At 69.0% G+C, this 55,320-nt stretch carries 55 protein-coding genes, 3 tRNA genes and 1 pseudogene (2 of these 59 running past the window's edge); 18 read left to right on the top strand and 41 right to left on the bottom strand.

The features are described from left to right. Window positions 1-126 carry the end of a D-ribose pyranase gene (gene rbsD, locus ACYVGI_RS17495; protein ID WP_460633866.1) on the top strand. It extends 300 nt beyond the left edge of the window, so the window shows 126 of its 426 coding nt (coding positions 301-426); the start codon falls outside the window, past its left edge; it ends in the stop codon at window positions 124-126. Window positions 127-138: 12 nt separating this feature from the next. Next, window positions 139-1,242, top strand: coding sequence for a DmpA family aminopeptidase (locus tag ACYVGI_RS17500; protein ID WP_460633867.1), 1,104 nt, complete (start codon window positions 139-141; stop codon window positions 1,240-1,242). Here ACYVGI_RS17500 and ACYVGI_RS17505 read toward each other — a convergent pair. From ACYVGI_RS17505 to ACYVGI_RS17525, 5 genes are read right to left on the bottom strand one after another with little or no spacing between them, the layout of a single operon-like run. After that, window positions 1,232-2,107, bottom strand: a complete 876-nt coding sequence (locus ACYVGI_RS17505; protein WP_460633868.1) for an alpha/beta hydrolase — start codon at window positions 2,105-2,107, stop codon at window positions 1,232-1,234. The genes ACYVGI_RS17500 and ACYVGI_RS17505 overlap by 11 nt on opposite strands. Beyond that, complete coding sequence (locus ACYVGI_RS17510) at window positions 2,104-3,024, bottom strand: ABC transporter permease (RefSeq protein ID WP_460633869.1); 921 nt, start codon at window positions 3,022-3,024, stop codon at window positions 2,104-2,106. The genes ACYVGI_RS17505 and ACYVGI_RS17510 overlap by 4 nt, the downstream gene beginning before the upstream one ends. Next, window positions 3,017-4,159, bottom strand: a complete 1,143-nt coding sequence (locus ACYVGI_RS17515; protein ID WP_460633870.1) for an ABC transporter permease — start codon at window positions 4,157-4,159, stop codon at window positions 3,017-3,019. The genes ACYVGI_RS17510 and ACYVGI_RS17515 overlap by 8 nt, the downstream gene beginning before the upstream one ends. Next, window positions 4,149-5,687: an ABC transporter ATP-binding protein gene (locus ACYVGI_RS17520; protein ID WP_460633871.1), complete on the bottom strand. Its 1,539-nt coding sequence runs from the start codon at window positions 5,685-5,687 to the stop codon at window positions 4,149-4,151. The genes ACYVGI_RS17515 and ACYVGI_RS17520 overlap by 11 nt, the downstream gene beginning before the upstream one ends. A gap of 2 nt (window positions 5,688-5,689) precedes the next feature. After that, window positions 5,690-6,730 carry a BMP family ABC transporter substrate-binding protein gene (locus ACYVGI_RS17525; RefSeq protein ID WP_460633872.1) on the bottom strand — a complete coding sequence of 347 codons (1,041 nt, stop codon included), beginning with the start codon at window positions 6,728-6,730 and terminating at the stop codon, window positions 5,690-5,692. 307 nt (window positions 6,731-7,037) lie between these two features. On the opposite strand from ACYVGI_RS17525, the gene ACYVGI_RS17530 reads away from it, so the two are divergent. The 4 genes from ACYVGI_RS17530 to cofD are packed head-to-tail and all read left to right on the top strand — an operon-like array spanning window position 7,038 to window position 10,796. Continuing rightward, a complete protein-coding gene (locus tag ACYVGI_RS17530) occupies window positions 7,038-8,021 on the top strand; it encodes a putative F420-0 ABC transporter substrate-binding protein (protein ID WP_460633873.1) in 984 nt (327 codons plus the stop codon). Further along, window positions 8,018-9,064 (top strand): iron chelate uptake ABC transporter family permease subunit, encoded by a 1,047-nt coding sequence (locus tag ACYVGI_RS17535; RefSeq protein WP_460633874.1) that lies wholly within the window; start codon window positions 8,018-8,020, stop codon window positions 9,062-9,064. The genes ACYVGI_RS17530 and ACYVGI_RS17535 overlap by 4 nt, the downstream gene beginning before the upstream one ends. Further along, window positions 9,061-9,837 carry an ABC transporter ATP-binding protein gene (locus ACYVGI_RS17540; protein ID WP_460633875.1) on the top strand — a complete coding sequence of 259 codons (777 nt, stop codon included), beginning with the start codon at window positions 9,061-9,063 and terminating at the stop codon, window positions 9,835-9,837. Before ACYVGI_RS17535 ends, ACYVGI_RS17540 begins: the two co-directional genes overlap by 4 nt. Beyond that, on the top strand, window positions 9,834-10,796 hold the full coding sequence (cofD, locus tag ACYVGI_RS17545; RefSeq protein WP_460633876.1) for a 2-phospho-L-lactate transferase: 963 nt from the start codon (window positions 9,834-9,836) through the stop codon (window positions 10,794-10,796). The genes ACYVGI_RS17540 and cofD overlap by 4 nt, the downstream gene beginning before the upstream one ends. Here the strand turns inward: cofD and ACYVGI_RS17550 are convergent. After that, window positions 10,779-11,579, bottom strand: coding sequence for a coenzyme F420-0:L-glutamate ligase (locus ACYVGI_RS17550; RefSeq protein WP_460633877.1), 801 nt, complete (start codon window positions 11,577-11,579; stop codon window positions 10,779-10,781). The genes cofD and ACYVGI_RS17550 overlap by 18 nt on opposite strands. A gap of 169 nt (window positions 11,580-11,748) precedes the next feature. Here ACYVGI_RS17550 and ACYVGI_RS17555 point away from each other — a divergent pair, with 169 nt between their 5' ends. Then, on the top strand, window positions 11,749-12,639 hold the full coding sequence (locus tag ACYVGI_RS17555; RefSeq protein WP_460633878.1) for an oxygenase MpaB family protein: 891 nt from the start codon (window positions 11,749-11,751) through the stop codon (window positions 12,637-12,639). On the opposite strand, the gene ACYVGI_RS17560 is transcribed toward ACYVGI_RS17555, so the two are convergent. Genes ACYVGI_RS17560 through ACYVGI_RS17570 form a run of 3 tightly spaced genes read right to left on the bottom strand, consistent with a single transcriptional unit; the run spans window position 12,627 to window position 15,798 of the window. Then, on the bottom strand, window positions 12,627-13,430 hold the full coding sequence (locus ACYVGI_RS17560; protein WP_460633879.1) for a fumarylacetoacetate hydrolase family protein: 804 nt from the start codon (window positions 13,428-13,430) through the stop codon (window positions 12,627-12,629). The two genes, ACYVGI_RS17555 and ACYVGI_RS17560, sit on opposite strands and share 13 nt — an antisense overlap. Window positions 13,431-13,489: 59 nt before the next feature. Then, entirely contained in the window at window positions 13,490-14,755 is a 1,266-nt protein-coding gene (locus ACYVGI_RS17565; protein WP_460633880.1) for an FAD-dependent monooxygenase, read from the bottom strand. Next, window positions 14,752-15,798, bottom strand: a complete 1,047-nt coding sequence (locus ACYVGI_RS17570) for a cupin domain-containing protein (RefSeq protein WP_460633881.1) — start codon at window positions 15,796-15,798, stop codon at window positions 14,752-14,754. Before ACYVGI_RS17570 ends, ACYVGI_RS17565 begins: the two co-directional genes overlap by 4 nt. Window positions 15,799-15,911: 113 nt before the next feature. On the opposite strand from ACYVGI_RS17570, the gene ACYVGI_RS17575 reads away from it, so the two are divergent. Then, window positions 15,912-16,709 carry a dienelactone hydrolase family protein gene (locus ACYVGI_RS17575; RefSeq protein WP_460633882.1) on the top strand — a complete coding sequence of 266 codons (798 nt, stop codon included), beginning with the start codon at window positions 15,912-15,914 and terminating at the stop codon, window positions 16,707-16,709. Here ACYVGI_RS17575 and ACYVGI_RS17580 read toward each other — a convergent pair. The 5 genes from ACYVGI_RS17580 to ACYVGI_RS17600 all read right to left on the bottom strand — a co-directional run bounded on the left by ACYVGI_RS17580 (window position 16,702) and on the right by ACYVGI_RS17600 (window position 20,799). Beyond that, window positions 16,702-17,685, bottom strand: a complete 984-nt coding sequence (locus tag ACYVGI_RS17580; protein WP_460633883.1) for a substrate-binding domain-containing protein — start codon at window positions 17,683-17,685, stop codon at window positions 16,702-16,704. The genes ACYVGI_RS17575 and ACYVGI_RS17580 overlap by 8 nt on opposite strands. A gap of 7 nt (window positions 17,686-17,692) precedes the next feature. Further along, window positions 17,693-19,051: an MFS transporter gene (locus ACYVGI_RS17585; protein ID WP_460633884.1), complete on the bottom strand. Its 1,359-nt coding sequence runs from the start codon at window positions 19,049-19,051 to the stop codon at window positions 17,693-17,695. Between the two features lie 238 nt (window positions 19,052-19,289). After that, window positions 19,290-19,763 (bottom strand): MarR family winged helix-turn-helix transcriptional regulator, encoded by a 474-nt coding sequence (locus tag ACYVGI_RS17590; protein ID WP_460633885.1) that lies wholly within the window; start codon window positions 19,761-19,763, stop codon window positions 19,290-19,292. A 17-nt stretch (window positions 19,764-19,780) separates the two neighbouring features. Beyond that, the gene (locus ACYVGI_RS17595; RefSeq protein ID WP_460633886.1) at window positions 19,781-20,347 is read right to left on the bottom strand and encodes a hypothetical protein; all 567 of its coding nucleotides are present in this window, start codon (window positions 20,345-20,347) and stop codon (window positions 19,781-19,783) included. 8 nt (window positions 20,348-20,355) lie between these two features. Continuing rightward, window positions 20,356-20,799, bottom strand: coding sequence for a type II 3-dehydroquinate dehydratase (locus ACYVGI_RS17600; RefSeq protein WP_460633887.1), 444 nt, complete (start codon window positions 20,797-20,799; stop codon window positions 20,356-20,358). 319 nt (window positions 20,800-21,118) lie between these two features. Between ACYVGI_RS17600 and ACYVGI_RS17605 the strand changes: the two are divergent. Continuing rightward, a pseudogene (locus ACYVGI_RS17605) lies at window positions 21,119-21,337 on the top strand (tyrosine-type recombinase/integrase); the annotation flags it as partial. 86 nt (window positions 21,338-21,423) lie between these two features. On the opposite strand, the gene ACYVGI_RS17610 reads toward ACYVGI_RS17605, so the two are convergent. The 3 genes from ACYVGI_RS17610 to ACYVGI_RS17620 all read right to left on the bottom strand — a co-directional run bounded on the left by ACYVGI_RS17610 (window position 21,424) and on the right by ACYVGI_RS17620 (window position 22,697). Continuing rightward, window positions 21,424-21,497, bottom strand: a tRNA-Met gene (locus ACYVGI_RS17610). A 33-nt stretch (window positions 21,498-21,530) separates the two neighbouring features. Continuing rightward, window positions 21,531-21,602 (bottom strand) — tRNA-Thr (locus ACYVGI_RS17615). Window positions 21,603-21,740: 138 nt separating this feature from the next. Further along, window positions 21,741-22,697, bottom strand: coding sequence for an aldo/keto reductase (locus ACYVGI_RS17620; RefSeq protein WP_460633888.1), 957 nt, complete (start codon window positions 22,695-22,697; stop codon window positions 21,741-21,743). 121 nt (window positions 22,698-22,818) lie between these two features. Between ACYVGI_RS17620 and ACYVGI_RS17625 the strand changes: the two genes are divergently transcribed. Next, complete coding sequence (locus ACYVGI_RS17625) at window positions 22,819-23,670, top strand: pentapeptide repeat-containing protein (protein WP_460633889.1); 852 nt, start codon at window positions 22,819-22,821, stop codon at window positions 23,668-23,670. On the opposite strand, the gene ACYVGI_RS17630 is transcribed toward ACYVGI_RS17625, so the two are convergent. Then, the gene (locus ACYVGI_RS17630; protein WP_460633890.1) at window positions 23,667-25,514 is read right to left on the bottom strand and encodes a glycoside hydrolase family 13 protein; all 1,848 of its coding nucleotides are present in this window, start codon (window positions 25,512-25,514) and stop codon (window positions 23,667-23,669) included. The genes ACYVGI_RS17625 and ACYVGI_RS17630 overlap by 4 nt on opposite strands. 290 nt (window positions 25,515-25,804) lie before the next feature. Between ACYVGI_RS17630 and ACYVGI_RS17635 the strand changes: the two genes are divergently transcribed. Further along, window positions 25,805-27,511 (top strand): glycoside hydrolase family 13 protein, encoded by a 1,707-nt coding sequence (locus tag ACYVGI_RS17635; protein ID WP_460634156.1) that lies wholly within the window; start codon window positions 25,805-25,807, stop codon window positions 27,509-27,511. 83 nt (window positions 27,512-27,594) lie between these two features. Here the strand turns inward: ACYVGI_RS17635 and ACYVGI_RS17640 are convergent, their stop codons facing one another. From ACYVGI_RS17640 to ACYVGI_RS17650, 3 genes are all read right to left on the bottom strand, one after another. Next, the gene (locus ACYVGI_RS17640; protein ID WP_460633891.1) at window positions 27,595-28,548 is read right to left on the bottom strand and encodes a M23 family metallopeptidase; all 954 of its coding nucleotides are present in this window, start codon (window positions 28,546-28,548) and stop codon (window positions 27,595-27,597) included. A gap of 141 nt (window positions 28,549-28,689) precedes the next feature. Beyond that, complete coding sequence (locus ACYVGI_RS17645; RefSeq protein ID WP_460633892.1) at window positions 28,690-29,502, bottom strand: inositol monophosphatase family protein; 813 nt, start codon at window positions 29,500-29,502, stop codon at window positions 28,690-28,692. Window positions 29,503-29,587: 85 nt separating this feature from the next. Further along, a tRNA-Tyr gene (locus ACYVGI_RS17650) sits at window positions 29,588-29,669 on the bottom strand. Window positions 29,670-29,880: 211 nt separating this feature from the next. On the opposite strand from ACYVGI_RS17650, the gene ACYVGI_RS17655 reads away from it, so the two are divergent. Continuing rightward, window positions 29,881-30,450 (top strand): ATP-dependent Clp protease proteolytic subunit, encoded by a 570-nt coding sequence (locus ACYVGI_RS17655; protein WP_460634157.1) that lies wholly within the window; start codon window positions 29,881-29,883, stop codon window positions 30,448-30,450. A gap of 113 nt (window positions 30,451-30,563) precedes the next feature. Here ACYVGI_RS17655 and ACYVGI_RS17660 read toward each other — a convergent pair whose 3' ends face one another. The 6 genes from ACYVGI_RS17660 to ACYVGI_RS17685 form a co-directional block, all read right to left on the bottom strand. Then, on the bottom strand, window positions 30,564-30,944 hold the full coding sequence (locus ACYVGI_RS17660; RefSeq protein ID WP_460633893.1) for a helix-turn-helix domain-containing protein: 381 nt from the start codon (window positions 30,942-30,944) through the stop codon (window positions 30,564-30,566). Between the two features lie 80 nt (window positions 30,945-31,024). Next, window positions 31,025-32,383 carry an acyltransferase family protein gene (locus ACYVGI_RS17665; RefSeq protein WP_460633894.1) on the bottom strand — a complete coding sequence of 453 codons (1,359 nt, stop codon included), beginning with the start codon at window positions 32,381-32,383 and terminating at the stop codon, window positions 31,025-31,027. Window positions 32,384-32,514: 131 nt separating this feature from the next. Beyond that, entirely contained in the window at window positions 32,515-33,189 is a 675-nt protein-coding gene (locus tag ACYVGI_RS17670) for a response regulator (RefSeq protein WP_460633895.1), read from the bottom strand. After that, entirely contained in the window at window positions 33,186-34,439 is a 1,254-nt protein-coding gene (locus ACYVGI_RS17675; protein WP_460633896.1) for a sensor histidine kinase, read from the bottom strand. The genes ACYVGI_RS17670 and ACYVGI_RS17675 overlap by 4 nt, the downstream gene beginning before the upstream one ends. After that, on the bottom strand, window positions 34,436-35,209 hold the full coding sequence (locus tag ACYVGI_RS17680; RefSeq protein WP_460633897.1) for a DedA family protein: 774 nt from the start codon (window positions 35,207-35,209) through the stop codon (window positions 34,436-34,438). The genes ACYVGI_RS17675 and ACYVGI_RS17680 overlap by 4 nt, the downstream gene beginning before the upstream one ends. A gap of 98 nt (window positions 35,210-35,307) precedes the next feature. Then, a complete protein-coding gene (locus ACYVGI_RS17685) occupies window positions 35,308-36,807 on the bottom strand; it encodes an MDR family MFS transporter (protein WP_460633898.1) in 1,500 nt (499 codons plus the stop codon). A 66-nt stretch (window positions 36,808-36,873) separates the two neighbouring features. Between ACYVGI_RS17685 and ACYVGI_RS17690 the strand changes: the two genes are divergently transcribed. The 3 genes from ACYVGI_RS17690 to ACYVGI_RS17700 all read left to right on the top strand — a co-directional run bounded on the left by ACYVGI_RS17690 (window position 36,874) and on the right by ACYVGI_RS17700 (window position 38,407). Then, window positions 36,874-37,542, top strand: a complete 669-nt coding sequence (locus ACYVGI_RS17690) for a TetR/AcrR family transcriptional regulator (protein ID WP_460633899.1) — start codon at window positions 36,874-36,876, stop codon at window positions 37,540-37,542. Window positions 37,543-37,686: 144 nt separating this feature from the next. Beyond that, the gene (locus ACYVGI_RS17695) at window positions 37,687-37,830 is read left to right on the top strand and encodes a hypothetical protein (protein WP_162255943.1); all 144 of its coding nucleotides are present in this window, start codon (window positions 37,687-37,689) and stop codon (window positions 37,828-37,830) included. Window positions 37,831-37,918: 88 nt separating this feature from the next. Further along, on the top strand, window positions 37,919-38,407 hold the full coding sequence (locus ACYVGI_RS17700; protein WP_055889880.1) for a YajQ family cyclic di-GMP-binding protein: 489 nt from the start codon (window positions 37,919-37,921) through the stop codon (window positions 38,405-38,407). 69 nt (window positions 38,408-38,476) lie between these two features. On the opposite strand, the gene ACYVGI_RS17705 is transcribed toward ACYVGI_RS17700, so the two are convergent. From ACYVGI_RS17705 to ACYVGI_RS17760, 12 genes are all read right to left on the bottom strand, one after another. Continuing rightward, entirely contained in the window at window positions 38,477-39,469 is a 993-nt protein-coding gene (locus ACYVGI_RS17705) for an alpha/beta hydrolase (RefSeq protein ID WP_460633900.1), read from the bottom strand. A 38-nt stretch (window positions 39,470-39,507) separates the two neighbouring features. After that, complete coding sequence (locus tag ACYVGI_RS17710; protein WP_460633901.1) at window positions 39,508-40,890, bottom strand: FAD-dependent oxidoreductase; 1,383 nt, start codon at window positions 40,888-40,890, stop codon at window positions 39,508-39,510. A gap of 18 nt (window positions 40,891-40,908) precedes the next feature. After that, the gene (locus tag ACYVGI_RS17715; RefSeq protein ID WP_460633902.1) at window positions 40,909-41,988 is read right to left on the bottom strand and encodes a polyprenyl synthetase family protein; all 1,080 of its coding nucleotides are present in this window, start codon (window positions 41,986-41,988) and stop codon (window positions 40,909-40,911) included. Next, window positions 41,988-43,208, bottom strand: coding sequence for a bifunctional demethylmenaquinone methyltransferase/2-methoxy-6-polyprenyl-1,4-benzoquinol methylase UbiE (gene ubiE, locus ACYVGI_RS17720; protein WP_460633903.1), 1,221 nt, complete (start codon window positions 43,206-43,208; stop codon window positions 41,988-41,990). Before ubiE ends, ACYVGI_RS17715 begins: the two co-directional genes overlap by 1 nt. Then, window positions 43,205-44,404 carry a DUF4862 family protein gene (locus ACYVGI_RS17725; RefSeq protein ID WP_460633904.1) on the bottom strand — a complete coding sequence of 400 codons (1,200 nt, stop codon included), beginning with the start codon at window positions 44,402-44,404 and terminating at the stop codon, window positions 43,205-43,207. Before ACYVGI_RS17725 ends, ubiE begins: the two co-directional genes overlap by 4 nt. Beyond that, a complete protein-coding gene (locus ACYVGI_RS17730; protein WP_460633905.1) occupies window positions 44,401-45,084 on the bottom strand; it encodes an N-acetylmannosamine-6-phosphate 2-epimerase in 684 nt (227 codons plus the stop codon). Before ACYVGI_RS17730 ends, ACYVGI_RS17725 begins: the two co-directional genes overlap by 4 nt. Then, on the bottom strand, window positions 45,078-46,157 hold the full coding sequence (locus ACYVGI_RS17735) for an ROK family protein (RefSeq protein WP_460633906.1): 1,080 nt from the start codon (window positions 46,155-46,157) through the stop codon (window positions 45,078-45,080). The genes ACYVGI_RS17730 and ACYVGI_RS17735 overlap by 7 nt, the downstream gene beginning before the upstream one ends. Then, entirely contained in the window at window positions 46,154-47,080 is a 927-nt protein-coding gene (locus ACYVGI_RS17740) for a dihydrodipicolinate synthase family protein (protein ID WP_460633907.1), read from the bottom strand. The genes ACYVGI_RS17735 and ACYVGI_RS17740 overlap by 4 nt, the downstream gene beginning before the upstream one ends. A gap of 59 nt (window positions 47,081-47,139) precedes the next feature. Continuing rightward, the gene (locus tag ACYVGI_RS17745; RefSeq protein ID WP_460633908.1) at window positions 47,140-47,931 is read right to left on the bottom strand and encodes an ATP-binding cassette domain-containing protein; all 792 of its coding nucleotides are present in this window, start codon (window positions 47,929-47,931) and stop codon (window positions 47,140-47,142) included. Beyond that, on the bottom strand, window positions 47,928-49,973 hold the full coding sequence (locus ACYVGI_RS17750) for a dipeptide/oligopeptide/nickel ABC transporter permease/ATP-binding protein (RefSeq protein ID WP_460633909.1): 2,046 nt from the start codon (window positions 49,971-49,973) through the stop codon (window positions 47,928-47,930). The genes ACYVGI_RS17745 and ACYVGI_RS17750 overlap by 4 nt, the downstream gene beginning before the upstream one ends. A gap of 3 nt (window positions 49,974-49,976) precedes the next feature. Then, window positions 49,977-50,930: an ABC transporter permease gene (locus tag ACYVGI_RS17755; protein ID WP_460633910.1), complete on the bottom strand. Its 954-nt coding sequence runs from the start codon at window positions 50,928-50,930 to the stop codon at window positions 49,977-49,979. Between the two features lie 67 nt (window positions 50,931-50,997). Further along, on the bottom strand, window positions 50,998-52,611 hold the full coding sequence (locus tag ACYVGI_RS17760) for an ABC transporter substrate-binding protein (protein ID WP_460633911.1): 1,614 nt from the start codon (window positions 52,609-52,611) through the stop codon (window positions 50,998-51,000). Between the two features lie 151 nt (window positions 52,612-52,762). On the opposite strand from ACYVGI_RS17760, the gene ACYVGI_RS17765 reads away from it, so the two are divergent. Next, complete coding sequence (locus ACYVGI_RS17765) at window positions 52,763-53,428, top strand: FadR/GntR family transcriptional regulator (RefSeq protein ID WP_460633912.1); 666 nt, start codon at window positions 52,763-52,765, stop codon at window positions 53,426-53,428. Here the strand turns inward: ACYVGI_RS17765 and ACYVGI_RS17770 are convergent. After that, a complete protein-coding gene (locus ACYVGI_RS17770) occupies window positions 53,389-54,390 on the bottom strand; it encodes an acetylxylan esterase (RefSeq protein ID WP_460633913.1) in 1,002 nt (333 codons plus the stop codon). The two genes, ACYVGI_RS17765 and ACYVGI_RS17770, sit on opposite strands and share 40 nt — an antisense overlap. 41 nt (window positions 54,391-54,431) lie before the next feature. Then, window positions 54,432-54,704 carry a Sec-independent protein translocase family protein gene (locus ACYVGI_RS17775; RefSeq protein ID WP_460633914.1) on the bottom strand — a complete coding sequence of 91 codons (273 nt, stop codon included), beginning with the start codon at window positions 54,702-54,704 and terminating at the stop codon, window positions 54,432-54,434. A 102-nt stretch (window positions 54,705-54,806) separates the two neighbouring features. Between ACYVGI_RS17775 and tatA the strand changes: the two genes are divergently transcribed. Both tatA and tatC read left to right on the top strand, forming a co-directional pair. After that, a complete protein-coding gene (tatA, locus tag ACYVGI_RS17780) occupies window positions 54,807-54,998 on the top strand; it encodes a twin-arginine translocase TatA/TatE family subunit (RefSeq protein WP_460633915.1) in 192 nt (63 codons plus the stop codon). Between the two features lie 51 nt (window positions 54,999-55,049). Then, a protein-coding gene (tatC, locus tag ACYVGI_RS17785; protein ID WP_460633916.1) for a twin-arginine translocase subunit TatC crosses the window boundary here: on the top strand, window positions 55,050-55,320 show its start. The gene runs 491 nt beyond the window's last position; 271 of the gene's 762 nt are visible here — the first part of the coding sequence; its start codon is at window positions 55,050-55,052; the stop codon falls past the right edge of the window.

Raw genomic sequence — 55,320 nt, forward strand, 5'->3', positions numbered from 1 at the left:
CACGACGACATCGAGGTGCACATCCGCCGGGCGAAGCTCATCGTCCAGACCGGGGAGACGACGCCGTACGGCAACGTGATCCTCGCCGGCGGGCTCGACTTCTTCGAACTCGGCATCGCGGACTGACAGGTCGCTCTCATGGAACGCAGACGTGCGGCGCAGTTCGGGCTCGACTTCGGCGACCTCCCCCGAGGCCGCTGGAACGCGATCACCGACGTCCCGGGCGTGACAGTCGGCCACGCGACGATCGTCGTGGGCGACGGCGCCCTGCGGACCGGGCGCGGGCCGATCCGGACCGGTGTGACCGTTATCCGCCCGCACGACGGCGACCCCGTCGACGAGCCGGTCTTCGCCGGCTTCCACCGCCTCAACGGCAACGGCGAGCTCACCGGCGTGCAGTGGATCGAGGAGTCCGGTCTGTTGACCAGCGAGATCGCATTGACCAACACCCACTCGGCGGGAGTCGTCCGGGACGCCCTGATCTCGGCCGCGGTCCGTCGACGCAGGACGCGCGGCGATCAGTGGTACCTGCCTGTCGTCGGCGAGACGTGGGACGGGATCCTCAACGACATCGACGGCCAGCACGTGACCGCATCCGACGTTCAGGCGGCGCTGGCCGCCGCCTCCTCCGGTCCCGTCCAGGAGGGCGGGGTCGGAGGCGGCACCGGGATGATCTGCCACGGCTTCAAGGGCGGCATCGGGACGAGCTCCCGCGTCGTCGACGTCGGGAACACCTCGTACACGGTCGGGGTGCTGCTGCAGGCCAATCACGGCCGCCGGGAGCGGCTCGTGATCGCGGGGCACCCCATCGGCAGGCTCATCCCCGATGCGGACCTGCCCGTCCCTCGACCCGACCTCCCAGGAGGCGCGGGCTCGGTGATCGGAATCGTGGCGACGGACGCGCCACTTCTGCCGCATCAGTGCCGCAGACTCGCGCAACGCGTCGGCCTCGGCATCGCGCGGGCGGGCGCGACCGGCGAGAACTCGAGCGGCGACCTCTTCCTCGCCTTCAGCACAGCAGGACGCGGGGCGATTCCGCCCGACCACAACCTGACGGAGGCCGGCCTCTTCTCCGTCGACGCGCTGAACGGTCCCGCTGTCGGAGCACTGTTCGACGCCGTCGTCGACGCGGCCGAGGAGTCCGTGGCGAATGCACTGCTCGCAGCGGACACCGTGCAGGGCCGCGACGGCATCGTCGCCTACGCCCTTCCCCACCACAGGCTCGCCGAACTCATCGGGTGACGGCCGTGTCGTCGGCGAGCCGCTCGCCCAGCCACCGCGTTAAGCGGTCGACGGCGCCGTCCGCAGCGGGGTTTTCGCCCGCGAAACGCTGCCAGAAATGCGATTCGCCGGTCCAGCGGTCGGTTGACACCTCCACCCCCTGCGCAACCGCTCTGATCACGAACCGCGCGATCGACGCAGCCAGGAGCTCGTCAGCCGAGTACTGCACGAACAGGGGCGGTAGCGCGGTCAGGCGGGCCCGAAGCGGACTCACGTCCGGGTCCTCCGGTGCTGCCCGGTGCGCCCCGCTCAGGTAGTCCCGGCGGAGCGCGGCGAACATCTCCGGCGACAGACCCGCGTCCTGGACGCTCGCTCCCGGCGCGCACGCCGCATCCGTGAGGTCGACGAGAGGGCACAGGAGCGCTGCGCCGCGCACTCGCGCCGCCACGGTCGCGCTACCGTGCCGCAGCGCGAACAGCACGAGGTTCGCGCCGGCGGAGTCGCCCGCGACCAGCACCGGCACGCCGGGCACGCGCTCCGCGAGCGCCTCAAGCGAGAGCGTGACCTCGGCGGGCGCAGTGGGGAACGGATGTTCGGGCGCCAGGCTGTAACCCACCACGAGCACGCGTACGGGCAGTCGTGCCGCGATGGCGGCGCCGACGACAGCGCCGGTCCGCGGCGAGCCGACCCGGAAGCCGCCGCCGTGGACGTAGACGACGACCGGAGCGTCACCCGCGACGCCCGTCCGTGCGATCCAGCGCGATCCGAGGCCCAGCCCAGGCGCAGCGGTCCAGTCCACGTCCGCGGGCAGCGGACGATTGTCCGACCACTGCTCGTACGCCGCCCGGTCGGCCAGGAGCTGCGGGCTCACGGTCGACTCGATCATTGCTGTCGCAGTATTCGCCGCTGCACGGGATCGACACCGCTCAGCGCGATGCGGGACGCCGCGGCGAGCACGATCAGCGCGAGCACGTAGGGCACCATCTGAACCACGGCCTGGGGCAGGCCGGTATCGGACAGCTGCACACGCAACCCGATCGCCTCGGCGATCCCGAAGAGGAAGGTGCCGAGTGTCGCGGACGCGACCGTGGTCCCGATCATTGCGGCGACGATCGCGGTGAACCCGCGCCCGTTCGTCATCCCGACCGAGAAACTGGTCGCGGGCCCGAGTGCGAGCTGCGCCCCGCCGAACCCGCACAGGATGCCGCAGCCCACCGTCACGATCGTGCGGATGCGGGCGACGCTGATCCCGGCGCCGCCGACCGACTCGACGCTCTCGCCGAGCGCGCGGATCGCGAGCCCGGTCCTGGTCCGTTTCAGAGCCCAGGCGAGCGCCAGGGCGAGCGCGAACGCCAGGAACACGAGCGGTGTCTGTCCCGCGATCAGGCCTCCGACGAACGGGATCCGGTCGGCGACGGAGGCGGCGACGCGCGGGAGACGCCCGTCAGAGACGATGATCGAGCTGCTCCCGCCCGACAGTTCCCTGGTCAGCAGCGCGGTCACTCCTGCAGCGAGCAGGTTGGCGGCGATGCCCGCGACGATCGCATCCACGCGGAAGACGTACGTCGCGACGGCGACGATCGCACCGAGTACGGTCGCGGCGACGCACGCCGTGACGACGGCGAGCAGGGCGTCTCCCGTCGCCTTCGCGACGACCGCCCCGGAGAACGCCGCGACGAGAAGCTGCCCCTCGATAGCGATGTTGAAGAAGCCGGAGCGGAAGCACAGCAGTGCGCCGAGCGCCGCGAAGAGCAGCGGCGCCACCGTGGTCAGGGTGGACGAGAAGAACTGGAGGTCAAACACGGGGCTGTCCTTGTGAGGGGTCGAGGACGCGTGCCGAGGCGTCCTGCTGGGGTTGTCGTGACGGTGACGGAGGGCTTGGCGGCACCGGCCGGCCGCTCGACTCACGCCGGCGGCGGGAGCGGCGGCGCCACAAGACCACAGCGGGCACGCTCGTGGTGAGGATGATGAGCGCGATCATCACATCCACCAGCTCCGCCGGAATCCCGAGAGTGATCTGGGCGACCTCCCCCGCCTGGCGCAGCAGCGCGAACAGCAAAGCCGAGAACGCCAGCCCGCCGATGGACAGACCTGCCACGAGGGCGACCGCGATGCCGTCGAAGCCGAGGCCCGGGTTGAAGCCCTTCGCGAGCCGATGCTGCACGCCGAGCACTTCGCCGGCGCCGACCAGCCCGGCGATACCGCCACTCGCCAGCATCGCGCGGAAGTACACCCGTACGTTCGGGATGCCCGCGTAGAACGCGAACTGCGGCGAGGCGCCGAAGACCCTCGATTCGAATCCCCAGGTCGTCCACGCGTAGTACACGCCCGTCGCGACGAGCACGGCGACCGCGATGTACACCGCGATGCTCGCGAGCGACCCGGGGGCGAGCGACGGCAGCCAGAGCGCTGGCGGCAGGATCGCGCTCGACTCGGTATTGCCTCCGGATGACGCGGCAGCGAGCGGGCCACCGGCGAGCCAGGTCACGAAGAGCGCGCACAACGGGTTCAGGACGAGCGTCGTGATGACCTCCGGAGTCCCGAACCACAACCGCAGGAGCCCGGCGAAGCCCGCCACCAGCGCGCCACCCGCGATGCCCGCCGCGACGGCGAGCACGAGGACCAGAGCGGGAGGGAGGGCGGGACCGATGACGATGGCCACGGCCGCGCTCGCGGCCCCGCCGACGAAGATCTGCCCGTCGAGGCCGAGGTTGAGAGCCCCGTCGCGGAACGCGATCGCGCCCGCGACGCCGGCCAGCAACAACGGCGCGAACCAACGGAGGGTCGAGTCGAGGTTGGAGCCGAAGCCGTCGACGATAGCGCCGACGAAGCCGGTGATGTCGTTGCCGGTGAGCGCCATCACACCCGCCGACAGCACGAGCCCGACGACGACGGCGAGGAGCCGCCACGAGACGGCTCGGAGTCGTTCACTTCGCATCGGAGACCTCCGATGCCGTCCGTGCGCCTGTCATGTACTCTCCGATTTCGGCGGATTGCGCCTGCGCCGCGGGCAGGTCCGCAACGACGCGTCCGCGGAACATGACGAGCACACGGTCGCTGAGGGCCAGGAGCTCGTCGAGCTCGCTGGAGAGCAGCAGGACAGCGGACCCGGCGTCCCGAAGCGCGAGGATGTGGCGGTGGATGCGGTCGATCGCCTTCAGGTCGACTCCCCGCGTGGGGTGTGCGACCACGAGGACTCTCGGTCGTCTCGCCGTCTCTCGCGCGATGACCACCTTCTGCATGTTGCCCCCGGAGAGCCGTCCGATCGCCCCGAGCGGCGTCGCGCCTCTGACGTCGAACGCCGCGATGGACTCGGTGGCGCGACGACGCATGTCGCCACGCCGGAGGAACCGCCAGCGGGACTCGGCGAGATAGCTCGTCACCGCCAGGTTGTCGCTGATCGACAGTGTCGGCGCGGTGCCGGTGGTGAGGCGGTCCGCCGGAACATGGGCGACGCCGTGCGAGCGAATGGCCCGGGGCTCCATCCCCGTCACGTCGATGCCGTCGATGGCGACGGAGCCGCCGATGTGCCTCCTCAGGCCGGTCAGCACCTCGATCAGTTCGTCCTGTCCGTTGCCCTCGATCGCGGCGACGCCGACGACTTCGGCGGCCCGGACGTCGAGACTCACGTCGTTCACTGCGACGAGACCGAAGTTGCTCTTCGCGCTGACGCCCCGCACGCGGAGAACGGGTTCACCGACCGAGGTGTTGCGCGAGGGCAGGACCCCGGGATCCTCGCCGGTCATCAATCGGGCGATCTCGATCGGGGTCGTCCTGTGCGCGTCCAGCCGGCCGACCGTCCGACCCCTCCTCAGCACCGTGATCTCGTCGCATGCCGCGACGACTTCGTTGAGCTTGTGCGAGACGAACAGGACGGCCGTTCCGGAGGCGGCGAGCAGTCGGATCGTCCGGATCAGCTCTTCGATCTCGCGCGGGGCGAGCACGGCCGTCGGCTCGTCCAGGATGAGGACCCGAGCGCCCGCCTGAAGCGCCTTCACGATCTCCACCCGCTGGCGGGCGCCGACGGAGAGCCGACCGATGCGGGCGCGCAGGTCCAGCTCGAAGCCGAGCTCAGCGGCGACCTCGGCCGCCCGTCTGGCGACGGCTCGCAGGTCGAGAGGCCGAGCCCGGGGACCGGACTCCGAGCTCGCCAGGGCGAGGTTCTCGAGCACGCTCATCGACTCGGCCTGTGCGAAGTGCTGATGGACCATCCCGACTCCGGCCGCTCGCGCCGCCGGAGTCGAGCCGGCGCGCAACGTTTGGCCGCCGACCCGTATCTCGCCGCTGTCCGGCTTGACCATGCCGTACAGCACCTTCATCAGAGTCGACTTGCCCGCACCGTTCTCGCCGACGAGCCCGTGCACGGTGCCGTATGGCACCGAGAGGGCGACGTCGTCGAGTGCTGTGAGGTCGCCGTAGGCCTTGGTGATGCCCCGAAGGTCGACCACCGCTGTCGCGCCGGCCACGGTCACTTGCTGTTGACGGGTTCGTTCCCGTCGGCCGCGACGGTGAGGGAGCCGCTCTGCAGTTCCTTCCACGCCTTGGTTACGGCGTCGGTCACGGCCGCGCCCTTCGGCGACCCTGATGCTTTCGCCCAGGCGCCGACCTCGGACACGATCTGGTCGCCGCCCGCCTTCGACAGCGGGAACACGGTGTGCTTGCCGCCCTTGAAGTCACCCTTGCACGCGAGCGCCAGCGGCTCGCCGAACGTGAGGGGCTGGGTGGCGACGATGCCCGCAGGGTAGCTGGGGATGCGGTTCGCGGTGTCGCCGATGACGGAGACGCCCGCCTCCTTCGCCTTGTCGATGACGCCGATGTTCGACTGGTCGGCCATGGCGAACAGCACGTCGGCACCGCTGTTGATGAGGGCCGCCGCGTTCTCGCTGCCCTTGGCCGGGTCGCTGTACGAGTTCGTGTAGGTGACGGTGAACCGGATGTCCGGGTTGATCGTCTTCGCTGCCTGTATCGCACCGTTGATGACGGTGTTGCTACCGGGCTCGGACATCCCGTTGACCACTCCGATCGTGCCGGTCTTGCTGAGCGTGGCTGCAGCGATGCCCCACAGGTAGCCGGTCTGCTCGTACGAGAACGAGCTGCTCGCGAGGTTGGCGTGGGTGGCACCGCTCGTGTTGCTGAACTGGTAGATCCCGACGAACTTGGTCTTCGGGTTGGCGTCGGCGGCGGCCACGGTCGCGTCGCTCATCGGCGGGAACGTCGTCGCGATGATGTCGTATGAGCCGCGTGCGGCGGTCGCCAGCGTCGACTCGAACTGGTTGACGTCGGGGACGACGATCGAGCTCGTCTTCCAGCCTGCGGCCTTGCAGACGTCCAGGCCGTCGGCGACGATCTCGCCGCCGGAGGTGCCGGGGTCCAAAGGCTGGTTCGAGACGAGCAGGACCTTGCGGACGGATCCGGAGGCGGTCTGCCCGCCGGATTGGGCTGCGCAGCCACTGACCAGGATCAGTGCGGATGCCGCCAGAGCTGCTGTTGCCAGGTATTTCGATCGCATGTGCGGATCTCCTCGGTGGTGAGTCGGGTACGCGAACTCGCGTCGCTGCGGTTATTGCAATCAGAGCAACGTCGCGCTTTTGCGAAACGTTTTAGCAACTGTAGACCCCAGGGAATTTAGAGCGCTAGATCAATTTTGAAGTTTTTTCGAGTGCCCTTGGAGAAAACCTTTTGCACGATCTGTGCTCGGTGTTACAGTCGCCGTGCGGCAGGCGGGCCGCTCTGTCCGCCCCGAGCCACCGCCGATTTCCGGGAGGCGCCGCGCGCGGGACTGTCGCGCGTCACAGCCATCGACCGGAGGTACGTTCATGTCCGCATTCCCGCACCGTCTCACCGCGACGGCCGCACTCGCCGCAGCACTGGCACTGACCGGGTGCGCAGGCCCCAGCGCCGGCGCACGGGCCGAGAATTCCGCTCGTTCCGCTGTGAGCATCGACAACTGCGGGTTCAAGCTCACGATCGCGTCGGCGCCGAAACGCGTCGTCACGATCAAGTCCACCTCGACGGAGATGCTCCTCGCGCTCGGGCTTCAGGACCGGATCGTCGGGACGGCCTTCGCGGACGGACCGGTCCCCCGGCAGTGGGCGAAGGCCGCGGCCACGCTTCCGACGGTGTCGGACGGCGTGCCGTCCGAGGAGGCGCTGCTCGCCCTGCGCCCCGACTTCGTGTACGCCGGTTGGGAGTCGAATGTGTCAGCGCAAGGCGCGGGCGACCGTACCAGCCTGCAGTCGCTCGGAGTGGCGTCCTACGTCTCGCCGGCCGCCTGCAAGGAGCCCGCCTCCGAGCCCAAACGGCTGGGATTCGCCGACATCTATCGCGAGATCCGCCAGGTCGGCCGGATCTTCCACGTGGATACGGCGAAGCTCATCGCCGAGCAGGTCCGGCAGGTCTCCTCGGTACGACCGCTCACGCAGAAGGTGACCGCCCTCTGGTACTCCTCGGGCACCGACGCCCCATACGTCGGCGCAGGCATCGGCGCCCCGGCGCTCATCATGCGAACCGTGGGACTCACGAACGTCGCCGCGGCCATCAAGGACACTTGGGCGACGATGAGCTGGGAGGCGGTCGCGGCGTCCGACCCCGACGTCATCGTCCTCGTCGACGCGAGTTGGAACACGGCCGAGCAGAAGATCCACGCACTCCAGCAGAACCCGGCCACATCGGGACTGCGAGCCGTGCGCGAGCGGCGCTTCATCGTCGTCCCCTTCGCCGCGAGCCAAGCAGGCGTACGCACCGCGACGGAGACGACCGAGCTCTCGGACGCCCTTGCTGCGCTCGGATACACCCGATGAGCACCGCGGCTCTCGCCACCCGGCGCCGCCTTTCGACGCGCGCGGTTCCCCCGCTGATCGCTGTCGCGCTCCTCACCGCGACACCGTTCGTGGTCCTGCTCGCAATCTGCAACGGGCCGGCGGGAATCTCCCCAGCGGTCGCGCTCGAGGTCATCGGCCGCCACCTCGGCCTGGTCTCCGGCCAGCCGGATGCACTGGCGGACGGCATCGTCTGGGGGCTGCGCATGCCACGCATCGTCGCGGCCGGAGCCGTCGGCGCCGGACTGTCGTTGTGCGGAGCGGTGATGCAGGGCGTCACCCGCAACGCGCTTGCAGAACCGTTCCTGCTCGGGCTCTCGTCGGGCGCATCCTTGGGCGCCGTCTGCGTCGTGCTGCTCGGACTGGCTGTCGCCCTGCCGCTCGCAGCGTTCGCGGGAGCAGGGCTCGCGCTGATGGCGACGCTGGGGCTGGCGCTGTCACGAGGTGGACTGGCGCCCGCGACCACCGTGCTCGCCGGCATCGCCGTGTCCTCCTTCTGCGGCGCGCTCACGAGCGTCGTCATCTTCTGGAGTTCGACCGGGGACTCGTACCGCGACATCATCGGCTGGTTGCTTGGCTCCCTCTCCGGGGTGTCCTGGCCCAGCGCCCTCGTCGCCGCGGGCGCCCTGGCCGTCGTAGGGGCTCCGCTCGCTGCTTCCGGCCGATTGCTCGACAGCTTCACGTTCGGTGACGTGGCCGCCGCGTCACTCGGCGTGCCCATCCGCAGCGCGCGCATCCTCCTCCTGGTCGGCTGCTCCCTCTTGACCGGCGTCCTCGTCTCGATCAGCGGCTCCATCGGGTTCGTCGGACTCGTGATCCCCCACCTGCTCCGTCTGCTGATCGGGCCTCGGCACCAGCCGCTCCTGCTCCTCTGCGCTCTCGCCGGCGCTCTTCTCCTCATCGTCGCGGATACCGTCGCGAGGAGCGCCTTCGCGCCACGTGAGCTTCCCGTCGGAATCGTGACCGCCCTGCTGGGAGCGCCGACGCTCGCCGCGCTCCTCGCGGGCCGGAGGGCGCGAGCATGAGCGCGGGGATCCGGGCGACGGCGGTCGATGTGCGGCGTCACGGCCGCGTCATCGTCTCGGGCATCACGCTCGATATCGCACCGGGAACCTTCCTCGCTCTCACCGGCCCGAACGGAGCGGGCAAGACGACCCTGCTGCATACTCTGGCGGGGATCCTCAGGCCCTCCGCGGGGTCGGTCACCGTCGATGGCGCGGATGTCGCGCACATGCCCCCGCGCGTCCGCGCGACGACCGTCGCTCTGGTCGAGCAGCTCGCTCAGGCGGACTCGGCCTTGACCGCGCGCGAGGTGGTCGGACTGGGCCGCGTCCCGCACTACCGGTTCCTCGGGCGGATGCAGACCGACGATGGAGACATCGTCGAACGTGCGCTGGCCGAGGTGGGGCTGGCCGACCAGGCCGACGAGCGTTGGGACCGCCTCTCCGGCGGGCAGCGTCAGCGTGCCCAGATCGCACGAGCGTTGGCGCAGGAGCCGACCGTGCTGTTCCTCGACGAGCCGACAAACCATCTCGACATCGAAGGAAAGCTGGCCGTTCTCGGAATCGCCCGTCGGCTGACCGAACAGGGGATGACTGTTGTGGCGTGCTTGCACGACCTCGACCTCGCGGCCGCGTTCGCTGACCGGGTCGTCGTGATGCAGGACGGCGGGATTGCGGCGGTCGGCGCGCCGCAGGACGCCCTGAGTCCTGCGGTCATCGAGCGGGTCTTCCACGTGCGCGCAGAACTGCTCGCCGGACCGGGCGGACCGGGATTCCGCTTCCAGGGGGCATCGTGAACATCGTCGTGCTCTCCGGTGGAGTCGGCGGATCGAAGTTCGCCCGCGGCATGCTCGACCTGCTCGAACCGGGCCAGACCGATGCGCTGACTGTCGTGGTCAACGTCGGCGACGACCTCTGGCTCAACGGGCTGCGCGTGTGCCCAGATCTAGACACGGTCGTGTACCGGCTGGCCGGCGTCGGCGACGACGAACGCGGCTGGGGGCGAGCGGGTGACAGCGGGCGTGTCGCCGAGGAGCTCTCCGCGTACGGACTCGGCACGCCCTGGTTCACGGTCGGCGACCTCGACATCGCGACGCACCTGGCGCGCACGCGACTTCTGATGGAGGGCCGATCCCTCAGCGAGGCGACAGCGGTCCTGTCCGGCCGCTGGAGAATCCCCGCCGCGATCCTGCCAGTGACCGACGAGCCGGACGAGACCCTCGTCCGGCTCGAAGACGGGCGGACCGTGCCGTTCCAAGAGTGGTGGGTGCGCATGCGCGCCTCCGCCCCGGTCGCGGCATTCGAGCGGGAGGCCCCGTCACCCCCCGCGGCCTCTCCCGGAGTGCTTGCGGCGCTCCGAGACGCGGACGTGGTCGTCCTCGCACCCTCCAATCCGGTGGTCTCCCTCGGTCGCATCCTGGAGGCCCGGGGGGTGCGCGAGGCTATCGCGACGACCAGCGCGGCGACAGTCGGCGTGTCGCCGATCATCCAGGGCGCGCCGGTCCGCGGCATGGCCGATCAGTGTCTGCGCGCGATCGGCGTCACGTGCAGTGCGGCGGCCGTCGCGCTCCACTATGGCGCGCGCTCCGAGTCCGGGCTACTGGACACGTGGCTGGTTGACACCGCGGACCACGACGCCATCGGGCTCCTGGCGGCGGCGGGCATCGCGGCGGAGGCCTCACCGCTGCTGATGACGGATGCCGTTGCTGCCCGAGAGCTGGCCCGCCGGACGCTCGCGCTAGCGTTGAACCGCTGAGTCCTCTGCCGCTCCCTCGGCGGCCGCGGCACGCCCCGCGGCGAATCCGGCGGCATAGGCTTCTGCCGTCCCCTGCGAGAAGAGGTCATCGGCGGCCGGCCGCACCAAGGCTGCACCGCCCGGCAGCGCCGATCCGGAGACCAGGTGCCCCAGACCACGCACGACGGCGACAGGCGTACCTCCGGTCTTGCCTTTGACGAGGTCTGCGGCGGCGGCGATCTCGTCGCCGACGGCGGGTGCCGTCACGACGAGGGCTCGACCGTAGGTGTCTTCCACACCGCGGTGGTCCATGAGCACTGTGACGCCGGCTGCTCCGATCACGACATCCGTCTGCCCCAGGCGCCACGGGCGCCCGAAGGTATCGGAGACGATCACCCCGACGTCCACGCCCAACCTGTGCTTGATGCCCTCCCGCAGTCGCAGCGCTGACAGATCGGGGTCCTCGGGGAGGAGGAGGACAACCCCGTCGGCGACGTTGCTGGCATCCACGCCGGCTGCAGCCATGACGAGACCGTTGCGGTTCTCGACGATCCGCGTCACGCCACCGACGTGTGCGCGCTCGGCGACGACACGTACGGTCTCCTGGTCTATCGCCGACTCGCGGTCGGCGGCGGGCAGCTCGCGCCCTTCGGCTTTGGAGACGATCTTGCTGGTGACGACGAGGATGTCTCCGTCTTGGAGTGAGCGGCCCGCTGAACGGCTGATCACCTCGACCAGATCATCACCCCTCCGAACCTCCGGAATCCCGTCGAGCACGAAAACAGTCAGGGTCCTCGATGACACGTAGCTCGCTCCTTCGTTGCACTACTCGACTATCGGCAGGGGTCGTTCGATCTCACTGAATCGTCCCACACACGGAATGTCGAGGCTGTCTTCGAAGAAACCCCGTCAAGCGCGACAGGACGTGAAACTGATCGAAGACTAGAATCATTCCGTGCACGGATTAAAAAGAATGGGCAGCGCGAAGGCCGCCAGGACGGTACTCCATTGGCGGCGAGGATCCGGAAAGAGATCCCGACCACCATGGATAGCCGACATCGAGCGCGGGGACGACGAAGGATTCTTCGGTCCGGAGTCCGCATCCTGGGCGGTCAATGGATCGCTGACGACCTTCGTCGGCGGGATACGGGCCCTCCTCATCCAACTCCTGCACCCGGGAGCGTTGGCCGGCGTCTACGATCACTCCCGATTCCGCTCGGACCCGCTGGGGCGATTGAACCGCACCATAGCCTGGCTCGCGCTCACGACATTCGGAAGTCGCGAGGCGGCGACGGACGCGGCCGCCCACGTGCGGCGCATGCATCTGCCCGTGCACGGCACGTACGCGACGGCGACGAACGAGGAGAGGTCATACTCCGCGAACGACTCGGACCTGTCCCTTTGGGTGCACACAGCCTTCACCACGGCCTTTCTCGGCGCATTCACCGCTTTGCGCGGCAACCCTCCCGGCGGACGCGACGGCTACGTTTCGGAGTGGGCCGTGGCGGGTCGCCTGATGGGAGTGGACGATCCGCCCCGAGACTACGCTGAGCTCATCGCCGTCATGCGATCGTTCGACCAGGATCTGACGTTCGACGAAAGGGCGGCCGACGTCGCTCGTTTCCTTCGCCGGCCGCCCCTGCCGCTGCCCTACCGGTTGATTTTTCCGGTGCTGTTCGGCGCCGCCGTTGCGACGTTGCCGACCGGATACCGCGCGCTGCTCGGGCTGAAGCGACCGAAATGGCCGGCGATCACCCTCGCCCGCGTCACCCTCGCTCTCGCCGCAATCGCCGTTGGCACGAGGTCGCCAAGCGAACGGGCGGCCCGGGAGCGTATCTCCCGCTCGCCGGTTCAGTCGGCGTAGAGGCCCGCCTTCGGACCAGGGCGATTCAGATAAGGGATCGCGTCGGCGTCGGACACCCCGACCGACAGTGTGCCGATGCCGGTGATGCTCAGATCGATCCTGTCGCCGTTCGCGATCGGACCGACGCCCGCCGGCGTGCCGGTCGCGATCACGTCGCCCCGCTCCAATGTCATGACCGAACTCATGTACGCGATCAGCTCCTCGACGCCGAAGATCATCGTGCTCGTCGAGGTGGACTGGCGGAGATTCCCGTTGACGGAGAGCGTCAACTCCAGCTCACCGGGATCACGCAGTTCGTCCGAGGTGACGATCCACGGGCCGAGCGGCGTGAAGGTGTCGAAGGACTTCCGAGTGGACCTGTCCTCGGTTGAACGCACGGTGATGTCGAGTAGACAGGTGTATCCAAGGACATGTTCGAGGGCATTCTCGGCCGCGATGTTCCGCCCGCCCTTCCCAATCACCACGGCGAGTTCGCCTTCGTAGTCCGTGCGCACATCCGAGTAGGGCAGCTGGACGGTGGATCCGGGTCCGGTTACTGAGGTCGGCGCCTTGAGAAAGGCGCCCCACTCGCGGATCGTGGCCGAATCCGGCATCTCGTGGATGTGCTCGTAATAGTTGGCCGGGGCGCCGATGATCTTGCCGGGCCGGGGTACCGGTGCTTCCAGCACCACATCGGCGATGTCGTGGGAACGCAGCGATCGGAGCTCCAGCGACGCGAGCAAACCGACGAGCGGGAGCCCCTCGACTACGTCGTCCCACACGGACTCGACCCGCCCTACGTGGTCGGTCACGTCGTACACGCGACCGTTCGCAACCACTCCTGTGTGAGCTCCGTTGAAGCGAGCGATGATCATGACCGGGCCAGCCCTCGCGCGTAGACCGCTCGTTCCGCGTCGATGACCTCGTAACGGTCGCGGCTCGGCGGGATCGATGGTATCGGCGCGCTGCGATCCGCGCCGTAGAGCCAGTCGAGGTGCTCGTAGATGCGACCTCCGACGGCACGGAGCGTCGCGTCCCGGAGCTCTGCGTCCAGACCGCCGGCGTGGCTCCATTCGCCCCAGAACCTCGAGCCGCTCTGAACCGCGCTCGTGCGGGCGAAGCGCAGCTCCTCGAACTCGGGGAGCCTCAGGGCGAGGTCGCCAGACCCTCCGACGAGGTCCGCGAGCTCCACACCGTCCTCCATCGCCTGGCAAGCGCCCTGCGCGAAGTACTGATGAGTCGGATGCGCGGCGTCGCCGATCAGCACCACCCTTCCGCCGACCCAGCCCGAGCGCGGAGGACGATCGAATTGCGTCCACTTCTTGCTGCGGTCCAGATGCGTGATGATCCGGCGCACGAGCGGGTTGGCTTGCGCGAACGTCGTGTCGAGCTCATCGAGCGTTCCCCACTCGTCGCTTCCCGGCTCGCCCCTCTCGCTCTTGAAGGAGCAGACCAGGTTGACCATCGAACCTCCTCTGATCGGGTAGTACATGACGTGGTGGCCGGCACCGGCCTGGAGCGTGACTGCGTTCTCGATGTCGGAGTTCCGCGCGAAGGTGCCGCGGTAGATCGCATACGTCGACGCCAGCGGCGGGCCGTCGTCGCGGAGCGTTCGCCGCACCCGCGAACGGATCCCGTCCGCCCCGATCAGGATCTCGGCGGCGGCGGCGGTTCCGTCGGCGAAGCGCGCCGTGACGTGATCGTTCCCGTGGATCACGTCGACAACCTCCTTGCCCGTGCTGATGTTCACAAGCCCCGTGCGCTGCGCCGCGGCGAGCAGCGCCGCAAGGAGGTCGCCTCGATGCAGGACCTGGTAGGGCGCGTCATAGCGTCGGAGGAACTCGGCGCCGAACGGGATCTCGAAGATCTCCTCCCCCGACCCGATGTCACGCATCACCGCCCGCTCGGGGAGCACCACAGCTTCGGTCAGATACTGCGTGACCGAGAGCGTTTCCAGGAGCCGGACGGCGTTGGGTCCGACCTGGAGTCCGGCCCCCACTTCACGGATCTCCGCGGCTCGTTCGAACACATCCACGCGGATCCCGTGACGAGCGAGCGCGAGAGCCGCTGTGATTCCTCCGATGCCACAGCCGACGACGATCGCCCTCGCCTCGAGCGGCACGGCCTCAGCGCTCACGCGTCGCCCCGCCTCGGGCCGACCTCGACACGGAGCAGCCCGAACGGTTCATAGATCGGCAGGTCGCTGAGCTCGAAGATCACCGCGTCGCCGTCGTCCGCCACGTGCTCGTACCGGTGCCAGGAGGGCACAACGAAGAAGTCGTTTTCAGACCAGTCGTAGCGCTCGCCTTCGATGATGCTGTGACCACGGCCTTCCAGCACGCAGAAGACGGCACTCGGTGTCTGCCGCCGGACGGTGGTCCTGCCTCCGTTGGGCAGGAGGGTCAGATAGCACGACAGCGTGGGGATGACGTGACCGCCAGTGAGGGGGTTCACATACTCGAGACGCGATCCCCACTCGGGCTCGCCCTGGCCCCGGTGATACTCTGCGAGCGCGGCTCGGGAGGTGCTGTACGCGTACTTGTTCAGCGGAGAGTGCTGCTTCTCCCAGCCCTCGTCGACAGGATTGAGCCCGGCGAAATAGCGGTGGACGCTCGCGTCCTCCTCCTGCGTGATCTTCTGCAGTTCGCCGTTGGGGTACTCCTCGGCGAACTGCGCGTGCTGCCCGCGAACGAACGGGACGTCGAGTCCGTCGAGCCAGATCATCGGCTCCGTCCCGTTGTGGCGGTGGTCGTGCCAGGTGTTGGGAGGAGTCAGGACCAGGTCGCCTCGCTCCATGAGCACGGGCTCTCCGTCCACGGTGGTGTGGCCCGACCCCTGCAACAGGAGGCGGATGGCGCTCGGTGTGTGACGGTGCGCCGGGGCCGTCTCGCCAGGTAGCACCAGCTGGTAGCCCGCAACGAGGTTGTGGCTCGTTCCGAACCGCCGGGTCGGATTGAACGCGTTGAGGGCGCGCCGATCGGTGTCCTCGCCGAGGTCTGCGATGGATACCGCCTCCTCCAGCAGCGGGAAGATCTCTTCGGCTCGCCAGACGTATGGCACCTCGTCGAGGGTCGGCTCGGTGGCGAGCGTGCCGGGAATGGTCCACAGAGCGGCGACGTTGGCGTCGCGCAGCCGTTCGAAGTAGGCGTCCGCTCTGGCCGCCTTGTCGATGTCCGTCATCGTGCTTCCTCACTCATCTTCGTTGATCAGGATCCAACTAGTCCGCGTACGTACTAATTACGATAGGACGATATTATTCCGTTAACTGAATGTCAAGAGAGGATGTAGCAGCGATGCTCCAACTGACCGCAGAGCGCCCCCTGCCGAAGCCGTTCGAGGAGCTCCTGGCGAACGTGCCCGCGCACAGCGGATCCCGGATCCGAGTGGCCCGAGTGCCGTACGCCGTCGACGGAGCCCCCTTCGAAGGCTTCCTGGCCATGGACAAGAGCCGGCCCATCTCCGGGCCGGCGGTGCTGCTCCTCCATGCCTGGAACGGAGTCGGGGCCAACATCGAGATGAGGGCGCGAATGCTCTCCCGCCTGGGCTACGTCGCGTTCGCCGCCGACCTGTACGGCGCCGGGATCCGTCCGACATCACCAGAGCAGGCTCGAGCGGTCTCGTCTGCCTACTACGCCGATCTGCCCCTGCTCGCCCGTCGGGTCCAGGCCGGACTGGACGTCCTGGTGCGCATGACGGGAGTCGAACCGGAGCGCGTCGCGGTCGCCGGGTACTGTTTCGGCGGGACTGCGGCGCTCGAGTTCGCCAGGACCGGCGCTTGCATCGCCGGCGCGACGTCGTTCCACGGAACGCTGTTCGAGCACGACGCAGCAGAAGTCGCAGCGACGCGTGCGCCCCTGCTCATCATCACGGGCGCGGCTGATGACCTGGTGCCCGACTCCGCCGTGGCTCGCTTGATGGCGGAGCTGCGCACTACGCCTGACCTCTCGTGGGAGATCGACATCATCAGCGGCGCACCCCACGCGTTCACCGTGCCCGGAACCGACCGGTTCCGCCCCCTCGCCGATGCGCGGAGCTGGGGTCGGTTCCGGCGATTCCTCGCCGAAACCAACCCCATCCGCCCACTCAGATAACGAAGGCGGAGGCCGTCTCCGGGGCGAACAGTTCCGATATATCCCTCGCGCCGGAGGCGAGCCCCTGGTCTGCCGAGTAGCGCAGTAGCGTCTCCAGGGCGACGCGGTTCTCGTCCAGGCCGTACGTCCAGAACTCCTGCCCCATCAGGGCTCGGGTCTGCTGCGCCTCCTGATAGCTCCACGGGAGCATCGAGCTCAGGGCAGCCGTCTCACCCAGCTGCGCCTCAGCCACCCGCTTGGCGGCCTCGAACGCCTTCATAAGCGAGCGGGCGATCCAACGGTCCGCCTCGTAGACGTCGCGCCTGATGACGACGGTGTGCATCATCGGGAAGATTCCTGTCGCCTCGAAGTACTCGACTTCGGCGGCTTTCGAGTCGATCCAAAGCCGCCGGATCCGTGGGTCGCCGGCGGCGAACTCAGGAGGCACCCGCGGCGAGTAGATCGCGTCGAGCGTGCCGTCGATGAGCAGTTCCCCGAGCGTCGCATCCTTCTCGACCGGCTTCAGGTCGATCCCGGGCGGGTCGATCGAGAGCTTCTCCACCCGCCGCGTGTCGTAGAGACCACCCGTACGGTAGGCGACGGATCGCACCGGCACGCCGTGCAGGTCGGCCAGGATTCCCCGGATCCAGACCGCCGCCGTCACCTGGTACTCCGGGATCCCCACCGTCGCGCCGACGAGGTCCGCGGCGGACGAGATCGGACCGTCGGTGCGAACGTACACGCCATTGTGGCGGAACGACCGGGACGGGAACACCGGGATGGCGATGAAGGGGGCGTCGCGATCCAGAGTCAGGAGATACGACGAGAGGCTCATCTCCGAGACGGGGAACTCACGGTATTTGGCCGTCCTGAAGAAGATCTCCTCGACGGGGAGGGTGAGGACGGTGAGGTCGATGCCCTCAGCCCTCACCCTTCGGTCGGCGAGCGCAGCCGTGCGGTCGTAGGAGCCGCACGCGAGCGTCAGCTGTTTCACCATCGACACGTTATGCCGGCGCTTGGGTGGTGTCGGGCACGGCTGCCGAATGCTCGACCGCCGGAGAGGAGTCCGAGAGGCTCTTCTGGCTCGTCTCCTTCAGCGCGAGGAGGCAGAACAGGGCGACGACGCAGGTCACGGACATGATGATCGAGAGAGGCAGGGTCGTGGACCCGCCGTTCGCCTGCAGTACCGACGCGAACACGAGGGGAGTGAGGCCTCCGAAGATCCCGGCGAGCTGGTAGCTCACCGAAGCGCCCGTGAACCGGGAGACCGTGCTGAACTGTTCTGTCACCATCGCCGGCTGCGGTCCAGCGAGGGCCGCATGGACGACCGCCTGGTTCACGGGGAGGACTATCGCGAGAGCCAGGACGGACCCGCTGCCAATGGCGGGGAAGAGCACAAAGGACATGATGATCAAGCCGATCGTCCCGGCGATCATCACCGGACGGCGCCCGAACCGATCCGACAGCGACCCGTAGAACAGCATGAAGAGCGCGGTGATGAACGACGAGAGCAGCAGCACGTTGAGCACCGTCTGCCGTTCGAACCCGTGCCCGGTGGCGAAAGCGAGGACGAAGGTGGTCAACACCGCCGAGCAGACCGATCCGGCGATCGACACACCGAGGACCAGGAGCAGAGGGCGCCACTCGTAGCGAAGCACGTCGCCCAGCGGGAACCGCCGCTTGGGGGCCTCCTTGACGGCGGCGAGGAAGATCGGCGTCTCGTGAACCTTGCTTCGGATGATGAGTCCGCCGGCGAGCAGGACGACACTGAAGAGGAAGGGGATCCTCCACCCCCACGCCAAGAACTGCTGCTGGGTGGTCAGCGCCGAGACGAGGGCGAGCATCGCGGTCGAGAGGACCGAACCGCTGGGCGCACCCGCCTGGGTGAAGCTGGCCCAGAGGCCGCGGCGACTGGTCGCGTGCTCCGCCGAGATCAGCGCGGATCCCGCCCATTCGCCGCCGAGCGCAATGCCCTGGACCACCCGGAAGAAGGTCAGCAGCAGCGGTGCAGCCACTCCGATCTGCGCGGCCCCCGGGAGCAGGCCGATCACGATGCTCGCGCCGGCCATCAGGCTCATCGTCCAGACCAGCATCCGTTTGCGACCGAGCTTGTCGCCGAAATGCCCGAAGATGATCCCGCCGAGTGGCCGGGCGAAGTATCCGGCCGCGAGCGTCCCGAAGCTGGCGATCGTGCCGACGACGGGGTCCAGTTCGGGGAAGAACACTTGATTGAAGACCAGGGCAGAGGCCGTGGCGTAGAGGAAGAAGTCGTAGAACTCCAGGACGCTTCCGAAGAAGCCGGAGAACACGGCCAGCCCGAGCTGGCGGTTCGGCTTTCCCACCTGTGTGGAAGATGCACTCATCTCTGTAGACTCCATTGTCGTGTGAACGGTGTTCGTCACCGTTTGCCAGATTCAGATGCACCCGGATCCCGATTGTCGATCGCGCCGAGTGCATGGGGGGCCGAGCGGGCTAACGCTCGGCCCCCTTTTTACTTTCGTGTTGTGTGGTGCGATGCGACAATAAGCCAAACTATTCAGTCAACACAATAGTTTGGCGAGAATATTTTCCGTCGACGGAACACTCGACGGCGCCGCCGCCCTACGAAGACTCTCCGGTTTCGACGAGCCGCTTGAGCAAGGAGACGAGCTGGTGTCGCTCGGACTCGTCCAGGACGTCAGTGTAGGCATCGGTCATCTGCGCCGCCCTATGCGCGAGCTCCCGGAACTCCTGCTCGCCCTGGGGGCTCAGCCTCAAGAGATTGCGCCGCAGGTCGGAGGGGTCTTTGCTCATCTCCAGAAGCCCCCGCTGCGCCAGGCGATTGACGATGGCGCCCGTCGTCGAGGTGTCCAAAGACGTCCCTCGCGAGATGGCGTTCTGGTCGACGTCCGGCGATTCCGCCAGGACTGAGAGGACGGCGAATTGCGACGGCGTGACGGCGCCCGAGACCGTAGAGACCCAGAGCGCGTTGTGAACCTGATGGGCTCGCCGCACCCAATGGCCGGCCTGCCCCGACATGACCGGGAGATCTTCGCCCCCAGGCTCTTCGCTGAAATTCACGTCACGTCGTGCCATGACGCAATCGTACGCGATTAGAACGTGCGCGGAATAACCATCGGCATCCGGGGAAGGACGACGACGTCCGCCGCCTGGAGGCCCAATGCATGACCAGCTCTGGTCGCGGACACGACGTCCTCGTCCGCGCCCCGCCCCGGAGCCTCGACCGCGAGAGACACCTCGCCCGCGGGCCAGGCGCCGACCATCGACACGGGCCCGACGACGATCTGGGGCGCTCCTTTCACCGAGTTCACACGCACGAGGCCGAACACCCGCGCGAACGGGTCCGCCGCCGACGGGGCCCCGAAACCGTCGGCGAGGACGATGCCGAGCGCCGCCTCTCCGCGGCCGGCCAGGCGGTTCGTCGGATCGACGAGCGCGGCTCCCGGAAGAGGCAACGACCATTCGATTCCGTGGCGTGGCAGCACCGGTCGGCCATGCGCCACCGCATCCCAGTCGATCCGTCGATCCCACTCGTTCGAGATGAACCACGCGAGAGGTCCACGCGGTCCAGGGGAGCCCGGCACGAGGTCGCTGACATCGATGATCCCGCTCTCGACCACAAGACCGAGGCGATGGCCGGCGAAGACGCCGATCTGCACGGGTCCGCCTATTCCGACTCGGACCGGGCGGCATCCGCGAAGGCATCGAGGGCCGCCGCATAGCCGCGCCAACCGAGGCCGCAGATATACGCCGCTGCGCGATCCCGGAACACATCGAGCATTTCCGACCCGCGATGTCGATAAGGCTGGGAGAGATGGACGACTGCGTATGGCACGCCGCATTCGGCCAGCGCATCCGCGAGGCTCCGACCGTAGGTCGTCAGGCCGGCCGGATTCACGATGAAACCATCGACGTCATCGATATCGTCGTACACGCGGTCGATCAACTCCCCCTCGTGGTTCGACTGGAAGAAGGTCACTCCAACACCGATATGCGACGCATGGGCGCCGATGCGTGCCTCGAGCTGCGCCAGCGTCTCGTTCCCATACTGCTGCACGGGGCGCTTTCCGAGGCGATTCAGGTTGGGGCCGTTGAGCACAGCGATGTGCATGGGGAGCCTCCTCATAGATGTTCCGTTGACTGAATATATGATCCATCGTCGTCGAAGTCAACCACGATGGGCGGACCGTTCGGTAACGCTGATGTGCATGCTTCGTGCGCTCGCGTGGATGAGCCTCGCAGCGATCTCGACGACATGACCGTTGGGGATGGGCCAGAAGGAGTCGATGCCGCCCGAAAAGACCGCTACAACGGACCCGGGCGCCCAGTGAGCAGCACAGGCGCACGCGGTCTCGCCCATCCAGCGCATGACCGTTCCGTGGCTCGTTCCTGGCCTGGGCGGATAACAGAAGATTCCGACGATGACGGTCGACTCCTGGTGGGACCGAGCGCTCAATGACGCGCACCTGCCAGCAATGACCATCCATGATCTGCGGCACACACCGGCGTCCCTCGCGGTCAGTGCCGGAGCGAATGTGAAGGCCGTCCAACACATGCTCGGGCACGCCTCGGCCGCCATGACGCCCGACACGTACAGTGACCTTTTCGATGACGATCTCGACGCTGTAGCGGACTGTCTTCATGCCGCCGCGTTTTTAAGTGTGGGCAAATGGGCCAAAACCGGGCCGATCAGCGGGCATGAAAAAGCCCCGAGATGGCGAGATCTCGGGGCCAGTAGCGGGAGCGGGACTCGAACCCGCGACACCACGATTATGAGCCGTGTGCTCTAACCACCTGAGCTACCCCGCCGCTGCCTCCCGCTGACGTGCGTCGGGAGGAGGGAGCCCCCTGTGGGAATCGGACCCACTACCTCTTCCTTACCAAGGAAGTGCTCTACCAATGAGCTAAGGGGGCGAAGCCTGCGAGCTTTCGCTTCGCGTTTTTGGCAACCGTAAGAGAATACCATCTGCGCGAGGGTGCTTTGTACACTCGCCGGGCCGCTGGTCGGAGCGGGAGCCGCCCCTGGCCGCGGCCCGGCTGGGTGTGCGCAGGTCAGGCCGCTTCGCGCTCCTCGGAAGCGCCGGTGAGCGCATCCAGTTCGTCGGAGGTGAGCTCGAGGGTCACCGAGGCGAGAAGGTCGGAGAGCTGGTCGATGGTGCGCGCGCTCGCGATGGGCGCGACGACCGTCGGCTGGGCGGCGAGCCAGGCGAGGGCGACGGATGCGACCGACGCGTCGTGCGCAGCGGCGACCTCGTCGAGGGCGGCGAGCACCGAACGGCCACGGTCGTCGAGGTACTTCGACGCACCGGCCGCGCGGGCGCTGTCGACCGTGACGCCGTCGCGGTACTTGCCGGTGAGGAAGCCGGCGGCGAGCGCGAAGTACGGCACGACGCCCAGGTTCTCGCGCTCGGCCAGAGCGCGGTACTTCTCCTCGAAGTCGCGCTCGACCAGGTTGTAGTGCGGCTGCAGGGCGACGGCACGGTGGAGGCCGTTCGCCTCGGTGATCGCGAACCACTCCTCGATGCGCTCCGGGGAGTAGTTGGAGATACCGATGTGGCGCACCTTGCCAGCGTCGACCAGGCTCGACAGTGCGCCGACGGTCTCCTCCAGGGGAACGGTCTGGTCGTCGAAGTGGGCATAGTAGAGGTCGATGTGGTCCGAGCCGAGGCGCTCCAGGGAGGCATCGGCTGCGCGCAGGATGTTGTCGCCGGCGAGACCTTTGAAGTCGGGGTGCTGGCTGACCTTGGTGGCGAGCACGACGTCGTCGCGGTTGCCGCGCGCCTGGAACCACTGGCCCAGGATGCGCTCGCTGTCGCCGCCGGTGTTGCCAGGAACCCAGGCGGAGTATCCGTCTGCCGTGTCGACGAAGTTGCCGCCAGCATCCAGGTAGCCGTCGAGGACGGAGAACGAGGTGGCCTGGTCGGCCGTCCAGCCGAAGACGTTGCCCCCGAGCGAGAGGGGGAAGACCGAGAGGTCGGACGATCCGATGGTGCGGCGGGGTGCTGTCATTCGTGGTTCTCCTTCGATGGCGTCGATTGACCGTGCTCTCACGCTAACGCGGGTGGCTTCGCCCTATTCCGGGAACGCCTGAAGATGTGGAGAAGTTACGCGGTGTGAATACTGTGGAGGAATGCAGACAATCCTGCGCGGCGACCGCGGCAGCCGCGCCGAGCTCGCAGCCGACTGCGCGCGGTGCGTCGGCCTCTGCTGCGTCGCGCTCGCCTTCGCGCGATCCTCCGAGTTCGCCTTCGACAAAGCGGCGGGCGATCCGTGCGTCAACCTCGCCGACGACCACCGCTGCCGCATCCACCCCGAGCTGCGCGAACGCGGCTTCAGCGGATGCACGGTGTTCGACTGCTTCGGGGCCGGCCAGCAGGTCACCCAGCACACCTTCGGCGGCGGCGACTGGCGCGAACGCCCGGAGCTCCGCGGCGAGATGTTCGCCGTCTTCCCGATCGTGCGCCAGCTCCACGAACTGCTCTGGTATCTCGACGAGGCCGTGCGGATGCCGGCCGCCGGCTCCCTGCGACCGCGCCTGCAGGCGGCACGCGACGAGGTGGCGCTGGTCGCAGACGCACCGGCGGAGCACATCCTGAGCATCGACGTGGACGATCTGCGCGCTCCCATCGCCGAGCTGCTGCGCACCGCGAGCCGTCTCACCCGCGAGGCGAACAGGCCAGCCGCAGCTGCAGCGCACGATCGTCGCATCGCGCCGGGCGCCGACCTGCTCGGCGCGAACCTCGCCGGGCGCGACCTGCGCGGCGCCGAGCTCCGCGGCGCGCTGCTGATCGCCGCCGACCTGAGCGGTGCAGACCTCTCCTACGCCGAGCTCATCGGCGCCGACCTCCGCGACGCGAACATCGGCGGGGCCGACCTGCGCACGGCGATCTACCTCACCCAAATGCAGGTCAACGCCGCCCACGGGGATGCGCGCACGCTCCTCCCCGACGACCTGCTGCGGCCGTCGCACTGGGGCGGCTAGACCGCATCCACCCCCGGCAGCGCCCACACCGTGAAGTCGGGGCCACCGGACGAGAACCGGATGCCGTCCTCCACGACCTCCACGGACGCATCCCCCACCAGCGGCACGGCCCCGTCCGCACCGGCAACCGCTGCGGCGTCGAGCGTGAACGCCACGTCCGCCCGCGCCGCCACCACGAGCACAGACTCCCCCGCCGCCTCGCGCACGAACGCGAGCGCGTCGTCGCCGACGTGCAGCCACCGCATCCCGCCGCCGTTGAGCGCCGGGTGCGCGCGCCGCAGCCCGATCAGGCGCGCGTACAGCTCGACGGACGCGGCGGCCGTCGTGTGCTCGGTGCCCCAGGGCAGCGGCGTGCGCGACGCTTCGCCGTCGATGCCCGTCAGCCCGAACTCGTCACCGGCGAAGACCACGGGGATGCCGGGAAGCGTCACCGAGAGACCGAGGGCGACGGGCACGGTCCCCGGCTTCGCGTTGGTCAGGAACCGTGGGGTGTCGTGGGTGTCGAGCGCGTTCATCGTGCCGAGCCTGGTGCGCCACGGGAACCCGGCCGTGAACTGCCGGTGCGCCGCGAAGACCTGCTCGCCGGTGTATGTCGGGATCGTCCCGAACGGCAACCCGAAATAGCTGGATGCGCTGCCCTCCTCCGACAGCCACCCCCAGACCGGCCTGGTGAAGTTCGCGTACGTCATCGCGCCGTGCCAGGCGTCGCCCTGGAAGTCGCTCGACGCGTCGTTGGTCGACTCGCCGAGCAGGATCGTGTCCGGGTTGATGGCGAGCATTGTCGCGCGGATCATCCGGCGCACCGACTCGTTGAGGTCCTGGTCCCCATACCGCCCTGTCATATTGGCGACGTCGATGCGCCAGCCGTCCAGGCCGTACCGCTCCTGCAGCCAGCGACCGACCACCGAGTCCGGGCCCTCGATGAAGCGGCGGCGCAGCTCGTTCGAGTTCCAGTTGAGCTTGGGCAGGCTGGGGACGCCGAGCCAGGAGACGTACTGGGTGTGCTCGTCGTTCAGCCAGAGGAAGAACTCGCTCTCCGGCGCATCCGGGTTGCCGTACGCGGCCTGGAACCATTCGTGACCGTTGCCGCAGTGGTTGGAAGTGAGGTCGCCGATCACACGCAGCCCGCGCTCGTGCGCGGCAGCCGTGAGCCTGGCCAGGGCCTCGTTCCCGCCGAGCAGCGGGTCGACCATGGCGAAGCTGGCGGCGTCGTAGCGGTGGTTGGACCTGCCGGGGAAGACGGGCGTGAGATAGATGGTGCTGATCCCCAGGCGCTCCAGGTGGTCGAGGTGCTCGACCACGCCGTCCAGGTCGCCGCCGTAGAACTGCTGCGCTCGCCCGGGAGGGACGTCGTCGACGGGGTCGGACCACGCGGCCGGGATCGCCCAGTCCGGCGCCGGCCGGTCGTCGGCGGCGGCGGAGCGCGCGAACCGGTCGGGGAACACCTGGTAGAGCACGGTCTCCTTCACCCACGCCGGAGGGGCGGAGAAGGTGACGAGCTTGAAGTCCTCCGCGTCGAGCGTCTCGATGTCGTGCACGCCCGTGGCGTTCACCCACACCTTGCGGCCGTCAGCCCTGGAGACGAGGAAGCGGTAGCCGTGCACCGGGTTCTCGACGATGATCGAGGCCTCCCACCAGTCCCAGCCGTCGGCAGAGCCGACGAGCTGCGCGTCGGAGAACCGCGGCTCGTGGTCCGGGTTCGAGCGGGTGCGCACCTCATCCACTGCTCCCCAGGTGTGCGGGATGCGCAGGCGCACCAGCACGTGGTCGCCGAGCGACGGCTCCTGGGTGGACACGTAGAGAGGTGAGCCGTCGTGGTGGGGCAGGTGGAATGACGATGTCATCTGGATGCGCTCCTGGCCGTCTGGGGTCCCGGCGACTCGTCGCCCGGGAGCGCGGCAGGGTCCGCACGGTGCGAAGATACCGCACGCCGGGCGTGGCGAACGGACCGGCCGGAGGTGGGAAACCGGGAGGAAGCGCCCGGGAAGCGGGCAGGCGGCCCACATCCGGCACAGAGGCGCGGGCGGCTAGCATGTCGGGTGAGCGCCAACGGAGCCGCGAACCATCCCCACTCCCGAGACAGGTGATCACCATCACGTCCCCCGCATCCGCGCCCGAACAGGACGCGTCCGCCGTGTCGACCGCATCCACTGGCGCGCTGGCGCCGAGCAGCCCCGGAAGGGAGTGGTGGCGCTCCGCCGTGATCTACCAGGTGTACCCGCGCTCCTTCGCCGACGCCGACGGCGACGGCGTGGGCGACCTGCCCGGCATCACCCACCGCCTGCCTGCGCTCCGCAGTCTGGGCGTGGATGCGGTGTGGCTGTCCCCGTTCTTCACCTCGCCGCAGAACGACGCCGGCTACGACGTCGCCGACTACTGCGACGTCGACCCGCTGTTCGGCACGCTCGCCGACTTCGACACGATGCTGGAGCGCGCGCACAGCCTCGGCCTCCGTGTCATCATCGACATCGTCCCCAACCACAGCTCCAGCGCCCACGCCTGGTTCCAGGCCGCACTTGCCGCAGCTCCCGGCAGCGAAGAGCGCGAGCGGTACATGTTCCGCGACGGCAAGGGCGAGCACGGAGAGCTGCCGCCCAACAACTGGGAGTCGATCTTCGGCGGAGCGGCCTGGACCCGCATCACCGAGCCGGACGGCACCCCCGGCCAGTGGTACCTGCACCTGTTCGACAAGTCGCAGCCCGACCTCAACTGGGAGAACCCGTGGGTGTGGGAGCAGTTCCGCGGCATCCTGCGGTTCTGGCTCGATCGCGGCGTCGACGGCTTCCGCGTGGATGTGGCGCACGGCATGGTCAAGGAGGCGGGTCTCCCCGACTACACGCCCCCGGCCAACGCGGGCAGCATGGGCGGCGTCGCCCTGGAGCCCGAGATCGGCGCGCACGCGTCGACGGAGCCGCCCACTCCCCCGTATTTCGCGCAGGACGGCGTCCACGCCATCTACCGCGACTGGCACACGGTCCTCGAGGAGTACGAGGGCGACCGCGTGCTCTGCGGCGAGGCCTGGGTGGAGCCTCTGGAGAAGCTGGCCCGCTGGGTGCGCCCGGACGAGATGCAGCAGACCTTCAACTTCGGCTACCTCGAGACGCCGTGGGACGCGGCAGCGCTCCGCACGGTGATCGATCGCTCCATCTCGGTCTTCGCCAGCGTCGGGGCGCCGAGCACCTGGGTCCTGTCCAACCACGACGTCGTCCGCCACGCCACCCGCCTCGCCCTCAAAGGCGAGAACCTGCAGGGCCACGGCATCGGTCCAGCATCGACGGGCATCCCGGACACGGCGTTCGCCCTCCGCCGGGCACGCGCCGCGACCGCACTGATGCTCGCTCTGCCCGGCTCGGCCTATCTGTACCAGGGCGAGGAGCTCGGGCTGCCGGAGGCGATCGACCTGCCGGACTCCGCCCGGCAGGACCCGACCTGGTTCCGCACGAACGGCGAGCGGTACGGCCGCGACGGCTGCCGCGTCCCTCTGCCCTGGGAGGGCACGGAACCGTCGTACGGCTTCGGGCCGGGAGCCGCGAGCTGGCTGCCGCAGCCCGCATCCTGGGCGTCGTACACTCGAGACACCCAGGAGGGCGTCGCCGGTTCGACGCTGACGATGTATCAGGATGCACTGGCCGCGCGCCGCGAGCACGACCTCGCGTTCGGCTCGCTGGAGTGGGCGGACCTGGGGCCGGCTGTGCTCGCATTCCGTTCCGGGAATGTGTTCGTGATCGCGAACGTCGGCACCGCGCCGGTGATGCTGCCGGACGGCGAGGTGCTCCTCGCGAGCGCCGACCTCGCTGGTCGCGAGCTTCCCCAGGACACCACCGTCTGGCTGCGCGCCTAGCCCCACCCCGGCTTGGCGAGATGCCAGTAACTGCGCCGTATCCCCGTGATGCGCGCTCAGTTGCTGGCATCTCGTCGTTTCGGTCAGGACGCGTTGGCCTTCAGCCACGCATAGGGGTCGACCTGGCGGGTGCCGTCGAGCAGGATTTCGAAGTGCAGGTGCGCGCCGGTCGAGACGCCGGTGTTGCCGACGAGACCGACGGTCTCCGCCACCTTCACCTGCTGACCGACGCTCACGCGCACCGACCCCGACTGCATGTGGCAGTACTTGCTGCTGACGAGCTGGCCGCCGATCATGTGGTCGATGGTGACGTTGACGCCGCATCCACCGTTGTCGCCGCCGACCACCTCGCGCACGACGCCGTCTGCCATGATCTGGATGGGGACGCCGGAGCCCGGCGTGAAGTCGACTCCCATGTGGTTCGTGGACGCACCCTCCGTGGGCGCGGATCGCGGGCCGAACCAGTCGGAGATCGGCACACCGACAGGGAACGGCCACTGGACGGCTCCGCCAGGGTTGTTCGTGAACGTGTCGGCGATGCGCATCGAGCGCAGACCGGCGACCTTCTCCCGCGGGCTCACCTGCACGCCGTCGCGGATGATGGATGCGACGCCGCCCTCCGCGGGGAGAGCAAGATCCTGCACAGCGCCGGCCGGCGCGCTCGGTGCGACGTATTCGGCCTGGAGCGCCTGAATGCGGACGTCCTCCTCGGTGAGGAGCGCCATGGCCGGGACAGACGTGGCGACGCCGATGGCGATCGCGAACGTCATGGCGGCGACGCTGAGGCCCTTGCGGGCGCGCGTGCGCGCTGGTGCGGGGCGGTGCGAGGATGCGGGGCGGTGCGGGGATGCGGGGCGGTGCGGGCGCACTTCCGCGGGCTTCTCGCCGCGTGACCGCCCTCTGCTCGCGGCGGAAGCGGACGCCAGTTGCCGCTCCTTCTCCCTCAGTTCCCGCCTGGTCAGGGGGACCGCATCCGGAGTCGCCGACGTCTCGCCGGGGCGCGCGGGCGCTGGGGAGTTCAGGCGGTCGGGAGTCAACGGTACGGTCGGCTTTCGATCTTTCTCAGACGTTCACAGGGGATTCCCCTTGCACAGCGGCAGGGCAACCCTCCCAATGTAACGAATAGGTAACCGGGTTCCCAATGCATTCAGCAAAAACAATGCGAATACCTGGGTATTTCAGCGCCACTCCGAGTAGAACGCGTCAGCCAGCGGGTGCAGCCGCTCGTACAGTCCGGGAGGCGCCGCCACCAGCAGATCCTCCCCCTCCGGGCCGCCTCCGAGGCCCCCGACCACTGCCCCTGCCTCGCGTGCGACCAGCGCGCCCGCCGCGTGATCCCACGGGTTGAGGCCGCGCTCGAAGTACGCATCCAGTCGCCCGGCGGCCACGCTGCACAGGTCGAGCGACGCCGCCCCGATGCGCCGCACATCCCGCACCTGGCCGATGAGCTGCGTCACGAATGCCGCCTGCCGTTCGCGTTTCCGCGCGTCGTAGCCGAACCCCGTGCCGACGAGTGCGAGCTCGAGCGGCACATCCCGGTTGACGTGCAGTTCCCGGCCGTTCAGCCGCGCTCCGCCCCCGGCAGACGCGGTGAAAGCCTCGCCGCTCGCCGGGTTGACGACGGCGCCGGCGAGCGTGCGCCAGGTGGCGGGATCCGGATCGCCCTCGACGACAGCGATGCTGACCGCATACGCGGGGATGTCGTAGAAGTAGTTGACCGTCCCGTCGATCGGGTCGACCACCCAGGTGAGCCCGCTCGTCCCCTCCCCGCCGCCGGACTCCTCCCCCAGGAACTCGTCGCGCGGCCGGGACGCCGCGATGGCCTCCCGCACCACGTGCTCCACCTCACGGTCGGCTCGCGTCACGATGTCGGTCAGCGACGATTTGGATGCGGCGACCTCCACCCCCTCCGACCGGCGCAGGTAGGCGAGGTCGGCGGCGCGGCGCGCGACGGTGAGCGCGATATCCCGGAGTTCGGCATTGGAAGGCATGATGACAGCCTGTCAGACCAGGGACGGCGATGCGGGGAGGGAACGCAAAAGCCCCGGTCGCGCGGACCGGGGCTTTCGGCTGAGGTGGCGAGTGAGGGATTCGAACCCCCGAATGCTGAGCAGTCTGATTTACAGTCAGATCCCTTTGGCCGCTTGGGTAACTCGCCGTTGGCGCTCCCGACCACCAGTGTTCTCGTGATCGAAGGCGCTCGACAAGGATACTGTCCCAACGCCCGCAGAGGAAATCAGCGCGCATCCAGCCCGCTCCCTGCCACCTGCCCCTGCCCCGTGCATCCCCTCTGCCATCGGCAGATTCGCGCCGGGCAGAAAGGCTGGCGCCCTCGCCTGCTCCGTTCGCAGGATGGGCGAATGAGCACAATGACCGACAGCACACCAGATCAGTTGATCTTCAAACGCCTCCTCGAGGAGCGGATCGTCTTCCTCGGCAGCGAGGTCACCGACGACTCGGCCAACGAGATCTGCGCCCAACTCCTCATCCTCAACTCCATCGAGCCTGAGCGGGACATCTACCTCTACATCAATTCGCCGGGAGGCTCGATCACCGCCGCGTTCGCGATCTTCGACACGATGAACTTCGTGCAGGCGGACGTCGCGACCGTCGCCCTCGGCTTCGCAGCGTCGGCCGGGCAGTTCCTGCTCTCCTCGGGTGCCACCGGGAAACGGTATGCGCTCCCGAACGCGAGTGTGGTGATGCATCAGCCGCACGGCGGATTCGGCGGGACCTCGGCGGACATCCAGACCCAGGCCAAGCAGATCCTCTACTTCAAGAGGCGCATGGCGGAACTCACCAGCCTCCAGACCGGCAAGCCGATCGAGCAGATCCTCGAAGACGGCGACCGCGACCGCTGGTTCACCGCCGACGAGGCTCTGGCCTACGGTTTCGTGGACCACGTGGTCGGCTCGACCAGGGCGCTGCCGAGGGGCTGACCGATGCTGCACGTCGAAGTGGACGACGAGTCGCCGGGGTGGGAAGCCGTCGGCGGGCGCGAGGCCCAGCACGGAGACACCGACAGCGGATGTCCGGCTGGCCGGCACACGCGTCACGCCGCGAGCAGCACCTCCGCGGAGGCGCCGACCGCGAGGTCGTGCTCGTCGGCGAGACGCAACTCGCCCGGCGCCGTCGCGAGCGTGTGTCCGGCGGGGGCGAGCTCGCGGACCGGCACCGTGTGGACGGGACGGAGGCTGACGAGCTCCGCGGCGGCGAACTCGGCGGCGACCCTGGTGAGCAGTTCGCCCTCGCTGATGTCGAAGACACGACACAGCGTGGCGAGGATCTCGGACGAGGCCTCCTTGCGGCCGCGCTCGATCTCCGACAGGTACGGGATGGAGACGCTGGCGGTCTCGGACAGTTGGCGCAGGGTCTCCCCGCGCTCCAGCCTCAGTCGCCGGAGCACGGCCCCGATCGCATGTCTGAGCAGCATGTCCCCTCCTCGTCGTGTCGACGTGTCCGCCAGCCTAGGCCCGCGGTCCCCGACGCGCCCGCGCCTCCCGCGGATTCTGCTCACGGCAGAATCCGCGCCGCGCCGGCGAGAGCGGGCGCCCCCGTCCGCGCCAGGACGAGTGCGCCGGCGACCAGGGCGCAGCCGGTCACCCACCCGGCCACGGTCGACCCGGCCAGCAAGACCACCAGAACACCACCGGCTCCGGATGCGACAGACAGCCAGACACGCCCCGAACGTGCCCGACCTCCCGCATCCACCCGCGCCGCATCCACCCGCGCCGCGACCACCCGCCCCGCATCCACCCGCCCCGCCTCCAACCGCCCCGCGACCGCGACTACCGCCGCCACCACAACGACCACGGCGACCAGCCACAGTGCGCGCGTCGCCCACCAGTCCGGCGTGCGCGGCTGCGGAAGGGGCATCCCGGACAGCAGCAGCACTCCGGCGAGCGCGATGAGCGCGAGCATGTGCCAGGAGTAGATGGTCATCGCGCGGGCGTTGATCGCGCGGACCGCCGTAGCGAGCATCCGGTTGCCCGCCAGGAGACGCAGGGTGGGCCGGGCGAGGTCGAAGAGGCAAAGCTGGGCGACGCCGAGGAGCACAAGGGCGAACGTCGGCGGGTTGAGGTTGGCGAGCAGATCGAACGAGTAGACGCCCGTCGCCGCGAGCACGGCCAGCGTTGCGAGAGCGCCGACGGCGAGCGCACCGCGCGTTCGGCGGGAGAGGGACGCGACGGTGCCGTCCGCGAGCCAGAAGCCCAACTGCTGCACCAGCAGCCAGACGAACAGCAGGTTCGCGAAGCCGATCGTCGTCAGCCCGGTGGATGCGCGGACGATGTCGACGCCGACCGCCACCCCGGCCAGCACCAGCACCGCCGCGATCGGGAACCGCCGGTGCGCGGCGACCATCGTCGGGACCGCCGCCGTGCACAGCAGGTACACCCCGAGGAACCACAGCGGCTGGCTCAGCCGGAAGCCCGCCGTGGCGATCACCGACGACGGCACGCTGAACAGCGTCAGCATCGAGAGCACGATGGCGGAGGCGGCGACGGCGGCCACCGCTGGCAGCAGGAGCCGTCGCATCCGGCCGGCGATGTATGCGGCGGGCGTGGTGCCGCGCTCCCGCATCCCAGACCAGTGGAGGAAGCTCGAGAACCCGCCGAGCACGAAGAAGAGCGGCATGACCTGCGCCAGCCAGGTCAGCGGCGCGAAACCCGCCCAGCCGTCGAGCGCGTTCTGCAGCACGGGAGCGCCACCGGACACGCTCACCCCGACCATGAGCGCGTGAAGCATCACCACGACCACGAGGCACCCCGCCCTGGCCACGTCGACTGCTGCCTCCCGAGTGGATGCGGCGCGAGCCGGGTCCACCCGGTCGCGCACCTCACGCGATTCCTCCGCCACCATCGAGCGCGTCATGCCGCCCCTCCCTTCCGGCCTCTACTGGCCATCGGGGGAAGCGTCTCAGCGGGGTCTCGGCGCGGGCGTCCGTCTGCGGAGCCAACCGCATCCCGTACCGCGGTATGGGGTGCCGGAGCTCGGCAACGCCTCTACGGCGCGGGCTCCACCAACCCGGCGTCGAACGCCAGGATCACCGCGTGCACGCGGTCGCGCAGGCCCAGCTTGCTGAAGATGCGGCTGACGTGGGTCTTCACCGTCTGCTCCGCGATGAAGAGCTCGGCCGCGATCTCGCCGTTGGAGCGGCCTCGCCCGATCAGCACCAGGATCTCCCGCTCCCGGTCGGTGAGGTCGGCGAGCTGCAGCGCGTGCCTCGTCCCCGCGGGCCGCTGCGCCGCGAATCGTTCGAGGAGCCGCTTGGTCACGCGCGGCGAGAGCAGCGCATCCCCTGCCGCCACCACCCGCACCGCCTGCACGAGGTCACCGGGTGTCGCGTCTTTGAGGAGGAACCCGCTCGCGCCCGCCGACAGCGCCTCGTGCACGTAGTCGTCGGCGTCGAACGTCGTGAGCACCAGCACGAGCGGCTGGTGCGGTTCGCCCCTGGTGGTCGGGTGGACGAGCTCTCGGGTGGCGTCGATGCCGTTCATGCCGGGCATCCGCACATCCATCAGCACCAGGTCGGGCTTCAGCCGTCTGGCGAGCGCGACCGCCTCTTCGCCGTCCGCCGCCTGGCCGACGACTGCGATGTCGTCCTGCGCGTCGAGGATGGCGGCGAAGCCTGCCCGCACCATCGCCTGGTCGTCGGCGATGAGCACGGTGATGGTCATGCTGTTCCTTCCGACGGGACCGGGATGCTCGCGCGCACGACGAAGCCGCCGTCGTCCGTGCGTTCCGCCTCCAGACTGCCACCCAGAAGGGCGGCGCGCTCGCGCATCCCTCTGATCCCGTGTCCTCCGGTGTCCGGCGCAGGGGCGGACGCGGGGCGGCCGGGGGCTCGCTCGTTGCGCACGGAGACCGCGAGCGTGCTGCCGACGCCGTCCACCAGCGCGATCCGTTCGAGCCGGACGACCGTCGCAGCCCCGGTGGCGTGCCTGGCCACGTTGCTCAGCGCCTCCTGCACGATGCGGTACACCGTGAGCGAGACGGCGGGGTCGAGTGCGTCCCCCGCCGGCAGGCGATCCTCCAGCACCACGCTCCCGCCTGCGCGGGATGCGCGACTCACCAGCGCGGCGACCTCGCCCACCCCCGGCTGCGGCGCGGTCTCCACCGCGGTGTCCTCGCTTCGCAGCACACCGAGCAGCCTGCGCATCTCACCCATCGCCGCCCTGGCCGTCGCCGCCAGGTCGTCGAACTCCTCCGCCGCCTCCTCGCTCAGCGACGGGATGCGGTAGCGGGCACTCGACGCCTGCACCTGGATGGCGGACATGCCGTGGGCGACGACGTCGTGCAGTTCCCTGGCGATCCTGGTGCGCTCCTCCGCGAGCTCCCGGCGCGACAGCTCTGCGGCGGAGATCCGCTGCTCGCGCATCAGTTCGCGGCGCACGTCCTGCCATTTGGTGACCAGCACCGCCCCGAGCAGCACGGCAGCGCTGACCGAGCCGAACACGATGAGGTCGGCGATGACCGAACCGGACGTCGCAGGGGGCCGCGCCGCGACAAGGGCGACCAGGATGCCGCCGAGAGCTCCGCCTGCCCAGCCGACCAGGCCGACCAGCCAGTCCGAGCGCAGCGTGGCGATCGCGATCACGAAGCACTGCGCCACGATGGACGGAACGGCGATCGGCCACGGGCTCGCGCCGTCCGGCACGGATGCGAACGCGGCAGCGACCAGGGCGACCACGGAGACCACGACGGCCGGGCGCGGAGCGACGATCGCGAGCACGATGGACGCCGCCTGCGCCAGGCCGAGACCGAGAGCGAGGACGACAGGGATGCCGTAGAGAGTTGAGCCGAGCGCGGAGGTCAGTACCAGAATCACCAGGGCGGCGGTCGACCCGACACCCCAGAGGAGCACGAGCAGGCCGTCGAGTCTGCTGCGCAGAGGGGGGTGGTTGGTCGTCATCGTCATTCCGCTCATCGTCGTTCCGTCTGCCCTGCGCGTCGCGCGGACGCCAGTTCTGCCCGCAGCCACTCCGTCGTGCTGTCGTCCGCCTCTGCGCCGGGGCGTGTCGGGGGTGGTGTGGCGGATTCCTGCGCTGAAACTGACGCCGACGCCGACCCCGGTACCGACCTCGCCTGCACCGCGCGCTTCGCCCGCCTGCGTGCGGCGAGCCGCATCCCCACGTCGACGAGCACGCCGGTCGCCAGTCCCATCGCGATTCCTGCGAGCATACCGAGCAGCGGGTTGCCGTGCAGCCAGTGCCCAGCGAGCAGTCCCACCGTAACCGAGTAGGCCGCCCAGGACAGCCCGGCGAGCACGGAAAGCCCGAAGAACCGGCGCCGGGGGAAGCCGGACGCCCCGGCCACCAGGTTCACGGCGACGCGTCCCACCGGGATGTAGCGCGCGGTCAGCAGCAGCACGGCCGCGCGGCGGTCGAGGCCGGAGCGCGCCCAGCCGACGGCCGCCTGCATCCTGGGCCGCCGCATCCATCGGAAACGGGTGACACCGACGCCGCGGCCGATCGCGAACGTGACGTTGTCGCCGACGATCGCGCCGACCGCCGCGCACGCCACGATGAGCGCGATGTTCGGCTGTCCGAGCGTGATGCTCGCTGCGGCCGCCGCGATCACCACGGACTCGCTCGGCACCGGAGGGAAGAACGCGTCGACGAACACGACGACGGCGACCACCAGGTAGATCCACGGCGACGACACCGTCTGTGCGATCAGCTCGTTGACTGCGTCCATCCCGTGCTCCCCTCGGATTCGGACGGAGGATTCCGCCCATATCCGAGGCTAGGAAGACGGGATGCGCGACCGCGTCACCCGGCGGTACTTCGTGCCCCCTACCGCAGAGGGATATCCCCGGTGGATGCGGGCGCCTGCGCGGGGGCTGCGGGCGCGCCAGCACCAGCGGGCGCGTCCTGCCCGACGGGCGCACCAGGCACGGCCCCCACCGCCGCCGGCCTGCCAGGAAGCAGCAGCGACAGGCCGATCGCCAGCACCGTGAACCCGATCGCCCACCAGAACGCCTGGTCGAACGCGTCCGCGATCCCGGCCAGCGAGTGCGCCCCCACCGCTGCACCCTGCAGGATGACGGCGAGCAGCGCGACCCCGAACGATCCGCCGAGCTGCGTCGCGATCCTGGTCAGGATGCTCGCGTGCGGCACCTCGGAGCGCTCCAGCCCGACGAACGCGACGGTCATCAGCGGGATGGTGACCGCCCCGAGCCCGAATCCTCTGACGAGGAGCGCGGCCATGAGCATCCACTCGTTCGTCGTCGGCGTGGCGAACGCGAACGGCACCGTCGCGATGCCGACGATCGCGAACCCGATCACCGACACCCAGCGGGCGCCGAAACGATCCGTGAACCGCCCGGCCGCCGCCCGGCTGAACAGCGTGCCGATGCCCTGCGGCACCAGCAGCAGGCCCGCGCCGAGCGCATCCGTTCCCCTGACCTCTTGGAAGTAGAGGGGAAGGAGGAGCATCGCGCCGTACAGGGATGCGCCGGAGAGAAACAGGAGCGCGGACGCCGACGAGACGGGGCGGTGCCGGAACAGCCGGACGTCGACGAGCGCCGCCCCTGCACGGTGGGCGGACCAGAACGCGAACGCCGCGAGCAGGACCGCCCCGACGATCACGGGCAGGAGCACGTCGCCGCGCGCGAACCCGCCGTCCTTGCTCACGTTCGAGAGCCCGTAGAGCAGTCCGACGACCGCGGGCGAGAGCAGGACGAATCCCACCCAGTCGAGCTTCGGGCGGGCGCCGAGGGTGTCGCGGGGCAGCATCCGGATGGCGAGGGCGATGCCGACGACGCAGAACGGCACGTTCACCCAGAACAGCCAGCGCCAGTCGAGGAAGCTGAGGATGAGGCCGCCGAGCACCGGTCCGAGGATCGGTCCGAGCACCGCAGGGAGGCTCACCGCCGACATGATGCGGCCGAGGTTCTGTCCGTGAGCGGCCTGCATCACCAGGGTGGACATCAGCGGGAGCATGATGCCGCCGCCGATCCCCTGCACCACGCGGAACGCGATCAGGCTGGGCGCGTCCCAGGCCAGGCTGCATAGCACGGAGCCGAGCAGGAAGATCGCGAGGGCGATGATCCAGAGCCGTTTGCCTCCGATGCGCTGCTGCGCCCAGCCGACGATCGGGATGGTGACGCCGAGGGCGAGCAGGTACCCGGTGCTGACCCACTGGATGGTGTCGACGGAGGTGTGCAGTTCCGTCGCGAGCGTGTGCAGGGCGACGCTCACGATGGTCGTGTCGAAGATCACGGCCAGGGCGCCGACGATCACCACGACCGCGATGCGGAACACCGCTGGATCGAGCTTGGTCTTCTCCGCCATCAGAACTCCTTAAGGTACGCGACTGTATCTTATGGCGATCATAGGTCGATGCGATAAGATACGCAAATGGATCTTGTCGAACAGGAAGCAGTCGACCAGGAAGCACCGGCCCGCCGCCGCAGAGGCGTCGAGCTGGAGAACGCGATCCTCGACGCCGCCTGGGACCAACTCGTCCAGAACGGGTACGCCGCGTTCACCATCGACGCCGTCGCCGCCCGCGCGGGGACCAGCCGCCCCGTCGTGTACCGCCGCTGGCCGACCAGGCAGGAGCTCGTGCGCGCCGCCATCGCCCGCGCCGGTGTCCGCGACAGACCGGCCACCCCAGACACGGGAAGCCTCCGCGGCGACCTGATCGCGCTCCTCGACATCGCCAACAGGACCAGGATCAGCTTCGCCGCGGCACTCAGCGTCCACCTCGGCGGCTACTTCGCTGAGACGGGAACGAGCCTCGCCGACCTGCGCGAAGTGCTCCTCGGCGGCAGCGCGACGGCCATGGACGTCATCGTCGACCGGGCGATCGCCCGCGGAGAGATCGACCCTGAGCGCCTCACCCCGCGCATCGCCGCGCTGCCGTTCGACCTCTTCCGGCATGACGCCATCATGACCCTGAAGCCCGTTCCGCCTGAGACGGTCGCCGAGATCATCGACACCATTTACCTGCCGCTGGTGCGCCCCGTGGATGCGGGTGGAGTTGCGCAGGAGAACGCGCGCGACGCGCCGTTGAAATCTCCGTAACGACGGAGAATCACGAGCTTTCGCTCGAATTGTCCTTCGTTACGAAGGGCGTGAGAGTGGATGCGCGGGGCCCGGGCCTCCCCGATCCGCGACACCCCGCATCCACTGCCCGCAATGTCGGTGGTGCGGCGCAGAATCGTCGGCATGAGAACCTTGGAGATTTGCGAACGGTGCGACGGAACCGGCGCCGACCCGTTCCAGCACGACGAAGAGGTCACGGTGTGCGTGGAGTGCAGCGGAGACGGCTGCCACGTGACCTACCTGGCCGAACTGCAGCAGACGGCGTAGTCGCCCCGTATTGGCGTTCGCGGCCGACCCTGTTTGAATTGTGTGGTGCCGCACGGCACCCGTAGTTCTCTCAGGAAGGTGGCGACGAATGGCAGACTCATCGTTCGACGTGGTCAGCAAGGTCGACAAGATGGAGGCCGACAACGCCCTCAACCAGGCGCGCAAAGAGGTGGAGCAGCGCTACGACTTCAAGAACGTCGGCGCATCCATCGAGTGGAGCGGTGAGAAAGTCCTGATGAAGGCCAACACCGAAGAGCGCGTCAAGGCTGTCCTCGAGGTGTTCGAGTCGAAGCTGATCAAGCGCGGCATCTCCCTGCGCTCGCTCGACACCGGCGAGCCGTACGCGTCCGGCAAGGAGTTCCGCATCGAGGCCGGGATCAAGAACGGCATCGAGCAGGACGCCGCCAAGAAGATCAACAAGCTCATCCGCGACGAAGCGCCGAAGAGCGTCAAGTCGCAGATCCAGGGCGACGAGCTGCGCGTCTCCTCCAAGAGCCGCGACGACCTGCAGGCCACGATGAACCTGCTGAAGGGCGCCGACCTCGACGTCGCGCTGCAGTTCGTCAACTTCCGCTAGCCGACCTGGGATGCGCGGCTCACCGCGCCGGGGAGCCCGCGCTTCCCGCGCAGCCCGCGCAGCCCGCGCTCAGCGCAGGTAGCCGCGCAGCCAGCGGCGCAGCTCCGCGTACGCGTGCTGCCGCACCGGCTGGCGGGACAGGAAGATGTCGTGCAGGGCTCCGTCGATGCGCGAGACGGTCACGGTCGGCGCCAGCTTGAGCGCGCGCTGGGCGATCTCGTCGACCACGAGGACGATGTCGGAGCTCATCATCTCCGGCGTCCACCTCGGCAGAATCGTGGAGCGAGCCGACACCATCGTGAGCACTGGAGCGTCGATCGACAGACCGGACGCCACCCGGGCGTGCCCGGCCATCACCGCGGCCAACCACACGGGGCGCACAGCGAAACCCCTGACCGGACGCCAGTTCAGGTCGTAGTCCCACTCGCCCTCCATCGTCGACGACACGCTCCGGGTGTAGAAACCGAGGTCGACGTTCGGGAGCGGCGCCCGCGGGTCGACACGCGCCTGGAGCCCGATCAGCGGCGCGAGAGCCGCCCGCCCGGCCGAGTGCGCCTGGAATTCGAGCCACGGGCTGTTCAAGACCAGCGCAGCCGCTCGACCGGGGTGGCGATCCGCCCAGAGGCTGAGCGTCAGGCCGCCCGTCGAGTGGCCGAGCAGGACCAGCTTGCGACCTTTCTGGCCGCTCTCGGCGATGGTGGCGATGGCCGCATCCAATTCCTCGTCGTAGGTGGCGAGGTCGTCGACGAAGCCCGGTGTCTGCCAGGGCCGCAGGCTCCTGCCGTACTTGCGCAGGTCGATCGCGAAGAACCGAGCGCCGTTCTCGTGCCAGAACGCGGCGAGCTCCTTCTGGAAGAAGTAGTCGGACCAGCCGTGGACGTACAGCACATCGGTGTCGGCCGCGACCGGTCTGTGCAGACGCAGGTCTGCCAGATGCGGCGGCGGGACGTAGCGCACCAGGGTGGCCACGACCTCGCCCTCCGCGTCCGGCTTCAGGGGCAGCGTGAGCTGTTCGAACCCGTCCCCGAGCACGTCCTGCGTCCACCCCTGCGCGTGCGTCATCACCCCAGCGTGGCAGGCGCGACGGGTTCGCGCGAGGGTCAGTCCTGCGGCGGCGTGTCCGCCTCGGTCGCGTTCGAGACGCGCACCATCTCGTCGCGGGGCACGACCTTCACGCGCGCACGGCCGCGCTCGGCCCCGAGCGCCTGCTCGTGGGTGTCGAGGTTGTGCCAGCCGTCGAGGTTCGTGTACTCCACACCACGCTCGCGCAGCAGGTTCTCCACAGATTCCTCAGACGGGTCGGTGGGGGCCCACCAGTTCCCCTGATCATTGATCACATGTTTGATGGTTTCCATGGCGTCCGACTTGGTGTGACCGATGAGGCCGACCGGCCCGCGCTTGATCCACCCGGTGGCGTACACGCCGTACATGCGCTCGTTGTCGCCCTTGCGCAGCACCTGGCCCTCGTGGTTGGGGATCACGCCGTGCTTCTTGTCGAACGGGATGCCGGGAAGGGGCGAACCGAAGTAGCCGACAGCGCGGTAGATCGCCTGGATGGGCACCTCGCGGATCTCGCCTGTGCCGCGCACGCCGCCCTCGCCATCGGAGGCGGTGCGCTCGTACCGGAACGCCGCCACGTGACCGTCGCCGTCGGAGACGATCTCGAGCGGCTTGGCGTAGAAGTGCAGGTGCAGCCGACGGGATGCGGTCCCCACCTCGCGCTGACGCCACTGCTGCAGTACGCGGTCGATCACCATCACCTGCTTGTTGCTGGCGATGGCGGCCTTGGATTGCTCGTCGTAGTCGAAGTCCTCGTCGTAGAGGATCATGTCCACGTCGCGCAGCTCGCCGAGTTCGCGCAGTTCAAGCGGCGTGAACTTCACCTGCGCCGGTCCGCGCCGCCCGAAGACGTGCACGTCGGTGACGGGCGAGTTCTTGAGGATCTCGTAGACGTTGTCCGGGATCTCGGTGGGAAGCAGGTCGTCGGCGTGCTTGGCGAGGATGCGCGACACGTCGAGTGCCACGTTGCCGTTGCCGATCACGGCGACGGACTCGGCCTCGAGCGGCCAGGTGCGCGGCACATCCGGGTGGCCGTCGAACCAGCTCACGAAGTCGGCTGCACCGTACGAGCCGTCGAGCTCGACACCGGGGATGTCCAGGTCGGCGTCGTGCACGGCGCCGGTCGCGAAGATCACCGCGTTGTAGTGGCGCTTGAGGTCGTCGAGGGTGATGTCCTCGCCATAGGTCACGTTGCCGAAGATGCGGATGTCACCGCGGTCGAGCACCTCGCGCAGGGCCGTGATGATGCCCTTGATGCGCGGGTGGTCGGGGGCCACGCCGTAGCGGACCAGCCCGTACGGCGCGGGGAGCGCCTCGAACAGGTCGATGGAGACGTCGAAGGCGCGCTCCGCCTTCAGGAGGATGTCTGCCGCGTAAATGCCGGCGGGGCCCGCACCGACGATGGCCAGTCGCAATTTGGTCATTCGTTGTGTCTTCCTTGCTTAGCTGGAACGTTCGACGATGGTGTCCGCGAAGCGGATCAGCGCCTTCTTGACGGGACCGGTCGGCAGCGGTTCGAGCGCTTCGACGGCCTCGCGTGCCCAGCGGTGGGCTTCCTCCAGCGTCTGCGCGGTCACCGGGTGGTCGCGCAGCGCGGCGATGGCGGCGGTCGCGGCGGGAGTGATCTCGCCGTCCTCCGCCGTTCCGATCACGTCGCGCTCCAGGCGTTCGAGCAGGGCGCGTGCGTCTGCATCCGATTCGGCGAGCTCGCGCAGGCGCAGCACGGGAAGCGTCGCCACCCCGGCGCGGAGGTCGTTGCCCGGCGTCTTGCCGGTCTCCTTGACACCCTGGGACGACAGGTCGATCACGTCGTCGATGATCTGGAAGGCGACGCCGATCTTCTCGCCGAACGTCACGACGGGCTGCTCGTACTCCTCCGGCGCCTTCGCGAACACGACGCCCATCTGGGCGGCGACGGCGATGAGCGAGCCCGTCTTGTCCTCCAGCACGCGGATGTAGTGCTCGACGGGGTCTTCGCCGTCCTGCGGACCGATCGTCTCGTGCAACTGCCCCAGGCAGAGCCGCTCGAACGTGTCGGCCTGCAACTGGATGGCGCGCTCGCCCAGGATGGAGACCATCTTGCTCGCCCTGGCGAACAGCAGGTCGCCCGTGAGGACGGCCACAGAGTTCCCCCAGACGAACTGGGCGCTGGGAACCCCGCGCCGCATCTGCGAGTCGTCCATGACGTCGTCGTGGTAGAGCGAGGCGAGGTGCGTGATCTCCACGGCCTCCGCCGCCTGCAGCACCTCGGGGGTGTTGCCCAGCCCGAGCTGCGCGGTGAGCAGGGTGAGCATGGGGCGCACCCGTTTGCCGCCCGCCTCCAGCAGGTATCGGGCGGTGACGTCGGCGAGATTGTCGGCGAACCGCATCTCGGCGTGCAGGCCCTCCTCGACGAGCGCGAGTCCGGCATCGACGGCGGAAGCGAGCTCCCTGTCCTGCCCGGACGAGAAGATCCGCTCCGTCAGGCCGATCTGGCTGGACAGCGACGCGGTGCGTCGCACAGCGGGGACGCTTGGTGGCACTACTCCCCCTCGGGTGGGACGCCGGACGAATCCGTCGCCCCCGTGGCGCCCGCAGCTCGGTCGGAGCGCGCGGGCTTGGCGGTGGTGGGTTCTGCGGTGGTGCGTTGTGCGGTGGTGGGCTTTGCGGTGGTGGGCTTTGCGGGCGCAGGCTTCTTTGCCGGCGTGGGCTTCTTTGCCGCGCTGGGCTTGGCGGTGCCGGGACTCGCGGCAGCGGCAGGCTTGGCGGCAGCGGGCTTGACGGCAGCGGGCTTCGCAGCAGCGGGCTTCGCGGCAGCGGGCTTCGCAGCAGCGGGCTTCGCGGCGGCAGCCTTGGCAGCGGCAGTCTTCGCAGCAGCGGGCTTCGCAGCGGCAGGCTTTGCAGCGGCAGGCTTCGCGGCGGCAGCTTTGGCAGCCGCGGGCTTGGTTGCCGCGGGCTTGGTTGCAGCGGGCGTCGCGTCGGCGGATGTGGCGTCACTCGTCGACGACGTCGTGCTGGCGGCCGAGGCGGCGACGTCCGCCGCCCGAGCGCCACCCGCATCCCGTGGCTTGTACCCGCGGTGCAGGGCGACGATTCCGTAGGTGAGGTTGCGGTACGCGACGTGCTCGAACCCGGCCTCGCGAAGCCAGTCGGCGAGCACGGGCTGAGACGGCCAGGCCTCGATGGAGTCCATCAGGTATTCGTACGCGGCGGGGTTGGAACTCGCCAGCTTGGCCAGCACGGGCATCCCGAAGCGGAGGTATGCGGAGTAACCGGTGCGCACAATGGATGCAGGGGGCTGGGAGAACTCGCAGATCACGACGCGTCCGCCCGGCTTCGTCACGCGGTAGAACTCGGCGAGCGCCTTCTTCGGGTCGACGATGTTGCGGAGGCCGAAGGAGATGGTGACGGCGTCGAACTGGTCGTCGTCGAACGGGAGCTGCGTGGCGTCGGCCTGGACGAACCGGACGAACGGGTTGTCTGCCTGCCGCCGCCGTCCGACCTCGATCATTCCTTCCGAGAAGTCGGCGGCCACGACGGTCGCGCCGTTCTTCGCGAGGGAAGCGCTCGAGGTCCCCGTGCCCGCCGCGACGTCGAGAATGCTCTCGCCCGCCCGAGGGCCGACGGCCTTGGTCGTCGCCACACGCCAGAGTGCCGCGTTGCCCATCGAGAGGACGTTGTTGGTCCTGTCGTAGTGCGTCGACACCTGATCGAACATGGCGGCGACCTGCGCGGGCTGTTTACTGAGGTCGGCCTTACTCACCCCCCTAGCTTAGGCGGCACCGCGCCGCCCTGCATTCCAGCTCCCTGAGAGGCGGCGGCGGCCGAGGCTGACCGGGCGGTGGCAGTGATGGCCGCGGTGGCAGTGGTGGCGGCTGGCCGGGCGGTGGCCGCGGCGATCACCAGGCGCGCCGCGCGAGCGATCATGTCGACGCGGGGTGCGATCGGGGACGTGCGGTCTGCCCAGCCGAACTTGAAGCCCAGCCAGTCCGCACCGATCGCACCGGTCGCACCGGTCGCACCGGTCGCACCGGTCGCACCGGTCGCACCGGTCGCACCGGTCGCACCGGTCGCGCCGGTCGCGCCGGTCGCACCGGTCGCGCCGGCCGCGCACCCGGCGGCGGCGATCGCGTCGGCAAGCAGGTCCGGCGTGAGCAGCGAGGTCGGCTCGCCGTATGGGAACTCGGGCGTCGGGGTCATCGGGTGGTGTGCGTCCACCCACGGGGCTCCGAACGGCGACTGCTGTGCCGAGGCGCCGGAGAGCATCAGGCCGCGGAGGCGTCCGGAGGCGGCGGCAGTTCGGAGCTGCTCGGTGACCAGGTTCCCGTCCCTCAGTTCGATCGCGGAGCGGCCCCAGTTCATGCTGAGGCCGATCCACTGCGGAAGGCCGTCGATGGCGGCGAGCTCGTCCGCCAGGTCGAGGAAGCCCTTCTCGGGTTGCTGCCGCGGCAGAAACGCGTCGCAGTGCTCGACCACGATGGATGCGCCGTCCCAGGAGTTCGCATCGTCCGCCAGCTCGGCCAGCGACGCGGCGAGCGACGCGCTGTCGCCGCGAAGGGCGGACGGGGCGCTGTGCAGCTCGACGGCGGTCACGGCCTGGCGTCCGACCGCATCGTTCAGGCGGCGGACGGCGTCGCGCATCCGACGGGCCTCAGCGACGGCGTCGGCCCGGCCGTCAGGGTCGCGGGAGGCGAGACCGTATGACGGAGCAGAGCCCAGCCGCTTCATCGTGCCGGGGATGCTCGTCAACACCGCGTCGAAGCGGCGCGGGAACGCGCGGAGCAGCCACGCGTCGTCGTGCGGGTGGAGGCCGACGGTCCAGGGAAGCTCGAGGCCCCGCACCTCCGGCAGCGCATCCAGCCCCGCGAAGAACTCCGACTCGAGCGCCGCATCCCAGGTCGCGTGCGCCGGGGACGCGGCGTACGCGCCCACGAACACCCCCGCAGCAGCATCCGTCATCGCGCGACCGCGTCCGCGAACCAGCCGGTGATCGTGGCCGGGTGCGTGATCGCGGTTCCGACGACGACCGCGAATGCGCCCGCATCCATCGCTGCCGCCGCCTGCGCCGGGGTGTGGATGCGTCCCTCGGCGATCACAGGCACATCCACCCCTGCCACCACCTCGGCCAGCAACTCCAGGTCGGGGCCTACGGTCTTCTGGCGGTCCGGCGTGTAACCGGCCAGCGTGGTTCCGACGCAGTCCGCTCCCGCATCCACCGCAGCGAGCGCATCGGCGAGCGACCCGGCGTCAGCCATCACGGTGGCGCCGGTGAGGTCTTTGAGCCTGTGGATCGTCTCGGCGAGCGTGAGGCCGTCCGGGCGTTCGCGGCGCGTTCCGTCGATCGCGACGATCGTCGCGCCGGCCGCGTGCACGCTGACCGCGTGGCGGAGGGTCGGCGTGATGAACACGTCGGCGTCGCCCGCCTTCCACAGGCCGATCAGGGGAAGGTCCACCCTGTCGCGGATGAGCGCGATGTCGCCGGGTCCCTGCGCGCGGATGCCGACCGCGCCGCCGATGACGGCGGACTGGGCGACCTGTGCCATGGTCTCCGGGCTGCGCATGGGTTCGCCCGGGTATGCCTGACAGGAGACGATGAGTCCGCCGGCCAGGGTTTCGAGGGTCTGGGCGATTCTCAACATGGCTCTCCTGAAGCTGCTCGTTCGTTCGACGCGGAAAAAAGGGTGGATGTGCCAACCGCAGCACCGCCGGCCGGGTGCGCCGCCGACGCCAGCGCCGCCCCGACGATCGCCGCGTCCCCGCCGAGTTCCGCGGCGACCACCGGGCGGCCCGTCGCTGCGGGGATGGTCTCTGCGTCGATTCCGGCGCGCAGCGGGTCCCACCAGCGGGCGCCCGTCGCCGCCAGGCCGCCGCCGATGACCACGACGTCGGGGTCGATGGCGTTCACCAGCCCGCCGATCGTGCGTCCGAGAGCGGTCGCCGCCAGCGTGATCGTCGCCGCCGCGAGCTCGTCGCGGGCGTCGGCGAGCGCGAACACCGCGCGGGTGTCCGGCACGGGCGTTCCCCCCGCTCGAAGGTAGGCCGCGAGGATGGCCGGTCCGGCCGCGATCATCTCCACATGCCCAGCGCGCCCGCAGGTGCACGGCAGACCCTGCGCCTCCACCGACGGCAGGTGACCGTAGTGTCCTGCGACATGGCCTGCGCCGCGCACGAGCGAACCGTCGGCGATGAGCGCTCCGCCGATGCCGGTGCCGGCGGCGACCAGAAGCACCGTGCCGTGCCCCCTCCCCGCCCCGGAACGCGCCTCGCCGATGGCGTGGGCGTGCACGTCGTTCTCGACGATCACAGGGACGCCGATGGCGGCTTCGACGGTGTCGCCGATGGGGGTGCCTGTCCAGCCGGGCAGCGTTTCGGTCGCCGATACCACCACGCGGCGGACGGGGTCGATGACGCCCGCCGCTCCCACGCCCGCCGACACCACTGCGGTTCTCGACGGCGCGGAGGCGAACACGGATTCGGCGAGCCGGATCGCAGTGGCGAGCACCGCATCCGGACCGGCGGCAGCCGGGGTGGGGGCCTCACGCCGCACGACGACGGCGCCGGTGGCGACATCGACCAGTCCGGCGGCCGTCTTGGTGCCCCCGATGTCGATCCCGACAGCGAACGTCGCGCCCGCCACCGCAGTATCCGCGGCAGTGGCACCCGCCGCGCCAGCGGCAGCGCCGACGCCGCTCACACCCACCGCCCCGCTCATCGGACGAGCAGCCCGGACTCCTCCACAATGGCGCGGATGCGGTCGACCGTCTCGCCTTCCAGCGTCGGCACCGGGTGCGCCATGCGGTTGCTGTCGATGATGCCGATGGCCTGCAGCGCCGTCTTGAACGCGCCGAGCCCTGCGGCCTCTCCGCTCACGCCCTGCGCCTGGAACACGATCTCGAACAGCGAGGCGAGCTGGTCCTGAATGCGCTTGGCCTCCGCCCAGTCGCCCGCCTTCGCCGCCTCGTACAGGCGCACGTACGACGCGGGGTCGACGTTTCCGAGGCCGGGGACGACGCCGTCCGCCCCGGCGAGCAGTGCGCCGTCGACGACGATCTCGTGCCCGGTGAACAGCACAAGCGGGCGGCCGGCGGCCTCGTTCGCCGCGACCAGGCGGCGGAAGGCGACGTCGTCGCCGCTGGAGTCCTTCACACCCGCGATCACGCCGTCACGGCCCAGGCGGATGAGGAGGTCGCGTTCGAGCTTGAGGTTCACGCGGACCGGGACGTCGTACGCGAAGATCGGCAGGCTGGTCGCCGCGGCGAGCGCGCGGAAGTGCGACTCGATCTCGACGATGTTCGGGCGCACGTAGAACGGCACAGTGGCGACCACCGCATCCACGCCGGCGAACTCCGCGATGCGGATCTGCTCGATGACGCGGGCGGTCGACATGTCGTTCACACCGGCCAGCACGGGAACCCGGCCTGCGGCGATCCTGACCGCCTCCGTGAGCACGGCGGAACGCGCGGCGTCGGTCAGGAAGCCCACCTCACCGGACGAGCCGAGCGCGAACAGCCCGTTGACGCCCGCGGCGATCTGCGACTCGATCAGGCGCTCGAAGGAGGGGACGTCGAGCGAGCCGTCCTCAGCGAACGGCGTGACGAGGGGCGGGATGACTCCGGAAAAACTGGGCTTGCTCACTGTTCTCTCCAATGGTGATGCTCATGGTGCTGATGGTGTGGTTCTCGAAGGGCGGGTGGTCAGAGCAGCGATGGCGCCGCGCCGAGGAGCTTCCTGGTGTAGTCGTCGCTGGGGTTGTCGAACACCGAGGCGGCGGTGCCCTCCTCGACGATCCGGCCGTAGTACATGACGACGATGCGGTCGGAGACGTAGCGGACGGTCTGGATGTCGTGGGAGATGAAGACCATCGCCAGGTCGAGGCGTTCCTTCAGGTCGCTGAGCAGGTTGAGGATCTGGGCGCGCACCGACACGTCGAGCGCGCTGGTCGGCTCGTCGGCGACCATCAGATCCGGCTCGAGTGCGAGCGCCCTGGCGATGGCGACGCGCTGGCGCTGGCCGCCGGACACGTGACTGGGCAGCACCTCGGCCGCAGAGCGGGGCAGCCCAACCAGGTCGAGCAGTTCCAGGATGCGGCGCTCGCGCTGCGCTCCGTTGCCCATCGCGTGCACATCCAGCGGGTCGCGCAGGATGTCGTGGATGGTCATGCGCGAGTTGAGCGCCGTCGACGGATCCTGGAAGACGATCGAGACCGCTTTGCCGAGCGCCTTCCTGGTGGCGCGATCCTTGGTGAGGACGCTCCGCCCCTGGTAGAGCACGTCGCCGTCGGTCGGCTGCTGCAGCCCGACGAGCACGCGGGCGAGCGTCGACTTGCCGCAGCCGGACTCGCCGACGATGCCGATGGTCTCCCCCCGGCGGATCGTCAGGCTCACGTCGTCGACGGCGTGCACCTTGTCCGGCTTGAACAGCTTGCCCGTCCTGGCCGTGTGCACGACGTGCACGTGGTCAAGGGTGAGGATGTCGGCTCCGGTCACAGTGCCGCTCCCTTCTGCGCGTTCGCCGTCTCCGGCAGGGAGGCGACGTAGTGGTCTGTCGTGCCGTCGACGAGCCGCAGCTCCGGCCGCACGTCGATCCCGGCTCCCGGTCGCTCCACCGATCGGGATGCGAACCGGTCGCCCTTCGCGAAGTCGCGCGGCGTCGGCACGGTGCCGGGGATCTGGTGCAGTCTCGACGCGCCGGACTCGATGGAGAGCACCGAGCCCAGGAGGCCGCGGGTGTACTCGTGCTGCGGGTGCAGCAGCAGTTCGGCCGTGGGCGCACTCTCGACCACCTGGCCCGCGTACATCACGGTGATGCGGTGCGCCACCTCGGCGACGAGGGCGAGGTCGTGGCTGACGAACACGAGCGCGAAGCCGAGTTTGGCGCGCAGGTCGTTGAGCAGGTCGATGATCTGCGCCTGAACCGTCACATCCAGCGCCGTCGTCGGCTCGTCGGCGACGACCAGTTTCGGGCTGCGGGTGAGCGCCATCGCAATGAGGACGCGCTGCCGCTGACCGCCGGACAGCTCGTGCGGGTAGCTCTTGAGTGTGCGCACCGGGTCGAGCCCGACGAGCTCCATCAGCTCTTCGGCGCTGCGGGTTCCTCCGCGGCGGATGAGCTGCTTGAGCTGCGCCCTGATGAGCATCGACGGGTTCAGAGAGCTGAGCGCATCCTGGTACACCATCGACATCTCGTGGCCGCGGAGGGCGTTGCGCTCGTGCTCGGTCATCGTGAGCAGATCGCGACCCTCGAACAGGATGCGGCCGGTCACCTCGGCGTTGGACGGGAGCAGTCCCATCACGGCGAGGCTCGACAGGCTCTTGCCCGAGCCGGACTCGCCGACGATGGCCATCGTCTCGCCTGGACGGACGGAGAAGCTGAGCCTGTCGACCACATCCACGTCTCCGTGACGGTCGGGGAACCGGATGCTGAGGCTCTGCACCTCCAGGAGCGGAGGCACGTCGGCGTCGAACACCAGGCGGTCGGTCCGGCGGCGCTCCGCGTCGCCGAGCTGCTGAAGGTGCAGCACGAGGGCGGGGTCGGGGGCGACAGGGTCGAGCGGGTCTGCGGCGATGCTGCTCTCCTCGTCCTCCTCCAGCGCTCCGACGCCGTCCAGCGACTCTGCGGTGACGACGGATGCGGTGCCGGCGTCGGTGGGGATGGACTCCGGTGCTGCTGCCCGGCGGCGGATGCTCGGCCTGACCATCGCATCCGTCAGCCCCTCGGCCAGCACGTTGAGGGCGAGCACCGTGATCAGGATGAGGAGACCGGGGAACAGGGTCGCCCACCATCCACCGGCCAGCAGCAGGTTCTTGCCGCTGGAGATCACGTTGCCCCAGGACGGCGCAGGCTCCTGCACGCCGGCACCGATGAAGGACAGGCTCGCCTCGAACACGATCGCGTCGGCGACGAGGATGGTCGCGAAGACCAGGATCGGCGCCGCACAGTTGCGGAAGACGTGCTTGAGCAGGATGTACGAGGTGCGCGCTCCGAGCACGCGTTCGGCGGCCACGTAGTCCTCGCCGAACTGGCTGAGGACGTTGGCGCGCACGATGCGCGCCAACTGCGGAACATAGAGGAACGCGATCGTCGCGATCAGCACCGGAAGGCTCTTGCCGAACACGGCGACGAACACGATGGCGAGCGCGATGCCGGGGAACGACATGATGACGTCCAGGATGCGCATGATGCCCTCGTTGACCCAGCGGTGCGCCGTGGCCGCCACGGCGCCGATGATGCCGCCGACGATCAGCGCGAGCGCGGTGGCGCCGAGGCCGATGGCGAGCGACGACCTGGCGCCGTAGATGAGGCGGGAGAAGATGTCGCGTCCGCTGCGGTCGGTGCCGAACCAGTTGTCGAGCGACGGCGGCTGCGCGGGGACGCCGGACTTCAGCGGGTCGTGCGGTGCGACCAGCGGGGCGAAGATCGCCGCCAGCACCACGATGAGGAAGAAGATCAGCGAGATCTTGGAAGACAGAGGGAGAGCCTTGAAGCGCAGTCCGGGAGCGGAGAGGCGATCGGCGAGTGTGCGACGCATCGTTTACACCGTCCTGATTCGAGGATTGACCACCAGATAGAGGAGGTCGACGATCGTGTTGACGATCACGAAGGTGAGCGCGATCGTGATGGTGACGCCCTGCACGAGGTTCGTGTCTCCCGCCGTCACGCCGTTGAGGATGAGCTGGCCCATCCCTGGCAGGTCGAAGATCACCTCAATGACGATGGCGCCGCCGAGCAGGTAGCCGACGCGCAGCCCGAGGACCGTGATCGGGGTGATGAGGGCGTTGCGGAACACGTTCCGGCCGATCACCACGCTGCGCGGGAGGCCGCTGCCGATCGCGGTGCGCACGTAGTCGCGGTCGAGCTCTTCGACCATCGAGGTGCGCACGACCCGGGTGAGGGATGCGGCGACCGGCACCGCGAGCGCGAGGGCGGGAAGGAACATCGACTGCAGCCAGCCGCCGAACGAGTCCTGGGGGGACGTGTACCCACCGGTGGGGAAGATCGGCCAGGTGAGGGCGAACTGCTGGATGAGCAGGATCGCCAGCCAGAACGACGGCACCGCGATCCCGGCGATGGAGACCACGCGGATCACCTGGTCCGGCCAGCGGTCGCGGTAGAGGGCGGCCGTCACACCGAGGACCGCGGCGAGCACGATGGCGATGATGAGGCCGAGGAAGGTGAGCTGCAGGGTGAGCGGGAACGCCGTGCCGATCAGGCCGCTGACCGACTGGCTCGGCGGCACCGTGTTGCCGAGGTGGCCCTGGATGAGGTGGCCGAGGAAGGCGAGGTAGCGGACGATGAGCGGATCGTTGTATCCGTTCTCCTGCCGCCAGGTGGCTTTGGCCGCGTCGCTCGCGCTCTCTCCGAGCGCGTTCGTGGCCGGGTCGGTCGGCGCGAACTGCAGCACGATGAAGACCAAGAGGGTGATCCCGAGGATCATGAACGGCAGGGCGATCAGACGCCGTCCGGCGAGGCGCACGAGTGCGACCATGCGTGACTCCTAAAGGGGGCTGGAGGGAGGCGGTGGGGCCGGGGTCGACCGGCCCCACCGTTGGGCGCTACTTCGTGGGGCCGACGCCGAGGAACGACAGGCCGGTCATCGAGATCGGCTTGAAGTCCGCCAGTGCGGTCGAGTCCCAGGCTGTTGGCAGCTTGCGGTGCAGCAGGGGGTAGAGCGGCACCTCGTCGGAGACCAGGTTGTAGATCTGGCTCCAGGTGTCGAGCTGCTGCTTGCGGTCCGTCTCCTGCGCGCCCTGATCGAGGAGCTTCTGCAGCGTGTCGAACTCGGCGCCCGAGTTCCAGCGGTAGCGCTTCTGCGACCAGATGTTGTCTGCGTAGAACCAGCGCAGGAGGAGGTCGGCGTCGTTTCCGAAGACCGAGGGGTCTCCCGGGGCGACCATCACCTCGAACTGGTTGTTGTCGACCTTCTTGTACTGCCCGGCCGACTGGCCGATGTCGAGCGTGGTGCTGACGCCCACCGCATCCAGGTCTTCCTTGATCAGCGGCGCCACGTCCTTGACCCAGCCGGTGTCGGTGGTGAGGAGCGTGATCGACAGGTTGGAGACGCCTGCAGCTTTGAGCAGCGACTTGGCCTTGGCCGGGTCGTGCTTGTAGACGGTCTTGGCCTTGACGTAGTCGGGGTGGTCATTCTGCACATAGCTGGATGCGGCCTCTGCGTTGCCGAGCATCCCGTTCTTGATCAGCTTGTCCATGTCGATCGCGTAGAACAGGGCCTGACGGACGCGTTTGTCGTCGAACGGCTTCACCGTGGTGTTGAACATCATGAAGAGCAGGCCGAACGACTGCACGGACTCGGTCTTCACCACGCGGGAGAGCCCGTCGACGTTCAGGTACGGCACATCCTCGATCGCGTTGACGCGCTTGGACTGCATCGCGCTGACGCGGGCGGACGGGTCGGACAGCAGGTTCCAGGTCATCGCGGCCGCGAGAGCGGGGCGCGAGCCGTTGTATGCGTCGTGGCGCTCGAAGCTGAGCTTGTCGTTCGCGGTGGCCGCCGTGATCTTGTACGGTCCGGTGCCGGTGGGGAGGGCGTCGAACGCCTTCGGGTCGGCGGTGACGATGGCCTTCGGGACGACCTTCACGACCGAGATGCGCTCGGCGAACAGGGGGAAGGGGTACGCCGTCTTGAACTGCACGGTGGAGTCGTCCACCTTAGTGACGCTGTCGGTCGAGAGGAAGGGGAGGAATCCGGCGTACAGCGAGGCGTTGGCCGGGTCGAGCACGCGCTGGAAGGAGAACAGGACGTCGTCGACGGTGACCTTGCTGCCGTCGTGGAAGGTGGCTCCGTCGCGAAGGGAGACCGTGTATGTGGTGCTGTCGACCTGCTTCGGGAGCGCCTTGCCGAGCGCGGCGTACGCCTTGCGGGTCACCGGGTCTAGCTCGACGAGGCCCTCGAGGGTGTGCCAGTTGGCGGCCATCGTGAGTGCGCCGGTGGTGGTCATCGGGTCGAACCCGGTGCCGAGCGCGTACGACATGCCCGCCGTGATCGTGCCGTTCTTGTCGACCGATCCCGCTGCTGCTGCGGTTCCGGCCTTTCCCGTGGTCGAAGGGGGCCCGCTGCACGCCGCGAGAGCCGCGACGATTCCGGCTGCTCCGGTGGCTGCGAGGAAGGTGCGTCTGCTCGTTTGTTTCTGGAGTGAATCTCTCAACATTGAATTGCCTCTCCTGAGATCGGACGTCTGATGTCCTACGTGGGTATACTGAAAGTAGTGCACATCCCGCGGAAAGGTCAAGTCCACAATGGCGTTCGAGCCCACCACGTCCGGAATGTTCTCCTCGACCCACAGCCAACGCCGAACGTCGGTGACAGACCAGATCAAGGACTACATCCTCATCCACCGGCTCCAGCCGGGTGACCTCCTTCCCACGGAGGCGGAACTGTGCGCAGAGCTCGGCGTGAGCCGGTCCAGCGTGCGCGAGGCGATGAGGACGCTCGCCGCCCTCGACATCGTCGAGGTTCGTCACGGCTACGGAACGTACGTCGGTCAATTGTCGCTCGCTCCGCTGGTGGAAGGTCTCGTCTTCCGCGGCGTCCTCGGCCCGGAGGACGACTTCGCCGCCCTGCGCGAGGTCGTCGAGGTGCGCGAAGCGCTCGACCTGGCGATGGCAGAGCAGGTCTGCGCCGCCCTCGCAGGCACGAGCAACCCGGGACTCCACCAGGTGGTGGACACCATGGAGGAGAAGAGTGCTCGCGGCGAGGCGTTCGCCGAGGAGGACCGCACCTTCCACTCCGACCTGCTCGCGCACCTCGACAACGCGCTGGTCGGCCAGCTCGTCACCGCGTTCTGGGAGGTCAACACGGTCGTGTACCCGCGCCTCGGCCTTCCGCCGACGGTCGGCCTGGACGAGACGGCCCGCGCGCACGGCGACATGCTGCGCGCTGCGGAGGCCGGCGACGTCGAGGCGTACCGCGAGGCGGTCGTGAAGCACTACATCCCGCTGCGCAGGGGGCTCGGCACCGCATCCTGAGCCGCGAAGGCGTCGCGCAGCACGCGCAGTGAGAGCACATCGTCGTCGACGCCGCCGCCCTCGTGGGCGTTGTACGGCCAGGTGTGGATGCTCTTCCGTCCCGCGTATGCGTTGTACGCGGCATAGACGGTCGACGGCGGGCAGATCGGGTCCATCAGCGCGACCGTGATCGTGGCGGACGCCCGCGCCCGCTTCGCGAAGTTCACGCCGTCGAAGTACGAGAGCGTCTCGTGCACCTGCTCTGTGCGGTCGCGGAAGTGCGCCAGGTAGTCCGCGATCTCGCGGAACGGCGTCCGGTCGGTGACGACGGATGCGCGCGGGAAGTCGCAGAGGAACGGCACCCTGGCCACGACGTGCGCGAGATCGGGGACCAGCCCGGCGACGGCGAGCGCGATCCCGCCGCCCTGGCTCACGCCGAGGACGGCGACGCGCGACGCATCCACCGCCTCGAACGAGCGGGCCGCCTCGACAGCGCGCACCGCGTCGGTGAACAGGCGGCGGTAGTAGTAGGTGCTCCGGTGCTCGACTCCCCTGGTGACGAAGCCGGGCATCTGCGGGGCCGTCGAGCCGCTGTCCGGCGTGACGCCGCGCGATCCGCTCCAGCCCTGGCCGCGGGTGTCCATCTCGAAGTGCGCATACCCCGCCGACGCCCAGAGCAGGTTCTCGACGGCGTCGCCCCGTCCCCTGCCGTAGCCGTGGAACTGGACCACCGCGGGCAGCGGGCCGTCCGCGCCGCGCGGGAGGCGGAGCCACGCGGCGATCTCCTCGCCGCCGAAGCCGCGGAAGCGCACGTCGAACACGTCGACCGTGCTGAGCCCCGCATCCACCTGTTCGACGCTGACGACCAGTGGATGCGCGCGGGCGCCCTCGAGCGTGTCCGCCCAGAACGCGTCGAAGTCGTCCGGGTCGCTCTGCGCGCTGCGGTACGCGCGGAGCTCTGTCTCTGGGAGGTCGAGGAACATGCACTCTCTTTCGCTCGTGGCTGCCGGTCGCCCGGCCGTGGTCATTCGCGTTTCGCGGCGGGGTCCTGTTCGTCATCGAAGAGCGCGCCGCGCACGATGGCGCGAGGGTCGTAGCGCCGCGGGTCGAGTTTCTGCCAGTCGATGCCCTCGCCGATCTCGTCGCTGACCCGCTCCTTGAGGCCGTCGGCCGTGCTGCGCAGTCTGCGCACGAGTTCGGCGAGTTTCGCGGCGTATCCCGGCAGGCGCGCCGGGCCGACGAGGAAGGCCGCGACCACTCCTACGACGATCAGTTTGTCGAACGTCAGACCGAACATGGGTGCGACCGTATCACAATTCCGCCTAGACATCAGACGTCATATGTGCTTGAGTGACCGGGCGGCATCAGCCGCGAACCTCCACGAGAAAGGCCTCCCCCGATGTTCGCGAACCTCAACGGCTGGCACGCCCTCATCATCGTCGCCGTCATCCTCCTCTTGTTCGGCGCACCCAAGATCCCCGCCCTCGCGAAGAGCCTCGGACAGTCGATGCGCATCTTCAAGAACGAGGTCAAACCCGAGTTCACCGGCCGCGACAGCGAGCCGAAGACACCGGGCAGCACGGAGGCCTGACCGGTGCGGCGGAGCACGAAGCCGCGCGAGCAGAGGGCCGAGTCAGGCCGCATGGCGATCGCCGCGCACCTCGCCGAGCTCCGCCGCCGCCTCTTCCGGTCGGCCGCCGCGCTGCTCGCCGGCGTCGTGGCCGGATGGTTCCTGGCGACTCCGGTACTGGATGCGCTGCGTGCCCCGATCGAACAGCTCGCCGCCACCCAGCACCGTCTCGCCGAACTCAACTACGACACCATCACGGGCGCGTTCGACCTCCGGATGCAGGTGGCGATGACCGTCGGCGTCATCGTCTCCAGCCCGGTGTGGCTCTACCAGCTCTGGGCCT

Source organism: Leifsonia lichenia, from assembly GCF_054780215.1.

Coding starts and splice junctions, on each gene's coding strand:
- ACYVGI_RS17500 (WP_460633867.1), top strand. CDS start 139: ATGGAACGCAGACGTGCGGCGCAGTTCGGGCTCGACTTCGGCGACCTC.
- ACYVGI_RS17505 (WP_460633868.1), bottom strand. CDS start 2,107: ATGATCGAGTCGACCGTGAGCCCGCAGCTCCTGGCCGACCGGGCGGCG.
- ACYVGI_RS17515 (WP_460633870.1), bottom strand. CDS start 4,159: ATGCGAAGTGAACGACTCCGAGCCGTCTCGTGGCGGCTCCTCGCCGTC.
- ACYVGI_RS17525 (WP_460633872.1), bottom strand. CDS start 6,730: ATGCGATCGAAATACCTGGCAACAGCAGCTCTGGCGGCATCCGCACTG.
- ACYVGI_RS17530 (WP_460633873.1), top strand. CDS start 7,038: ATGTCCGCATTCCCGCACCGTCTCACCGCGACGGCCGCACTCGCCGCA.
- ACYVGI_RS17535 (WP_460633874.1), top strand. CDS start 8,018: ATGAGCACCGCGGCTCTCGCCACCCGGCGCCGCCTTTCGACGCGCGCG.
- ACYVGI_RS17540 (WP_460633875.1), top strand. CDS start 9,061: ATGAGCGCGGGGATCCGGGCGACGGCGGTCGATGTGCGGCGTCACGGC.
- ACYVGI_RS17555 (WP_460633878.1), top strand. CDS start 11,749: ATGGGCAGCGCGAAGGCCGCCAGGACGGTACTCCATTGGCGGCGAGGA.
- ACYVGI_RS17570 (WP_460633881.1), bottom strand. CDS start 15,798: ATGACGGACATCGACAAGGCGGCCAGAGCGGACGCCTACTTCGAACGG.
- ACYVGI_RS17575 (WP_460633882.1), top strand. CDS start 15,912: ATGCTCCAACTGACCGCAGAGCGCCCCCTGCCGAAGCCGTTCGAGGAG.
- ACYVGI_RS17580 (WP_460633883.1), bottom strand. CDS start 17,685: ATGGTGAAACAGCTGACGCTCGCGTGCGGCTCCTACGACCGCACGGCT.
- ACYVGI_RS17585 (WP_460633884.1), bottom strand. CDS start 19,051: ATGAGTGCATCTTCCACACAGGTGGGAAAGCCGAACCGCCAGCTCGGG.
- ACYVGI_RS17590 (WP_460633885.1), bottom strand. CDS start 19,763: ATGGCACGACGTGACGTGAATTTCAGCGAAGAGCCTGGGGGCGAAGAT.
- ACYVGI_RS17600 (WP_460633887.1), bottom strand. CDS start 20,799: ATGCACATCGCTGTGCTCAACGGCCCCAACCTGAATCGCCTCGGAAAG.
- ACYVGI_RS17620 (WP_460633888.1), bottom strand. CDS start 22,697: ATGACAGCACCCCGCCGCACCATCGGATCGTCCGACCTCTCGGTCTTC.
- ACYVGI_RS17625 (WP_460633889.1), top strand. CDS start 22,819: ATGCAGACAATCCTGCGCGGCGACCGCGGCAGCCGCGCCGAGCTCGCA.
- ACYVGI_RS17630 (WP_460633890.1), bottom strand. CDS start 25,514: ATGACATCGTCATTCCACCTGCCCCACCACGACGGCTCACCTCTCTAC.
- ACYVGI_RS17645 (WP_460633892.1), bottom strand. CDS start 29,502: ATGCCTTCCAATGCCGAACTCCGGGATATCGCGCTCACCGTCGCGCGC.
- ACYVGI_RS17655 (WP_460634157.1), top strand. CDS start 29,881: ATGACCGACAGCACACCAGATCAGTTGATCTTCAAACGCCTCCTCGAG.
- ACYVGI_RS17660 (WP_460633893.1), bottom strand. CDS start 30,944: ATGCTGCTCAGACATGCGATCGGGGCCGTGCTCCGGCGACTGAGGCTG.
- ACYVGI_RS17665 (WP_460633894.1), bottom strand. CDS start 32,383: ATGACGCGCTCGATGGTGGCGGAGGAATCGCGTGAGGTGCGCGACCGG.
- ACYVGI_RS17670 (WP_460633895.1), bottom strand. CDS start 33,189: ATGACCATCACCGTGCTCATCGCCGACGACCAGGCGATGGTGCGGGCA.
- ACYVGI_RS17675 (WP_460633896.1), bottom strand. CDS start 34,439: ATGAGCGGAATGACGATGACGACCAACCACCCCCCTCTGCGCAGCAGA.
- ACYVGI_RS17680 (WP_460633897.1), bottom strand. CDS start 35,209: ATGGACGCAGTCAACGAGCTGATCGCACAGACGGTGTCGTCGCCGTGG.
- ACYVGI_RS17685 (WP_460633898.1), bottom strand. CDS start 36,807: ATGGCGGAGAAGACCAAGCTCGATCCAGCGGTGTTCCGCATCGCGGTC.
- ACYVGI_RS17690 (WP_460633899.1), top strand. CDS start 36,874: ATGGATCTTGTCGAACAGGAAGCAGTCGACCAGGAAGCACCGGCCCGC.
- ACYVGI_RS17695 (WP_162255943.1), top strand. CDS start 37,687: ATGAGAACCTTGGAGATTTGCGAACGGTGCGACGGAACCGGCGCCGAC.
- ACYVGI_RS17700 (WP_055889880.1), top strand. CDS start 37,919: ATGGCAGACTCATCGTTCGACGTGGTCAGCAAGGTCGACAAGATGGAG.
- ACYVGI_RS17705 (WP_460633900.1), bottom strand. CDS start 39,469: ATGACGCACGCGCAGGGGTGGACGCAGGACGTGCTCGGGGACGGGTTC.
- ACYVGI_RS17710 (WP_460633901.1), bottom strand. CDS start 40,890: ATGACCAAATTGCGACTGGCCATCGTCGGTGCGGGCCCCGCCGGCATT.
- ACYVGI_RS17725 (WP_460633904.1), bottom strand. CDS start 44,404: ATGACGGATGCTGCTGCGGGGGTGTTCGTGGGCGCGTACGCCGCGTCC.
- ACYVGI_RS17730 (WP_460633905.1), bottom strand. CDS start 45,084: ATGTTGAGAATCGCCCAGACCCTCGAAACCCTGGCCGGCGGACTCATC.
- ACYVGI_RS17735 (WP_460633906.1), bottom strand. CDS start 46,157: ATGAGCGGGGCGGTGGGTGTGAGCGGCGTCGGCGCTGCCGCTGGCGCG.
- ACYVGI_RS17750 (WP_460633909.1), bottom strand. CDS start 49,973: ATGCGTCGCACACTCGCCGATCGCCTCTCCGCTCCCGGACTGCGCTTC.
- ACYVGI_RS17755 (WP_460633910.1), bottom strand. CDS start 50,930: ATGGTCGCACTCGTGCGCCTCGCCGGACGGCGTCTGATCGCCCTGCCG.
- ACYVGI_RS17760 (WP_460633911.1), bottom strand. CDS start 52,611: ATGTTGAGAGATTCACTCCAGAAACAAACGAGCAGACGCACCTTCCTC.
- ACYVGI_RS17770 (WP_460633913.1), bottom strand. CDS start 54,390: ATGTTCCTCGACCTCCCAGAGACAGAGCTCCGCGCGTACCGCAGCGCG.
- ACYVGI_RS17775 (WP_460633914.1), bottom strand. CDS start 54,704: ATGTTCGGTCTGACGTTCGACAAACTGATCGTCGTAGGAGTGGTCGCG.
- tatA (WP_460633915.1), top strand. CDS start 54,807: ATGTTCGCGAACCTCAACGGCTGGCACGCCCTCATCATCGTCGCCGTC.